Annotated in this window: 44 protein-coding genes and 2 pseudogenes (1 of these 46 running past the window's edge); 37 read left to right on the top strand and 9 right to left on the bottom strand. The window is 36.7% G+C overall.

Going from position 1 to position 57,671, the window contains the following annotated elements; genetic code table 11:
- Together RTP52_RS16005 and RTP52_RS16000 are read left to right on the top strand one after the other, a co-directional pair.
- Positions 1 to 177, top strand: partial view of an alpha/beta hydrolase gene (locus tag RTP52_RS16005; RefSeq protein ID WP_312372452.1) — the final stretch only. It extends 852 nt beyond the left edge of the window; the window shows 177 of its 1,029 coding nt (coding positions 853–1,029); the start codon falls outside the window, past its left edge; the stop codon is at positions 175 to 177.
- 135 nt (positions 178 to 312) lie between these two features.
- Positions 313 to 2,556, top strand: coding sequence for a glycoside hydrolase family 3 C-terminal domain-containing protein (locus RTP52_RS16000; protein ID WP_312101721.1), 2,244 nt, complete (start codon positions 313 to 315; stop codon positions 2,554 to 2,556).
- 97 nt (positions 2,557 to 2,653) lie between these two features.
- Here the strand turns inward: RTP52_RS16000 and RTP52_RS15995 are convergent, their stop codons facing one another.
- Complete coding sequence (locus RTP52_RS15995; RefSeq protein ID WP_312372450.1) at positions 2,654 to 4,324, bottom strand: extracellular solute-binding protein; 1,671 nt, start codon at positions 4,322 to 4,324, stop codon at positions 2,654 to 2,656.
- A gap of 259 nt (positions 4,325 to 4,583) precedes the next feature.
- Between RTP52_RS15995 and RTP52_RS15990 the strand changes: the two genes are divergently transcribed.
- The 10 genes and pseudogenes from RTP52_RS15990 (at position 4,584) to RTP52_RS15950 (ending at position 15,605) form a co-directional block, all read left to right on the top strand.
- The gene (locus tag RTP52_RS15990; protein WP_312101717.1) at positions 4,584 to 5,558 is read left to right on the top strand and encodes an ABC transporter permease; all 975 of its coding nucleotides are present in this window, start codon (positions 4,584 to 4,586) and stop codon (positions 5,556 to 5,558) included.
- Positions 5,559 to 5,575: 17 nt separating this feature from the next.
- Entirely contained in the window at positions 5,576 to 6,463 is an 888-nt protein-coding gene (locus RTP52_RS15985) for a carbohydrate ABC transporter permease (RefSeq protein ID WP_312372448.1), read from the top strand.
- A gap of 87 nt (positions 6,464 to 6,550) precedes the next feature.
- Positions 6,551 to 9,244 (top strand): glycosyl hydrolase, encoded by a 2,694-nt coding sequence (locus RTP52_RS15980; protein WP_312372447.1) that lies wholly within the window; start codon positions 6,551 to 6,553, stop codon positions 9,242 to 9,244.
- A 128-nt stretch (positions 9,245 to 9,372) separates the two neighbouring features.
- Positions 9,373 to 9,975, top strand: coding sequence for a TetR/AcrR family transcriptional regulator (locus RTP52_RS15975; RefSeq protein WP_312372446.1), 603 nt, complete (start codon positions 9,373 to 9,375; stop codon positions 9,973 to 9,975).
- Positions 9,976 to 10,079: 104 nt separating this feature from the next.
- Positions 10,080 to 10,163, top strand: a pseudogene (locus RTP52_RS20575) (DUF3502 domain-containing protein); the annotation flags it as partial.
- Between the two features lie 315 nt (positions 10,164 to 10,478).
- A complete protein-coding gene (locus RTP52_RS15970) occupies positions 10,479 to 11,591 on the top strand; it encodes a phosphotransferase enzyme family protein (RefSeq protein ID WP_312372445.1) in 1,113 nt (370 codons plus the stop codon).
- Between the two features lie 304 nt (positions 11,592 to 11,895).
- Positions 11,896 to 12,465: a carbohydrate-binding family 9-like protein gene (locus RTP52_RS15965; RefSeq protein ID WP_312101703.1), complete on the top strand. Its 570-nt coding sequence runs from the start codon at positions 11,896 to 11,898 to the stop codon at positions 12,463 to 12,465.
- 373 nt (positions 12,466 to 12,838) lie between these two features.
- Positions 12,839 to 13,687 (top strand): creatininase family protein, encoded by an 849-nt coding sequence (locus RTP52_RS15960; protein ID WP_312372444.1) that lies wholly within the window; start codon positions 12,839 to 12,841, stop codon positions 13,685 to 13,687.
- Positions 13,688 to 14,262: 575 nt separating this feature from the next.
- Positions 14,263 to 14,847, top strand: coding sequence for a TetR/AcrR family transcriptional regulator (locus tag RTP52_RS15955; RefSeq protein ID WP_312101698.1), 585 nt, complete (start codon positions 14,263 to 14,265; stop codon positions 14,845 to 14,847).
- Entirely contained in the window at positions 14,844 to 15,605 is a 762-nt protein-coding gene (locus RTP52_RS15950) for a CPBP family intramembrane glutamic endopeptidase (protein WP_312101696.1), read from the top strand. The genes RTP52_RS15955 and RTP52_RS15950 overlap by 4 nt, the downstream gene beginning before the upstream one ends.
- A gap of 113 nt (positions 15,606 to 15,718) precedes the next feature.
- Here RTP52_RS15950 and RTP52_RS15945 read toward each other — a convergent pair whose 3' ends face one another.
- Entirely contained in the window at positions 15,719 to 16,495 is a 777-nt protein-coding gene (locus tag RTP52_RS15945; protein WP_312101694.1) for an endonuclease/exonuclease/phosphatase family protein, read from the bottom strand.
- Positions 16,496 to 16,534: 39 nt separating this feature from the next.
- Positions 16,535 to 19,879, bottom strand: coding sequence for a GH36-type glycosyl hydrolase domain-containing protein (locus RTP52_RS15940; protein WP_312372442.1), 3,345 nt, complete (start codon positions 19,877 to 19,879; stop codon positions 16,535 to 16,537).
- Between the two features lie 329 nt (positions 19,880 to 20,208).
- Between RTP52_RS15940 and RTP52_RS15935 the strand changes: the two genes are divergently transcribed.
- From RTP52_RS15935 to bglX, 5 genes are all read left to right on the top strand, one after another.
- Positions 20,209 to 21,141 (top strand): ABC transporter permease, encoded by a 933-nt coding sequence (locus RTP52_RS15935; RefSeq protein ID WP_312105419.1) that lies wholly within the window; start codon positions 20,209 to 20,211, stop codon positions 21,139 to 21,141.
- Between the two features lie 17 nt (positions 21,142 to 21,158).
- Entirely contained in the window at positions 21,159 to 22,070 is a 912-nt protein-coding gene (locus RTP52_RS15930) for a carbohydrate ABC transporter permease (RefSeq protein ID WP_312372441.1), read from the top strand.
- A 69-nt stretch (positions 22,071 to 22,139) separates the two neighbouring features.
- Positions 22,140 to 23,687 (top strand): ABC transporter substrate-binding protein, encoded by a 1,548-nt coding sequence (locus tag RTP52_RS15925; RefSeq protein WP_312105425.1) that lies wholly within the window; start codon positions 22,140 to 22,142, stop codon positions 23,685 to 23,687.
- A 248-nt stretch (positions 23,688 to 23,935) separates the two neighbouring features.
- The gene (locus RTP52_RS15920) at positions 23,936 to 24,979 is read left to right on the top strand and encodes a LacI family DNA-binding transcriptional regulator (protein WP_312105428.1); all 1,044 of its coding nucleotides are present in this window, start codon (positions 23,936 to 23,938) and stop codon (positions 24,977 to 24,979) included.
- A gap of 152 nt (positions 24,980 to 25,131) precedes the next feature.
- On the top strand, positions 25,132 to 27,336 hold the full coding sequence (bglX, locus tag RTP52_RS15915) for a beta-glucosidase BglX (protein ID WP_312372439.1): 2,205 nt from the start codon (positions 25,132 to 25,134) through the stop codon (positions 27,334 to 27,336).
- 426 nt (positions 27,337 to 27,762) lie between these two features.
- Here the strand turns inward: bglX and RTP52_RS15910 are convergent, their stop codons facing one another.
- Complete coding sequence (locus tag RTP52_RS15910; RefSeq protein WP_312105433.1) at positions 27,763 to 28,185, bottom strand: PPC domain-containing DNA-binding protein; 423 nt, start codon at positions 28,183 to 28,185, stop codon at positions 27,763 to 27,765.
- 449 nt (positions 28,186 to 28,634) lie between these two features.
- On the opposite strand from RTP52_RS15910, the gene RTP52_RS15905 reads away from it, so the two are divergent.
- From RTP52_RS15905 to RTP52_RS15870, 8 genes are all read left to right on the top strand, one after another.
- Positions 28,635 to 29,024 (top strand): CidA/LrgA family protein, encoded by a 390-nt coding sequence (locus RTP52_RS15905; RefSeq protein ID WP_312372438.1) that lies wholly within the window; start codon positions 28,635 to 28,637, stop codon positions 29,022 to 29,024.
- Positions 29,025 to 29,717, top strand: coding sequence for an LrgB family protein (locus RTP52_RS15900; RefSeq protein ID WP_312372437.1), 693 nt, complete (start codon positions 29,025 to 29,027; stop codon positions 29,715 to 29,717).
- A gap of 154 nt (positions 29,718 to 29,871) precedes the next feature.
- Positions 29,872 to 34,128 carry a DEAD/DEAH box helicase gene (locus RTP52_RS15895; RefSeq protein ID WP_312372435.1) on the top strand — a complete coding sequence of 1,419 codons (4,257 nt, stop codon included), beginning with the start codon at positions 29,872 to 29,874 and terminating at the stop codon, positions 34,126 to 34,128.
- Between the two features lie 335 nt (positions 34,129 to 34,463).
- Positions 34,464 to 36,281, top strand: coding sequence for a potassium-transporting ATPase subunit KdpA (kdpA, locus tag RTP52_RS15890; RefSeq protein ID WP_312372434.1), 1,818 nt, complete (start codon positions 34,464 to 34,466; stop codon positions 36,279 to 36,281).
- A gap of 14 nt (positions 36,282 to 36,295) precedes the next feature.
- Positions 36,296 to 38,365, top strand: coding sequence for a potassium-transporting ATPase subunit KdpB (kdpB, locus tag RTP52_RS15885; protein ID WP_312372433.1), 2,070 nt, complete (start codon positions 36,296 to 36,298; stop codon positions 38,363 to 38,365).
- Positions 38,366 to 38,390: 25 nt separating this feature from the next.
- On the top strand, positions 38,391 to 38,996 hold the full coding sequence (kdpC, locus tag RTP52_RS15880; protein WP_312372432.1) for a K(+)-transporting ATPase subunit C: 606 nt from the start codon (positions 38,391 to 38,393) through the stop codon (positions 38,994 to 38,996).
- 103 nt (positions 38,997 to 39,099) lie between these two features.
- Positions 39,100 to 41,793 carry a sensor histidine kinase KdpD gene (locus RTP52_RS15875; RefSeq protein WP_312372430.1) on the top strand — a complete coding sequence of 898 codons (2,694 nt, stop codon included), beginning with the start codon at positions 39,100 to 39,102 and terminating at the stop codon, positions 41,791 to 41,793.
- Positions 41,786 to 42,484 (top strand): response regulator transcription factor, encoded by a 699-nt coding sequence (locus tag RTP52_RS15870; RefSeq protein WP_312104247.1) that lies wholly within the window; start codon positions 41,786 to 41,788, stop codon positions 42,482 to 42,484. The genes RTP52_RS15875 and RTP52_RS15870 overlap by 8 nt, the downstream gene beginning before the upstream one ends.
- A gap of 53 nt (positions 42,485 to 42,537) precedes the next feature.
- Here RTP52_RS15870 and RTP52_RS20445 read toward each other — a convergent pair whose 3' ends face one another.
- Positions 42,538 to 42,648, bottom strand: a complete 111-nt coding sequence (locus tag RTP52_RS20445; RefSeq protein ID WP_312372455.1) for an AraC family transcriptional regulator — start codon at positions 42,646 to 42,648, stop codon at positions 42,538 to 42,540.
- 230 nt (positions 42,649 to 42,878) lie between these two features.
- Here RTP52_RS20445 and RTP52_RS15860 point away from each other — a divergent pair, with 230 nt between their 5' ends.
- Together RTP52_RS15860 and RTP52_RS15855 are read left to right on the top strand one after the other, a co-directional pair.
- A complete protein-coding gene (locus RTP52_RS15860; RefSeq protein WP_312372429.1) occupies positions 42,879 to 43,031 on the top strand; it encodes a hypothetical protein in 153 nt (50 codons plus the stop codon).
- 20 nt (positions 43,032 to 43,051) lie between these two features.
- Complete coding sequence (locus RTP52_RS15855; protein ID WP_312372428.1) at positions 43,052 to 44,071, top strand: SDR family oxidoreductase; 1,020 nt, start codon at positions 43,052 to 43,054, stop codon at positions 44,069 to 44,071.
- A 150-nt stretch (positions 44,072 to 44,221) separates the two neighbouring features.
- Here RTP52_RS15855 and RTP52_RS15850 read toward each other — a convergent pair whose 3' ends face one another.
- A complete protein-coding gene (locus tag RTP52_RS15850; protein WP_312372427.1) occupies positions 44,222 to 46,147 on the bottom strand; it encodes a glycoside hydrolase family 2 protein in 1,926 nt (641 codons plus the stop codon).
- 413 nt (positions 46,148 to 46,560) lie between these two features.
- On the opposite strand from RTP52_RS15850, the gene RTP52_RS15845 reads away from it, so the two are divergent.
- From RTP52_RS15845 to RTP52_RS15820, 6 genes are all read left to right on the top strand, one after another.
- A complete protein-coding gene (locus tag RTP52_RS15845) occupies positions 46,561 to 47,445 on the top strand; it encodes a hypothetical protein (protein ID WP_312372426.1) in 885 nt (294 codons plus the stop codon).
- 30 nt (positions 47,446 to 47,475) lie between these two features.
- Complete coding sequence (locus RTP52_RS15840) at positions 47,476 to 48,252, top strand: ZIP family metal transporter (protein ID WP_312372425.1); 777 nt, start codon at positions 47,476 to 47,478, stop codon at positions 48,250 to 48,252.
- 30 nt (positions 48,253 to 48,282) lie between these two features.
- Positions 48,283 to 48,786, top strand: coding sequence for a GreA/GreB family elongation factor (locus tag RTP52_RS15835; protein WP_312372423.1), 504 nt, complete (start codon positions 48,283 to 48,285; stop codon positions 48,784 to 48,786).
- A gap of 273 nt (positions 48,787 to 49,059) precedes the next feature.
- Positions 49,060 to 49,518 (top strand): hypothetical protein, encoded by a 459-nt coding sequence (locus RTP52_RS15830; RefSeq protein WP_312372421.1) that lies wholly within the window; start codon positions 49,060 to 49,062, stop codon positions 49,516 to 49,518.
- The gene (secF, locus tag RTP52_RS15825) at positions 49,508 to 51,709 is read left to right on the top strand and encodes a protein translocase subunit SecF (RefSeq protein WP_312107296.1); all 2,202 of its coding nucleotides are present in this window, start codon (positions 49,508 to 49,510) and stop codon (positions 51,707 to 51,709) included. The genes RTP52_RS15830 and secF overlap by 11 nt, the downstream gene beginning before the upstream one ends.
- 283 nt (positions 51,710 to 51,992) lie before the next feature.
- The gene (locus tag RTP52_RS15820) at positions 51,993 to 52,841 is read left to right on the top strand and encodes a DUF368 domain-containing protein (RefSeq protein WP_312107294.1); all 849 of its coding nucleotides are present in this window, start codon (positions 51,993 to 51,995) and stop codon (positions 52,839 to 52,841) included.
- A gap of 286 nt (positions 52,842 to 53,127) precedes the next feature.
- On the opposite strand, the gene RTP52_RS15815 is transcribed toward RTP52_RS15820, so the two are convergent.
- Positions 53,128 to 53,715 carry a hypothetical protein gene (locus tag RTP52_RS15815; RefSeq protein ID WP_312372419.1) on the bottom strand — a complete coding sequence of 196 codons (588 nt, stop codon included), beginning with the start codon at positions 53,713 to 53,715 and terminating at the stop codon, positions 53,128 to 53,130.
- 365 nt (positions 53,716 to 54,080) lie between these two features.
- Between RTP52_RS15815 and RTP52_RS15810 the strand changes: the two genes are divergently transcribed.
- From RTP52_RS15810 to RTP52_RS15800, 3 genes are read left to right on the top strand one after another with little or no spacing between them, the layout of a single operon-like run.
- Positions 54,081 to 54,224 carry a hypothetical protein gene (locus tag RTP52_RS15810; protein ID WP_312372418.1) on the top strand — a complete coding sequence of 48 codons (144 nt, stop codon included), beginning with the start codon at positions 54,081 to 54,083 and terminating at the stop codon, positions 54,222 to 54,224.
- On the top strand, positions 54,221 to 55,117 hold the full coding sequence (locus RTP52_RS15805; RefSeq protein ID WP_312372417.1) for a glycoside hydrolase family 27 protein: 897 nt from the start codon (positions 54,221 to 54,223) through the stop codon (positions 55,115 to 55,117). The genes RTP52_RS15810 and RTP52_RS15805 overlap by 4 nt, the downstream gene beginning before the upstream one ends.
- 35 nt (positions 55,118 to 55,152) lie before the next feature.
- A complete protein-coding gene (locus tag RTP52_RS15800; RefSeq protein WP_312372416.1) occupies positions 55,153 to 55,392 on the top strand; it encodes a hypothetical protein in 240 nt (79 codons plus the stop codon).
- Positions 55,393 to 55,519: 127 nt separating this feature from the next.
- Here RTP52_RS15800 and RTP52_RS15795 read toward each other — a convergent pair whose 3' ends face one another.
- Together RTP52_RS15795 and RTP52_RS15790 are read right to left on the bottom strand one after the other, a co-directional pair.
- A complete protein-coding gene (locus RTP52_RS15795; protein ID WP_312372415.1) occupies positions 55,520 to 56,212 on the bottom strand; it encodes a DUF421 domain-containing protein in 693 nt (230 codons plus the stop codon).
- A gap of 511 nt (positions 56,213 to 56,723) precedes the next feature.
- A complete protein-coding gene (locus RTP52_RS15790; RefSeq protein ID WP_312107321.1) occupies positions 56,724 to 57,086 on the bottom strand; it encodes a pyridoxamine 5'-phosphate oxidase family protein in 363 nt (120 codons plus the stop codon).
- Between the two features lie 196 nt (positions 57,087 to 57,282).
- Here RTP52_RS15790 and RTP52_RS15785 point away from each other — a divergent pair.
- Positions 57,283 to 57,671 (top strand): annotated as a pseudogene (locus tag RTP52_RS15785) (hypothetical protein); the annotation flags it as partial.

Genomic DNA, 57,671 nt, shown 5'->3' with positions numbered 1-57,671 from the left:
GATGAACTGGAAAAGGCTTTGAAGATGAATGAGATACCTTACGAATATCATCTGTATGAAAAGGCAAAGCACGGAATATCTCTGGGTATAGGAACCGAAGCTGAAGGGTGGGTGGATAAGGCAGCAGCCTTCTGGGCTAAGCATTCAACTAATGTTCGTTCAACGAATGTTCATTAAACGAATGATTATTTAACAAATGTTCATTCAGCAATGTTCATTCAGCAATGTTCATTCAGCAATGTTCATTCAAAAAAATGATCGTTCATCGAAATAGATAATGCGCAGAATTCTTGCGCAGGAATGGAGGGACTTATGATCAAAGACCTGATCAAACAAATGACATTGGAGGAAAAGGCAGGATTATGCTCCGGTGCAGATTTCTGGCATACGAAAGCAGTGGAAAGACTAGGCATTCCGGCCGTGATGGTAACGGACGGCCCGCATGGTCTTCGCAAGCAGGAAGGGGAAGCAGATCATCTCGGTCTGAACCAGAGTGTTGCTGCTGTATGCTTTTCTCCAGCGTGTGCGAGCGCTTCCAGCTTTGATGAGAACTTATTATATCGGATGGGCAGTGCGCTGGGTGAAGAATGCAGATCAGAGAATATAGCGATTTTACTGGGACCTGCCGTTAATATTAAGAGAAGCCCACTTTGCGGTCGTAATTTTGAATATTTCTCAGAGGACCCTTATCTGACTGGTAAGCTTTCTTCAGCACAGATCAAGGGGATTCAGGAATGGGAGGTAGGTACCAGCCTAAAGCATTATGCTGTTAATAATCAGGAGACCTACCGCATGACCTGCTCCTCAGAGGTGGATGAACGTACGCTGCGTGAAATCTATCTGGCAGGCTTTGAGATGGCTGTGAAAGAGGCAGGACCTTGGACCGTAATGAGCAGCTATAACAAAATTAATGGGGAATATGCCAGTGAAAATAAAAAGTTGCTTACGGATATCCTGCGTGAGGAATGGGGCTTCGAGGGCTTCGTAATGTCGGACTGGGGAGCTGTTAACGACAGAGTAAAGAGTATTGAGGCAGGACTGGAGCTTGAGATGCCCTCTTCTAACGGTATTCGTGATGAACAGATTGTGAAAGCAGTCAGAGAAGGCTTGCTCCCAGAGGAACTATTGGATTTAGCTGTGGAACGCATTCTTAAGGTTATATTCCAATATTCCCAAGCCGATGCTACCAATACGCAATATGACATAGAGGAGCATCACAAGATAGCAACAGATATGGCAAAGGAATGTGCTGTTCTTTTGAAGAATGAAGGTGCGCTGCCCCTGAGCCGTCAGACAAAAGTTGCCTACATAGGTGCCTTTGCCAAAATACCGCGGTATCAAGGAGGAGGCTCCAGCCACATTCATGCCAGCAGGGTAACGAATGCATTAGATACCGGTAGGGATAAAAATCCCAATATAATTTATGCGGAGGGCTTCCCACATGACAAGGATCTAGAAGATCAATCCCATTTTGAAGAAGCAGTCAAAGCAGCATCCAAAGCGGATGCAGCTGTTATCTTTGCCGGATTACCCGAATCCTTTGATTCTGAGGGTATTGACAGAAAACATATGAGGCTACCGGAATGTCAGAACCGACTGATTGAGCAGATAGCGGGAGTGCAAAAGAATACCATCGTAGTTCTTCATAATGGCTCTGCTGTGGAAGTGCCCTGGGCAGATAAGGTGAATGCTATTCTTGAAATGTTTCTTGCAGGTCAGGGAGTCGGTGAGGCAACAGATGCCCTATTATATGCAGATGCAAATCCCTGTGGCAGACTGGCAGAAACCTTTCCGCTTCGACTTGAGGATACCCCGTCCTATTTGAATTTCCCTGGAGATGGCAAAAAGGTCGTTTATTCAGAAGGGATTTATATCGGTTACCGTTATTATGAGGCTAAAAAAATCCCGGTATTATTCCCCTTTGGTCATGGACTGTCCTATACCGAATTCTCCTATCATGATATGCAGGTAACTCGTGGTTATTTTACAGAGGGTGAGAGTATAACCGTAACGGCACAGATCACCAATTCAGGAAAGATGGCAGGAAAAGAAGTAGTGCAGCTTTATGTCGGTGACCGTACCGGTACCCCGGGCAGGCCTGTAAAAGAGTTAAAGGGATTTGCCAAGGTAGAGCTTAAACCGGGAGAGACGAAGTCGGTAACCTTTGAAATCGACGCCCGTTCTCTATCCTGGTATAACGAAGAAATCGGAGACTGGTATGCTGCCGGTGGAACCTATGAGCTTTTACTGGCTCATTCCTCTGCAGAAATTCGTCTATCGGAGAAGGTTAAGTTCACTCCTGTAAGGGAGATTCCTTTCCGGGTAGATGAGAATACAACGATAGGCTCATTGTTAAAGAACCCCAAAACCGCACCGATTATGTCGACGATGCTTTCGAAGTCTAATGGAGGCAATGCATCAGGCTTTGGCAGTTCCAATGAGATGCTGAAAGAAATGACTGGTGGGCTGCCGCTTAGGGCACTGTTTGGATTTTCGAAGATTACAGAGGATCAGATGAAGGAATTAATCTATGTACTAAAGGAGCAGCTGAAATAACTTAATAAAGATAGAAACGCGTCGCATTCCAGCTGAAAAGCTATAGTGCGACGCGTTCTTATTACGTGGTTTCATCACAATTGAATTATAAAGCTATTTATTTGCCTCTGTTGTTATAACGGTCAAGAGCTGCCTGTTGATACCCGAGGCACTCTCCCAAACCGCTGTCTTGAAGGCTGTTCTTAAAGCTGTCATAGGAATCCTGTGCCTCTAGTCCCATTATATATTTTGCGGCATATTCTCGAACCATGGTTTGAATAGCCGTATATAGGCTGTTGTATGAGCTGCCTTCTTCTTCCGTCAAGGTAATTCTTCTGGAGAGCATGTTGGTTTTCTGGTCATCCCAGATGTTTTTACTTTCAAGAAGACCTTCAGCACCTAGATAGAAATGCTCAAGATATTCCCAATTATAAAGCCCCAGACCATTGCCTCTTGCATAATATTTAAGAGCTTCGGTAGCACTTAAGCCATCAGGATTTTTCATGACTTTGTCTGTAAAGGATAAGGTTTTATCGGAAGCTACGGTATAGGATTCATTTTCCACACCGTAGAAGTTGGATAGCATACCTTCCTGTGTATATTGATAATCCAGCCACATGGCAGCAAGCTTCGGATTTTTGCAACGGGAGGTAATATAAGCAGGATTACCGCTAGCTCCATTTGATGACTTTATGACATAGGGTGTATCTCCTTTATTCAGAACCGGATTAGTTACAGCTGTAATATTACATTTTTCGTTGTTAGTCAGTCTGTTTAGAAGGGCTCCGTAGCTGGTATAGGTCCAGATTGTTGTAAAGGCAAGGGAAGTATCATTCATAATATTCTGCGCATCTGCAATGCCGGTAGGATTAATCATAAAGTCAGGATCAATCAAGCCTTCCGAATACCATTGACGCATAGTATCCAGCCAGTTCTTATAGCCTTCTTCAACGGGACCGAATTTTACGGTATTGTCTACCTGATAGAATTCAGGATAGATACCAAAGGCGGTAATGAAGGAGCCGGTAAAACCATAACCGTTTAGCGTAAGCAGTAAGGGCTTCGCCATTCCTGCGTTTTTCGCAACAGTAAGAGCATCATGCCATTCGGAGATGGTACTCGGAATATCTAGCCCCAGTGAATCTAGAATATCTTTACGGACAGCAAGTCCTGCATATTCCTTTTCTCCTTCAATTGCGGTATCGCTGGAATTGAGACCATAAATGCCAATGTATTTTCCAGCATCCGTCATTACTTCTTTTTTTAGTGCTGAATCCGCATCGATAAAGCCCCGATAGTTTGGCATATAAAGATTGACTAGATCTGTGCAGTCAAGTAGGAATCCATCTTCAACACCCTTTTCACTTCCACCTGGGTAATCGGCGAGCCCGGCTCCATATATGATATCCGGCAGTTCCGAGGACGAAAGCATAAGACCGAATTTTTCACTAGCCATGGATACAGATACCGGTACCCAGTTAATATGTACATTGGTTGCTGCTTCCATTGCTTTCACCCCTGGAAGATTGTTTGGCTCGGGTATCGAGTTATTATCGTAGATGGTCCATACGGTTAACTCCTCTTTTTGCGCGGTTAACGGAAGCATTAGCTCTTTCAGAGCCGTTTGTTCAGGAGCCACAGTTGCTGATACCCCGCGACTGTCGGCTGTGTCCGATGAATCGGTGTCGTCATTGCTTTTCTGGCAGCCTGTGAATATGGTAGCAAGCAATAAAACACATAGCGCTAAAGCTGTAATACGGTTTAGAATTTTACACAAAAATCCTTTCATAAAACATCCTCCATAAATTATTAGGTAAGTAAATACTTACATAATTAATATACTATCATGGAATAATAATGTCAATACATTATTTTAAATAATGATACATGAAAATCCTTATAAATATGGAAGTATAGAGGATTAATGTAAGTAAATGTTTACTTAATAACATGCGACTAATAATATTAAGTTTTAAGGTTGACAAACGAAAAAAAAGCATTTATTATAGGTGTTGTTAAGTAAGCACTTAGTTATATGGGAGGATATTATGGAACATAAACAGAAAAAGAAGAAAAAGGCACAGGGATATATTGAAGGAAAGGGGTTGAGGGCACTTCCTCATAATATAGGTTATGATTTTAAAAAGAATAAGCTTATTTATCTGATGAGCCTGCCGATCGTAATCTGGTTCATAATATTCTGCTATGTCCCAATGGGTGGAATTCTAATGGCCTTTGAAAAATACTCTCCGGTAAAGGGGTTAATAGGAAGTGACTGGGTAGGTTTTGATAATTTTAGAGCATTCTTTCATGGGCCTTATTTCCTGAGACTTATGAAGAATACAGTGGTACTGGGTGCACTTGATTTAATTGTCGGCTTTCCTGCACCGATTATTTTTGCCTTATTATTAAATGAAATTACTACTAAGAGATTTAAAAAGACTGTTCAGACAATTAGTTACATGCCATACTTTATATCCTCTGTTGTTTTATGCGGTTTAATCACGGATTTCTGTGCCAGCGGTGGTGTCCTGTCCAATCTGGTAGCTGGGGTGACAAATAGTGGGGGGCGTAATCTTCTGGGAATATCGAGTTATTTCAGACCGATTTTTGTCCTTTCAAACCTGTGGCAGGGCTTAGGCTACGGAAGTATCATCTATATTGCATCACTCAGCAGTGTTGATCAGGAACTTTATGAGGCTGCGGTCATGGATGGGGCGAACCGCATCAAACAGACCATACATATTACACTTCCTAGTATTGCACCAACCATAATCATTATGCTGATCCTGCGCATTAGTACTCTACTACAGGTAAGCAGTGATAAAATTCTTCTATTGTATAATCCGTCCATCTACAAAACGGCTGATGTAATCAATACCTATGTCTACCGGGAAGGATTACAGAATTATAATTATGGCTTGAGTGCCGCCGTAGGATTGTTTAATTCCCTGATAGCCACAGCCTTGCTGTTGATTACCAATAAAATCAGTGCGAAATGTTCAGATACTAGTCTGTTTTAGAAGAGAGGGATAGGACTATGGTAAAGAAAAAAAGTTTTGGTGAAATCATTTTTACAATATTTAATTACTTATTCATGATCGCCCTTTGCATTATCTGTATTATTCCTATGTGGCATGTGGCAATGGCTTCCGTCAGTGATCCGACCTTGGTAAATGCGACAAGCGGATTAATCTTAAGACCGCTGGAACAGCCGTCTGTAACAGCATATAAAATTATTCTTAACTTTAAGGGACTGCTCACCGGCTATGCAAACACCATCTTTTATGTAATTGCCCAGTGTGCTATAACCGGTATCCTATCTGTGATGGGAGGCTATATTGTATCCAAAAAGACCTTTCGTTACAGGAACTTTCTTATGCTGTTTATGATATTTACCATGCTTTTTAACGGTGGAATGATTCCTTCTTATATGGTAGTACGTAATCTGAATATGATTGATACTAGATGGGCCATGCTGATTCCCAGTGCATTAAGCGTATTCAACATTATTATCATGCGGACTGCCATTCAGGGTGTACCGGACAGTTTAGAGGAATCTGCAAGAATGGATGGTGCGAACGATTTCGTTGTTATGTTTCGGATTATTCTTCCGTTATGTAAGGCATCTTTTGCGGTTGTTATGCTTTTTACCGCAATCGGTAAATGGAACGAGTGGTTCAATGCTATGATCTATCTTCCGACTAGGACTTCATTACTACCGCTTCAGATGTTTATGCGGGAGCTGTTAATTAAGTCCTCGGGGGATGCTGTCAATCAAGCGGATATGATTTCCAATGCACAGCTTTATATGACCCTGGTAAAATACGCTGCCATTATCGTATCTACCTTGCCCATCCTGTGCGTATATCCATTTGTACAGAAATATTTTGTAAAAGGTGTCATGATTGGATCGGTAAAGGGCTAAACAGAGATGTTTGACTGGTTTCGTAAAGAATTATTAAATTCATTTTGAACATAAAAGCTGCCGGACGGCAGCATAATGGAGGTAAGAATGAAATCATTTATTAAAGAATTAATTGAACAGAAGGAAGATAATTATATTCTGCCATTTTTCTGGCAGCATGGAGAGAGTGAAGGGAAGCTTCGGGAGTATATGGAGGCAATCCATAGCTGCGGTATTCGTGCAGTCTGTGTGGAGGCCAGACCCCATCCGGATTATCTTGGATCGGGATGGTGGCATGATATGGATATCATTATTGATGAAGCTAAGAAAAGGGATATGAAGCTGTGGATTTTGGATGATGCACATTTTCCTACCGGCTATGCCGCCGGAAAAATTGCAGAGTCAGAGGATAAATACTGTAAGCAGTACATTAGCCGGAAGTTTATCGATGTCAGTGGCCCTACACCTGAGGTTGAGGTTAGTCTTGCCGCCATGATGATGCCGATTATGCTGCCTTCTGGATTAAATCTTGAAATGTTTGGTATGAGCTCGGAGAAGAAGCGCTATTTTACAGATGACAGAATCCTGTCCATTCGTGCATATCAGATGGATAGGGACTCTTCCTTGATTGGGGAAGGAATCGATCTTACCACGAATATTGTGAACGGAAAATTAATATGGGACGTTCCCCAGGGTACCTGGAGAATTAATGTTCTTTTTATTACCAGAAACGGTGAGGGGCGCTGCGACTATATCAGTATGGTCGATAAGGATTCCTGTAGAATTCAGATTGATGCGGTGTATGAACCTCATTATGAGCATTACAAAGAAGAATTTGGGAAAACGATTGCAGGCTTCTTTTCGGATGAACCCTGCCTCGGCAATAGCATCGGCTATAATTTTGATGAGTCCATCGGAAAGAAAAAGGCACCACTTCCTTGGAGTAGCCAGCTTGAGAAAATGCTAGAGGAGAAGCTAGGTAAGAAGTATCTGCCCTATTATCCTGCACTCTGGACCGACATGTCAGATGAGAAAGTAAATGCCAGGGTTCGCTATGCCTATATGGACTGTGTGACCAGACTGGTGGAAGAGAATTTTTCCAGACAGATCGGACAGTGGTGTGAGGAAAGAGGAGTGGAATACATCGGTCATATCGTGGAGGATAATAATCAGCATAGCAGACTTGGTAGCAGCCAGGGACATTTTTTTCGCTCTATGATGGGCCAGCATATGTCAGGAATTGATAATATCGGAGATCAGGTTCTTCCCGGAGGAGAAAATTATAAAAGAGAAGCATTACTAGGTGCAGATAAGGATGGAGAGTTTTATCATTTTGAACTCGGAAAGCTGGGTTCGTCCCTTGCTCATATCGATCCGAAGAAACAGGGTAGGGCTATGTGCGAAATCTTCGGAGCTTACGGCTGGAGGCTTGGGATAAAAACGATGAAATATCTGATGGATCATTTTCTGGTGAGAGGTATTAATGTATATGTACCTCACGCATTTTCACCAAAGGATTTTCCTGATTCGGACTGCCCGCCTCATTTTTATGCCGGGGGAGAGGATCCTCAGTTCAATTATTTTAAAAAGCTGATGCACTACACCAATCGTATGTGCCATCTATTGAACGGAGGTACCCATATAGCACCGGCAGCCGTATTGTATCATGGAGAAAGCGAATGGACGGGTGGCTGTATGTTTAATCAGAAGGTTGCCAGAGAGCTGCTGGAAAGCCAGATTGATTTTGATATTCTTCCCTCCGATGTTTTTGCAGATATGTCAGCTTACAATGCAGCATTTGATGGCTGCCTGCAGGTGAATGGTGAAAGTTATGACTGCTTTATTGTCCCATATGCACAATTTATCACAAAGGAAGTGGCTGTATTTGCAGGTACTGCATCAAAAAAAGGATTCCCGGTATTCTTTGTTCAAGGGCTTCCGGATGGAATCTGTAATATAGATAAGCAGGAAGAGGAGAAGCAGCTACTTGACGGATTGTCCGAATGCATTGTAGTTTCTCTGGAGGCTTTGTCAAAAACACTGAAGGATAACAGATTATTTGAAATTAGCAGTGACAATCAATTTGATGCGCTGCGTTATTACCATTATCGTAAGGATCAGACAGAGATATATATGTTCTCCAATGAAAGTATCGGTAAGGAATACAATGGCTGGATAACCGTGAAATCAAAAGGAGAGGTCAGCTTATATGATGCTATGGACAATAGGATAATTCCGGCAGAATACAGAAATACCGAAGACGGAACAAGCATACATATCAGATTAACACCATATCAAAGTGTGGTTGCTCTATTTGATGATCTGAAGGAGGTGGAAGAACAAGGCGATTTCAAGGCTAAGCCTGGATACAGACTGGATGCAGCATGGAGAATCTCCAGTGCCGAAGTCAGTAGGTATCCAGAGTTTCATCCTGTTGAAGTTACGACGGAGTTAAGAAGCATGGGCCGGGTATTACCTGCCTTTTCCGGTTATTTACGTTATGAAAGTGAGTTTATTTATGATAGAATGCCAACCGGAAAGGAGCTACTTCATATTACAGATGTCTATGAAGGCGCTGAAGTCTGGCTAAATGGCCACTGTCTTGGAATGAAAATCTGCCCGCCATATCAGTTTCCTTTGGGAGAAGCATTAAGAACCGGAGAGAACCATATCAGGATTGAGGTTGCCACAACTCTTGATAGGAAGGTGAAATCCCTTCCTCAGGATATGCGTTCCCTGATGTTCTATTCAAAGATAACAGAGCCGACGGGTATTGTAGGAAGTGTGGAAATTTGGAGTTGATTCTCCTTCATAACCTGCCTGTGGCGAATACCATGCCAATGGCATATATAATCAGATAGACCGAGAGAGTTGAAATAAAGAAAGCAATGTGATATATATTAGTAAATACTTAATAAGGAAGGATTATTATGGCTGAAAAAACGGAAAGCAAAAAGTTTGTCCGAATGGGTAATGAAAAAAGAAGCAAGCAGATATTAGAAACGGCTTGCCGCTTGTTCGCAAATAAAGGGTATGACGCAGTTACGACAAAGGAGATTGCTAAGGTTACGGACTGTAGTGAAGCATTGATTTTTAGATATTTTCCTACCAAGGAAATTATATATCAGGAATTATTTGACGAGTGGAAGGCTGGTATGAAGGATCCGGTAATACTTGAGATGATTGAGGATTCAGCTTTAAAAACCCTGGAGAAGTTTTATCTAGATATAACCGGAAATAAATTTGTGAAGGGCACAAAAATAAGCCCTAAACTGGAAGGAGCCATCTACTCCAGAGTCAGTAAGCATAAGGAAATAATCAAAGTTATTGAAAACAGCCCTGATATGGTTAAGGATACGATTGAACCTGTTATTCTGAAGGGACAAGAGACAGGTGAAATTAAAGCAGGAAGCAGCTCCTTGATGGCTCAGACCTTCTGGACGTTAATAGCTGGTGAATGGTATATTTCTAGGAATTTTGCCGGAGTTCACCCCAAGCTGTCCTTTGAGTATATTAAGGGAATACTATTCTAAATACCTATTGTAAAACAGAAGTAACCGAAAGAGAGTGAAACTGCGATCAAAGAAGTAACCGGAAAAGATTTGGCTGCGATTCGTTCAGCTTTTTAGATTTTGATACAGAATATGATAAGGCTATTAAAAAATTAAAAGACGCAGGAATTGATGAGTATATCGCAGAAGTACAACGTCAATTTCGATGAGTTCCTCGCAGGAAAAGAGAAATAATTAAAAACATAAGACTCATAATGATAGGTTACAATACTTTCATACCAAAAGTACTGTAACCTATTATATTTTTTGTAATATAGTATAAGAGTACTTGATTTTACAAGTATAATGCGATAGTATATGGCATAAATACAAGATAAAAAGAATGGAATAATTCTATGGATGAGAGGAATGCATTTCGTATTATTATTAAAATCATTCGATTTTAATAAACGCTATGAAAACATTTCAAGAAAAAGGGTTCTATCCCAGACAATTATGGGATTAAATTAGGAGGGAAGGCTACGATGACGAGAGAAGGTTACTGTGCTAGAATAGAAGAAGCTATTCAAGCAATTGATTTTAAAGGTTACTACCTTAATCACAAAATATACGGAAGCGGACATATTAATGATACATTTATAGTCGAATTTCAACAAGGCGATTCTAAGGTTAAGTATATCCTTCAACGTTTGAATCACGAAATTTTTAAGAACCCTGAACAATTGATGGAAAACATATGGGGAGTTACTTCATTTTTAAAAGAAGTAATCCGTAAAAACAATGGTGATGTTAACCGGGAAACTGTGAACATAGTTAGTACAAAGGATGGCAAAAAGTTTTACATAGACAGCTTCGGAGCTTATTGGAGAGCATATCAATATATAGATGATGCAATCTGCTTTGACAAGGTGGAAAAGCCGGATGATTTTTATCAAAGCGCAGTAGCTTTTGGACGTTTTCAAAATCTTTTGGCTAAGTATGATGCAGACAGTTTGTATGAAACAATTCCTGATTTTCATAATACACCAGCCCGTTTTAAATCATTTCAAGAAGCAATTGCAAAGGATACATACGATCGTGTAAAAAATGTACAGGATGAGATAAATTTCTTGATTGCAAGAGAACAAGATATGAAGGTATGTATGGATATGCTCAGTAAAGGTGAACTTCCGCTACGTGTAACACATAATGATACCAAATTAAATAACATATTGATAGATAAGACAACGGGAAAAGGAATCTGTGTCCTTGATTTAGATACCGTAATGCCCGGTCTCTCCATCAATGATTTTGGTGATTCGATAAGATTTGGAGCAAACACTGCAGCAGAGGATGAGACTGACTTATCCAAGGTATCAATTGATTTGGAGCTGTTTGAGTTATATACCAAAGGCTACCTTGAAGGCTGCAATGGCAGCTTGATACATAAAGAAATGGAGATGCTTCCAATGGGAGCGAAACTCATGACACTGGAATGTGGAATGAGATTCTTAACCGATTATTTACAAGGTGATACTTATTTTAGAATTCACAGAGAAAATCACAATTTGGATCGTTGCAGAACACAGTTAAAGTTAGTAGAGGATATGGAACGTAATTGGGATCAGATGAATCAGATTGTTAAGAAATACATGTAGAGAAAACTTAACTTATTGATAAAAGTGTCAAAAGGAGATATCATTAATGGGACATATGGATAGGAGGGAACTATGGCAATATTAGTAACGGGTGGAGCCGGAGTCTCTACGATATTGCAACCTTCTATGCTGATCCTGCTCTGCGAAAGAGGAGATTGGTTGGAATGCTAAAAGAGATTTGGAAGAAATGTGTGAAGATGCCTTTAGATGGCAGATTAATAATCCGAATGGGTACGAATAAAAATCATAATAGAAAAGAGGGATTACCATATACCAGGTAAAAATAATCAAAGAGTTAGAACAATTGAAGGAATGCCCAGTGTGTTATATCGACCATTTTCAATGGACGAAAGGGTATAGAGTGGAGGCATTTGCACAGATTGCATTACTAGATAATTATGGGCTCGTTGTTTCTATGACAGCAGTGGAACAAAACCCTCTACGAAGGTTTACCGAGGATGAAGATCCGGTATATCAGGATAGTGGTCTCGAGATATTTATTAATTTCGGACCGGATAATCAGAAATTCGAATATCTTAACTTTGAAATGAATGCAAATGGTGCAATGCTCAGCCATTGTGGTACCATCAAAAATAGAAGAAAGATATCTGATGTTACATCTTATCATGCGATATGTAAGGCTGAGTTGAATGATAATGATTGGAACATATTGCTTAAAATTCCGATGGAATTGATTTGTACTTTTAATGAGGGCAGACCTTTAAAGCAAGGTGATAAATTTGCCTTCAATTGCTATAAAATTAGTGAGGACCCAAGCATAGAACATTATGCAAGTTACTCCCCTATTCAAAACCCTGTGCCTAATTTTCATTTACCACAGTTTTTTGCGGAAGCTACCATTGTGGATTGTTAATTTAAAAGAGGATATACGTATTCCGATTTGTTCGGTCAATACATATATCCTCTTTTTTAAAACACCTGCTATTGGATTACTTCAATGATACTGTTTTTTGAGAGTCTGACTTAGGTTAGGTTGTATTAGTTAATAGTGGATAGTAGGGTGCTTCTTTAATTGACAAGGAATAATAATCAATCTAAAAATATTATAAATGTTGCAACAAAGCATCTTCACGATAGATGCTTTGTAAAATTGGTGGATGGAAAAAGATAAAAGCAAGGTTCCTTTATTTATATATATTATACCATAAATTAGGATAAAATTAAAGTCTTACAATTTTTGTATAATTCCTGTAAAATAACTCTATTAAAATATGGGGGGAAATAAAATGGGATATTCGATTTTTGAAAAGACTATGGCGGACATGACATGGCAGGAGGTTGAAAAGGCATCTAAAGAAAATCAAATTGTATTATTTCCTCTTGGAGTCATTGAAGAACATGGACCGCATCTGCCGCTAGGAACTGACTCTTACTGGAGTTATGCTTCTTGCAAATGTATATTAGAAGAATTAAATAATAAAGGAGAGCGGGCGTTGATTGTTCCACCATATTATTGGGGAATTAACCATTGTACAGGTGGATTCCCAGGAACTTTTTCGGTGAGACCAGAGACTATGATGGCCGTTCTAATGGATATTTTTAAAAATCTTCATGATTGGGGGTTTCATAATATTTTCTGTAATAACTGTCATGGTGATGTAATACATATAAGGGCAATTTTAGACGCAATCAAAACTGGCAGAAATGAATTGGGTTTAAATATCCGTATATTAGTAGATTTTTATGATTTAAGCAGAATAGGATTAAAGGGAGATGAGGACTTTATTTTGGTCTTAAATCCTGAGTATCCCGAAGAGTTTTATGCTGGAATGGATAAATCGGAGATCGGTTTATTTGACATTCATGCGGGTGGATACGAGACTGCATTCATAAAGCATTATTTTAGCGAATTGGTAAATGAGGAGGTTGCGAAAAATCTTAAATCCACATCGTTAACAAATAAGGAACTTGAACAATGGGGAAGAGGTGGTGAAGCCACGCGAACTCTGGTGCCATTAGGATATGCAGGTAATCCCGCTGGGTACAAAAATATTGTAAATTTAGATTGCATCGAGAAATTTAAGGTTGAATATACCGTAAAACGAATCATGGAATCATTAAATGGTAAAGCATAATCTCTTTTTACAGTACAAATTAAAGTATAAGGTCATATTAGTTTACGACGCAGAACTAACACTTAATTATGCAAATGAAGTAAATTTGATTAGAAATGTTAAAGAAAAACCACGATTGTAAAAATTATTCATAACAGTGTTTTCTTTGAGGGCAGCACAGGTAGCATTAGACAATTTAATGTTTTTGATGGTTTAACGACAAGATTTTAAAGAAAATTATGACTGATTCGTAGGAGAAAGAAGATTTTCTTGAATTTTGCTATAAATATGATAGTAATCCTTATGTTTGTGGTATGGGAAAAGATAATTTATTGGTGTGTTGGGATTTAGAAAATAAATGAATTAATGGAAATCATATCAGCACAGATTTATTATATGTGATGAATGAAAAAGTCATATTAAAGAAGACGAAATTAAATTTCACTGTAATATATAATTGGCATCCTATCATATAAGTGATAGGGTGCTTTTCAGGTATTCCCTCTTATAAGTTCCGATTGACAATATACATTTTTTACCTTATAATGAGTAACGATTGTTAGGTAACGTTAGCTACTTTAGAAGGAGAGGATTTTATGCCACCGAAAATTAAGGTTACAGAAGAAGAAATTATGAACGTAGCGATTCGCATGGTTAGGGAGAAAGGGATGGATTCCTTAAACGCTCGTGATTTAGCAAAGGAAATAGGATGTTCCGTGCATCCTATATTTCGAACATATAATTCAATGGAAGGGCTTAAGACTGCAGTTTATGAGATGGCTGAGAATATTTATAATGAGCGCATGATGAGTGCAGGAGAAAATTCAGAGGATGGCTTTCTTAATATGGGTCTTGCATATATTGATTTTGCTAAGAATGAGAAGAATCTATTCAAGTTACTATTTATGTCGGATGTGTTTCGAGAACAAAGCATAATGGATATTGCAGGAAATACAGAAGGAGATGATAAAGTCATAGAAATGTTATGTCAAATAACTGGGTTAAGCATAAATGCAGCAAAAGAGCTGTATACAGGAATATGGCTTACGACTCATGGGATTGCAGCTATGTTTGCAACTAATAACTGCAAATTTAATGATAAAGAAAATCGAAGATTACTAAACAATTCCTTTATGGGATTAATGTTAAAATTGAAAAATGAGGGGGAATATAACATATGAAAGAATCTTTTTATCAGAAACATCCATACTTTTCTGCAATTTTAATTGGATTACTTTGTACATTTATTACAGCGCTTGGAACAGCAGTTCCACAAATAATATGGTTAGATACCAATGTACAAATTGTAGTAACTACGGTTTTCCTCATAATTTCAATAGCAATTGGTATTATTATCATGAGAAAAACTCGATTTACGCTTTCTGATTATGGATTTCAATTAAGTAAAAAAGATACAAATCATAAAGTATGGTGGTATATACCGTTATTGGCTGTAGAAATACTCCCAATAGTTATCGCGGGTTTTAGTTCAGAGGTTTCAGTATTACAATATTTTATTTTATTATTTTTTACAGTTGCGGTTGGTTTTAATGAGGAAATTTATTTTAGAGGACTTGCACTGAAATTTATGGAAGAGAAGGGAAGAAAGAATGCCATTATTTGGACTTCTGTCGTATTTGGAGCTCTTCATCTTGCAAATATTTTTAATGGAAAAAGTCCATTATATCTTGTATTACAGTTATTTTTTGCATTCTTAGTAGGATTTGTACTTGCTGAAATTGTAAGTATTACAAGAAGTCTATGGATAGTTATTATCTGGCATGCGGCACATGATTATATCTCGAGTATTACAGGTGATGCACTTGATAAAACAGCATTGATTATTCTTGCTATACAAGTAGGTGTACTTTCGATTTATGCTATATGCTTGTGGAAAACTATTAATACTGGCGATACATCAAAGACTACTAAAAAATAACATTGCGAGAATTTTTGATTTTGCTGTGCAGAAGAAAACAAACCCGATTCTGACAATCAGAATCGGGTTTGTTTTCTTGCAACTTTTTTTAAGTTTGTACGTAATCTAACCGTTTATACCTCTTCCAGTACCACACTAACCGGATAATGGTCAGAAAGATAAACTTCATTCTCACAATCCTTCCATAATTCACGAGTGCAGCATTTTAATCCGGAGGATACCACGATATAATCTATCTTTTCCGCTGGCTGCATTCTTCCAAAATCATGGAAAGTTCCCTCCATACCTGATGTTAGGTCTCTTAAAAATCCACTATTTTCAATTAACCTAATTTCCTCAGAGTCAGGATATCCGTTGAAATCTCCTGTTAAAATCAATTCTACCTGGCCAAAGCCCGCCTGTTTCTTTTGCTCTGCAACCCCACTCATGTGTTTTAGTAATTGCTGCATTCCTAGAACTCTAGCTTCGCTGCCTTCATGATCCAAATGAGTATTTAGGACATAATATAACTTTTCTGTTTCTAAGTCCTGTAAAAAAACTTCAGTTACTGATCTTGGGCACATGCTTTGCTTTTCATACCTAGTTCCTGGTACATCAGGAGTCAATGATAACCAAAATGTATTCATTGATATTAACTGATATTTCTCCTTTTTAATAGCAACGGTATTTTGTTCACCTTTTAAATCCTTCTCTCTACCACAACCAAGAATATAATAATCCTCTAAATTCTCTTTTAACCAATTTACAACATGCGGTAATGCTTCTTGGAAACAAACAATATCTGCATTTTCTTTTTTTAATTTTGGTAATATTAATTCCTTTCTATATTGAAAGTTATTATTACCATCCTGATTATAATCACAACGGATATTAAATGTTACAACTTTCATATGTTCATCCTCCACTTTAGCAATTGTCATATAGAAATATTAGTTTTTAACATAAATATGAAAATTATTATCGTTCATAGCAGCAGATAAGAAAACATCTTTTGCAATCTGAATACCACCGTCTCTGTAGATATTGTTTAAGTTGTCTCCAGACAGTTCGTTTTGATTGGATTTTACACAAATATGTTTATCCATTGTGTCATCGATATGATAGGTAAAGAAAACTGTCTTTCCAAAGCAAGTAAATTGAAGCGTTACTCCATCTAATTCTTTTGTTATAACAGGATCGATGTGGATGCAATTATCACTGAAACGAATTCCTAGCAAATCTGAAATGACCCTTCGAATATAGATACCAGGACCGCTGGAATAGAGTCTCCAACCACCTTTTACATTAATATCTCCGGTTCTTAATTTATCAAAGTTTTTGGCATATTCATAACGATCATCAAAGCATCCTTCAGAGCTACTAAAGTAAACATTACTTTGCCTTGTCAGTGCGTTTGGTACATAATTTGTCAATAAGATCGGATTGATACGCATTAATGCGTCCCATGCTTTTTCACCTAGTCCCATAGTTGCCAAAGCTTCTATATAGCGAATGTGTGCATGCACGTACTGTAGGCTGATTTCTCTACCAACATTTGCAGCTTGTTCTGCTCGTAAGAATATTTTACTGGTTCCACCGTTATAACTAGCAGGATGGTCCATTAAGCGAACACCATCCGGACATGCCAAATGTTCATCTATAATTTCTAAGTTACGAGCTGCCAACTTAGGATCAGCCAATTGTGCTATAATACTTCTGGTTAGCGGTAGAAGTCGATAGCGGATGGAGGATTCCGTATCATCTGGATGCAACATATATTTCATATGTTCCTCGGATTCTCTATAAAGAAAACCTGCAATAACTCCATCTTTTATCAAATACTGATAGAAGGAAGTTCTGATATCTTCTACCATATGAGTTAATTCATCTGTAAAAGTAAGATCGATTCCCTTGACAGCATTGCTAAGAAGTTCTAGGGTCTGTCCAGCCAGTGCTTGTGTCCAGGCACTTACTAGATTATCTTTTAACTTACTATTGGCCGGTTGTAAGGTATCATCCCAGTCCCCACCAGCGTAGGAAATTAGCGCGGTACCGGATAGATATCGATTCTTAATTGTAGTGACAGCACGCTTAATATGAGTTAATATTGTTTCTGGCTGATTGGTAGGCAAAGCTTCTTTCGCCGTACGGTAATCTACAAGCTCATTAAGAATGGATGCGTCTCCGGTTGCCTGTATATAATCGCTGACAGCTTTCAATGGCCAAAAAACAACATCCCCATGACAATCTTCTTGATGCATAGGATAATTATCAAACATAAACCATTGAGGCCACTCAAATACTCCCTCTATCTGATGGGAGAATAGAGTTAATAGAATGTGTCGTGCAAGTTGAAAATGTCCTGTAGCTAAGAAAAATTCAATCGGACCTTGGCATACATCTCGTGTACCCCATGCTGCGCCACCAGATTGTTCAAGACCATGTGGAGAAGCGAAATGGATTAAGGCATCATGAGCATACCAATGTATAATTGCATTTAACTTTTCAGCGGAAAGAGGAATCATACCATTTGAAGCACTTAATCTAAAATCACAAATCAAATGATCATAGTAATTACGATAAGCCTCCATTTGCTCTTTATAATCATACTGCTCTAAAAACGGAACTACATTTCCTGTATCGAAGCCTTGCATAACAATATCAAAGCCAGACGATTGAGGTATTTCGATTGATAACAAAGATGGATTGACCGTCGTATTATTTTGAAAGAAGATGCGATCGTCTGATACAGTACTGTTCTCTGGTATTCTCATTCTAAACGAAAGCTCAGGATAAAAATCATTTGTAATAACAGGTGCGTCTGGGTAAAACTGTAGTACATTACCCTCTCTCGTCATTCTAATTTCATGTTCATACTCATTCGGTCCTACTGTGAGTTGATGAGTAACTATATAATCATAGTTTTTATCTCCGAGAGATTGAACTTTTAGTACAATTTCTGGTCGATCATACATTACAAAGGAGGTTATCATTAAAACATCCTCATCTAACTGATAATACCAGGTACTGCCCGCAACATTCATCTCATAGGCAGCTGGTAGGGTAAGCTGTCTATAGCAATCACCAATTTTTACAAAGATTCTTTGGCCGCTATCTTTTTGAGTATTTAGTAAACCTCTGTGATTGGATAGTAGTTTATTATAAGTTGTATTTCCTACTACAAACTGGCAGTTAAATGCGCCATACATATAGTTTGTAGAACTTACCACACCTTGAGGAACCTTAGTTACATCAAAATTTGTCATAAGAATATGTCCCTGCGGACGTTCTACCACCAATTCTTTTTCTTGTAGTACAACATGACTTTTATCTGGTGTGAAAAAGGAAAGTAAGGATTCATCCTTTTTTTCTTCAAGCAGTCTCTCTGGGAAATAATGTTCTACCTGTTCAGTATTCCAATGAGAAGAAGCGTAAGGATCTCCTAGGTTACAAAGTGCAGGAACATTAACAGGCAAGAAATTTCCGGTCTCATGGTAAGCATAGGCTTTTTCTAATTCCTGTATGTATTCAATTTCACAGATTACTTCTGGATGGTTAACTTTGCAAATACCATAAAAAGAGAATTGCTTTGTTCCGGAGAGTGAAAAGACTTCAGTTTGAAGGGCAGTATGAGCTAACTCAAACTGTTTATTTTTACTTGGAAGATTCCCGTACAATGCTTCAGGGATATTTGTTTTTTTATAAGAAAGACCAAAAAATTGTGTGCCATCGGTGGAATAAGCAATGGAACGTATACCAAGGCTACCTTGTTGGAGGTATGGGAAAAATTTGTCTTGAGCCATGTTTTGTCTGGAACAAATAACATACCCGTAATCCCCTTGAAAAACACTATGGCCTAAGTATTGCGCTAAATACAATTCATTGGAATTAACACTTCCCTTTAAACCGATGCCAATATCTTGGGAATAAATGATATCAGCTTTATGGCAATTTCCAGAAAGAGATATGTCCCAAAACCAAATACCGTATGGGGTTAGACGAAAAGTAACGGTATAGTTAATATCCTCTGCTACACCTTCAAAAATAAGTGTGGAAGCACCGGATTTTATAGTGCTTTTGGAATGCATCCCAATTAAAGGATAGAAAGCGATGGAATTTTCTTTGTATATTCGAAGATACAAATTATTGGTGGAACCATCCAATGTGGTAGCTCGAAAAGCATTAATCATAATGGATTCATGGATCCATTCGAAGTTGTCTCCTCCAGGTAAAAAAGTAAATGTGCTATTACCATTTTTTAAGATGATTGGAGCAGACAATGTTTTTAGTATCATATAGTTACCTCCTTCATAAAACAAGTGGAAACATTTCCAATTCACAAGAAGTATACAAGAATGAGTTTTAGATGTCAAGAAAAATAGTAAATATCAATAAATGTCGAAGGATATAAAAGGAAATATGATTATGGGGCAAATAATGGATAAAAGGATCGTTTGGATAAATTGCACAAATAAAAATATTATATATTGACATAATTGACATATTGACAAAAAATATGGAATGAATTATTATAAACATATCAAAACAGAAGGAAACGTTTCCAATCATTCGAACATTAATCTTATTTCCTAGTTTTGATAATAAAAAGATTGGAGGAACAAAATTGAAAGTAAAGCGGGGGTTCCAAGCATTTGGAAAAGAAATGCGTAAAAATTGGGTCATGTTTCTTATGCTTCTTCCGGCAATCGTTTATTTTATTATTTTTTCTTACATTACGATGCCCGGAGCATATGTTGCTTTCGTCAATTATAATCCCAACAAAGGAATTTTTGGTAGTGATTTTGTGGGATTTAAAAATTTTGAGTTTTTAATAAAGAATGGTGATCTTTGGAGAATTACAAAAAATACGTTATTGTACAATATAGTATTTTTGATATTAAGCCATTCGCTACAGATTATATTGGCAATTATGTTGTCTGAAATAATGAATAAATATTTTAAGAAATTTTCTCAATCTGTAATCTTACTTCCTCATTTTATTTCCTATGTGGTAGTCGGAGTTTTTGCATATAACTTATTTAATTTCGATAACGGTTTTATTAACACTGTATTAGTAAATCTAGGTATGGAGCGTTATTCCTTTTATTCTAATCCTGGGATATGGAAATACATAATCGTCTTTTTCTATATTTGGAAGACAACAGGATATGGAATGATTGTATATTTAGCAGCTATCACAGGAATTAGCACCGAGGTTTATGAAGCTGCTTATATTGATGGTGCTAGTCGTATACAAAGAATTTGTTATGTAACGATTCCTCTCTTAAAACAGACCTTTATCTTGTTATTATTATTTGGTCTTGGAGGCATTTTACGAGGATCCTTTGACTTATTTTATAACCTTATTGGTACCAATTCACTCCTTTATCATCAGACGGATATTATTGATACTTATGTATATCGTAGTTTAATTGGTTCTTTCAATTTTGCATCCAGTGCTGCAGTTGGACTATACCAATCCGTGTTTGGCTTAATCTTAGTTCTTACCATTAATTTGATAGTTAAAAAAATTGAGCCAGAGAGTGCATTATTTTAAACAGAAGGAGGTAGAAAATGAAGAAAAATCACCAGGGTGGAAGTTCCATAAAAATGAGCAAAGGGAATAGAGCGTTATCAATTATATGTTATGTGGTAATTGGAATTTTCGCATTATTATGTCTTTTCCCGTTTGTTTTAATGATTTCCTCTTCCTTTATGACAGAAAGAGAGATTGTAGCAGAAGGTTATAAGCTATTTCCTAAAGAATTGAGCCTTGCCGCTTATAAATACTTATTAGACAACCCTAAAAAGTTAATTGATGCCTATAAAGTAACAATATTTACTACAATAGTTGGAACAGTGCTTGGGTTATTCACAATGTCTATGGCAGGTTATGTTCTTAATAGAAAGGATTTTAAATATCGAAATTTCTTTTCCTTTTTTATCTATTTCACCACACTATTTAGTGAAGGTCTCGTACCTGCCTATATATTGAATGTAAGATATCTGCATTTAAAAGATAGTATTTGGGCGATGATAATCCCAGGACTAATTAGTGCTTGGTCCATATTTTTGATGAGAAATTTCATGAAGTCCATACCAGATGAATTATATGAATCTGCTAACATGGATGGTGCAGGAGCTTTTACTATCTATAGAAAAGTATTTATGCCACTTGCTATTCCTTCTTTAGCAACAGTTGGGCTTTTCCTTGCGCTAGGTTATTGGAATCAATGGTATAGTGCTAGTTTATATATTGATACCCCATCCAAATATCCTTTACAGTATTATTTACAAAAGATGATTAATCAAACAAGTATTGAAGCGTTAACCAGTCAAGGTCATTTTATTGATGTTAATACCATTCCAACGCAATCTGTTAAGATGGCAACTGCAGTATTAACAACGGGACCAATTATCTTATTATACCCTTTTGTTCAGAGATATTTTGTAAGCGGACTTACGATAGGCTCTGTAAAAGGATGATTGTTTCAAAATGATATTATAGGCTTTACTTTTTAGTAGAAGACCTATAAAATAAAAGGAGGAAAAACTATGAAAATGAAAAAAGTTATGCGCAGTATCTTAAGCCTCATTATGGTGAGCGTTCTCTTAGCGGGATGCAGCAAAGGGGCAAAAACGGATTCATCAGGGAATAAGTCGAATGGGGAAGACGACTTATCAGAACATGTAAATCTTGTTATGTATCTGTATGGTTCCGCTGGTGTAGCAAACGGGGATATTTTAGAAGAGATTAATCGTAAACTGACAAAAGATATCAATACTTCCATTGAAATTAAGTACATAGATTGGGGTGATATTGGAACCAAGTATCCGCTAATCTGGGCTTCCAATGAATCTTTTGATATGGCTTATGCTTCCATCAATACAGCGGTACCATTCTATACATTGGCAAAACAAGGATCTTTATATGATATCACTAATGTTTTAGATAAGTATGCTCCAACATTAAAATCCAAAGTGCCAGAAGCAAGCTGGGCAGCAACAACCTCTGATGGTAAAATCTACGGTGTTCCAACCCTTGGAGCAGGTTATAGCAATACTGGTTTTGTCTACAATAAAGCGAATTGTGAAAAATGGGGTATTAAAGAAGTTACCGATTTACAATCTATGATTGCTTATTTTGATGCTTCTGTTGCTCATGGCATCTATCCTATCAATGGTAATGCAGAAGTTTCTATGGACTTTTATAAAATGCTAATAGATACCACAGGAAACTGGGTACCTGCTCCTGGTATATCTACCAGTGAAATGCATTTTGTAACTCGTGATTATAAAGACTTTAAGGATGTTATACACCCAGCATTTACGGATGAATTTGCACAATTTGTGACAATGATTGATGAGTGGGAACAAAAAGGATATTGGCCAAAGGATATTCTATCTGCTTCCACCGGTGATAAAGATATGTATAAGAATGGTCAGTCTTCCTCCTACATCACACACATGGGAGATTGGACAGGAAACTATACCGGCGTTCATGGTAATTTACCAGACCAGGATATTGCCGCATGGTATTTCGCAGAAGATCATAACAAAGTAATGCAAAGTTCACCAGCACAGGATATAACCGTTATTAATGCAAATTCGAAACATCCTGAAAGATGTGTTATGGTAATTGAAAAGTTCTTAACTGATAAATCTTATTATAGTTTATTGCAGTATGGTATTGAGGGACGTCAATATGAAATTAAAGATGGTTTCCTTGAAAAACCAGCTAATTTCAATGAAGCTGTAGACGCAGGAGGATTTTCTGCTTGGGCATTTAGTAACTCAGAATTTAAACTTCCTCGTAGAACAGAGCATCCTAGCCGTTACGAAAAATCCAAAGAGTGGAGTGAGAAACATCTTAGTGACCCTTATACAGGATTTAGCTTTGATTCCTCCAACGTTAGCACTGAACTTTCAGCGATATCTAACGTTAACTCAACCATTGGTATACAGCTTATGTTAGGTAAGACAGACGATGTAGCAGCTGCTATTGAAGAATACAGAAACCAGCTAAAACAAGCAGGTATTGATAAGGTTTTGGACGAATTAAAAAATCAATTAGCATCCTTTACGCCTATTATAAATAACTAATAAAAAGGCTGCTGTAGGAATACGGCAGCCTTTTTTATAAATTATATTTTAAAACAAAAAGCATGTTTTGACGGAACAAAAAACTTACCTTTTTATTAGAAATATGGAAATCAATTTCTGATAAATTATATTTATTGAAACAAAAAGCATGTTTCAATAATCAGATTGACGGTGCAAAAACGTACCTTTTTATCTGGATTTTGGAAATCAACTTCTGATAAATTATACTATGATAGTGGAGGTTCATGATGGCAAATATCAATATTAAGGATATAGCAAGATTATCGGGTGTGGGTATTGCAACTGTTTCTCGAGTTATTAATCAGACAGGATCAGTTAGCGAAAAAACAAAAAAGAAAGTAATGGATGTAATTAATGAATACAATTACATTCCGAATAATAATGCCCGAAATCTAAAGTTAACGCAGTCTGAAAATATTGCGCTGATTGTCAAATACATGTCCAATCCATTTTTTATTAAAATGATTGATGTCATAGAAATTGAGATGGCATCAAGAGGTTATCCGCTTCTCATTCAAAACGTTGATGAAAACTCTGATGAGCTTGATATTGCAATAAGCGAAACAATGCATAGCAATTTATGTGGAATTATCATTATGGGGGGATCTTACTCTTCCTATACCGAGGCAAAATTTAAGCAACTTGGAATTCCTTGTGTTCTACTTACTGTAAACTCAGAGGGAAATGTGGATCCATCCCTCTATTCCAGTGTAATTATTGATGATGAAAAAGAAGCTTACAAAGCAACAAAATATTTAATTGAAATGGGACATACCGATATTGGATTTTTATACAAAGATGTGGGTAATCTGGTTACTCCAAACATCTTACGTTATCGAGGATATAAAAGAGCGCTGGAGGAGAGTGGAATCCCAGTAGATGAAAGTTTAGTTTCTAACGGAGTTCCAGTAAGTGGGGCCGGATTTCGCGCTGGATTTTTGGCAATGAAACAATTGATGCAAAAAAATCCTTCCATGACAGCTGTTTTTGCCTTTTCGGATGTATTAGCGATTGGTGCTGCCAAGGCTGCGTTAGCAAGTGGTAAAAGAATTCCAGAAGATATTTCAATTATTGGATTTGACGGAATAGAAATGACAGAGTTTTATAATCCATCTTTGGATTCTGTGTACCAACCTGCGGTAGAGATGGCTTTATCTGCGGTATCTATGCTTCACGGAATGATGAATGGAGACAATTCACAGCATATGGTATATGACTCTGTAATTATGAAGCGAGGTTCTGTTAGAAAGATTCAAAAGACCCAAGAATGATGTGTGAAAAGAAGTTCTAGGGCACCTCAATACGGTGCCGAAGAACTTCTAAGTTTCACACAGAAGTTTGTGCTTACGTAATCCTCGGCACAAACTTCTAACTACTGTAATAGATAATAGACATAATGATGTTTGACAGAAAGGAACGTACAATGGATCAACAAAAGTTAAAAGAATTATTACAGGATATGAGCCTTCCAGAAAAAATTAATCAACTGTTACAAGTTACCAGTGGTTTTTTTATAGATGATGTAGAACTTACAGGGCCGATCAGAGAAAATGGAATAACAGAGCAAAGTATTGCTCAGGCAGGATCTGTTATTGGATTATTAGGTGCAAAAAAATACAAAGAGATACAGGATGCTTACATAAAAAAACATCCTCATAATATTCCATTGTTGCTAATGTTAGATGTTATCAATGGATTTCGTACCATATTCCCTATTCCATTAGCACAAGGAGCTACTTTTGAACCGGAAGTATCAAAACGATGCGCTCAGATAGCAGCAAAAGAATCTGCTGTTTCTGGTGTTCATGTCACATTTGCTCCAATGGTCGATTTAGTTCGTGATGCTAGATGGGGAAGAGTAATGGAGTCTACCGGTGAAGATGCAAAGTTAAACAGTGACTTTGCCATCGCAATGGTGGAGGGATTCCAAGGCACAAACGTTGGTGAAGAATATAAAATAGCAGCTTGTGTAAAGCATTTTGCTGCATATGGAGCTCCTACCGCAGGTAGGGATTATAATACGGTGGAACTTTCTGAAAATACACTGAGAGGTTATTATCTTCCAGCTTATGAAGCAGCGGTGAAGGCTGGAGTAGAAATGGTGATGACATCATTTAATACGTTAAACGGAATTCCTTCTACTGGTAATCAATGGCTTATGAGAAATGTGCTTCGAGATGAAATGGGATTTGATGGTGTTCTAATCTCAGATTGGGCTGCTATTGAAGAGCTTCTATACCATGGTTATGCCAATGACCGAAAGGAAGCTGCAGGACTTGCTATGAATGCTGGTGTTGACATCGATATGATGACGGGTATCTATAGCAAAAATCTTGAATCTTTAATCGAAGATGGTACGGTGAAAGAGGAGTTATTAGATGAAGCAGTTCTAAGAATATTAGCCTTAAAAAATAAATTGGGATTATTTGAAAATCCATATAAAGATGCAGATGAGGAAAAAGAGAAAGAAATTATACTATGTGAAGAGCATAGAAAAGTTTCTTTGGAAGCCGCAGAAAAATCTTTTGTTCTATTAAAAAATGATGGAATTTTACCTTTGAAAAAGAAAGAGAAGATAGCATTTATTGGACCATTTGTTTCTGAAAAAGAAATCTATGGAGTTTGGTCTATGTTAGGAAGACCAGAAGACACAGTATCAATAGAAGAAGCTGCAGATAAGATTAGAATGGACTATGAGTTTACCTTTGCAAAGGGCTGTAACATACTCGGAGATGAGGATAGTGATTTAATTCCGAATCAACATGTGCAGGAGATGAGTAAAGAAGACGAAGAGAGAATGTTACAAGAGGCAGTCGAAGCTGCAAAGAATGCAGATAAGATTGTGTTAGCACTTGGAGAACATCGTCGTATGTCCGGAGAGGCTGCAAGTCGATCTGACTTAACGTTACCGAAAGTTCAATATAAACTATTAGATGCTATTTATGAAGTAAATCCGAATATTGCAGTACTTATTTTCACAGGAAGACCTTTGGATTTAAGAGAAGTATCAGAAAAGTCGAAAGCTATTTTAAATGTCTGGTTACCTGGTACCGAAGGCGGTACTGCGATTTTAAATACTCTTATCGGCAAGGTAAGTCCTAGCGGAAAACTACCTATGAGTTTTCCTTATTGTGTAGGTCAGGTACCAGTGCATTACAATGAGTATTTTACCGGCAGACCTTATGATCCAAAAACCGGTGGAAAAGAGTATCGATCCAATTACAGGGATATTCCAAATGCACCTCTTTATTCGTTTGGCTATGGACTAAGCTATGCAAAGTTCCAATATGATGAACTTAAGCTAAGTAAGGACAGTATGTCGAATGGAGAAACAATAGAAGCATATGTTACTCTTAAAAACGTTGGGGAATATGCCGGAACAGAAACAGTTCAGCTCTACATCAGAGATTGTGTCGGAAGTGTAGTACGTCCTAGAAAAGAACTGAAAGGTTATCAGAAAATCATGTTACAGCCGGGTGAAGCTAAGAAGGTTACCTTTGAGATTACAGAAGAGATGTTACGATTCTGTAAGGCTGATTCATCCTTCGGCAGTGAAAAAGGTGAATTTCATGTATTCCTTGGTACGGATAGTAGCACAGAAGAGTTTGTATCTTTCAATTTAAATTAAAGAGTAGAAATAGATACGAAATTCTTACTCATAATTAAATTAAGTTTTTGAATTCTAAAGAAAAAGAAACTTTCGCAGAATAAAGCTGAAATACCAATATTCATTATAGAATTGTGATATAAAAATGCGACTTGTTTTGAACTTAAAAATAGACCATATAAAATAGACACTAAGAAAAATGAGCATTATGAATCAATTCTCTAAAAACTCTATTTTATAAGGTCTATTTTTGTTATCATATTTTCAGTATAGTATGGGCACAAACAGATTTACTGAAGAACAAATGTCTTTTTTCCTTAAAGAAAAAACATAAATTCTTTTTCTATAGGAATAAAGCTAAAGAAGTCCTTTTTCTAAAGGAAATAAAACTAAAGAACCCCTTTTTCTATAGAAATAAAGCTTGGAAATAGATTAATTATAAATACATTATATAAACTTTAATAAATTAAGCCCGATTTCTTCGCTAAATTCACGTTCAACAACACCATCGATAACAGTTAAAACTAATTCCCCAGTTCCGCTGATAATGGCTTCATTTAGATGTCCGCCATATACATTTCCGTTTTCATCTGACACACTGATATGAAAGTGAGTATAAATCTCTCCTTTCATAGTGGTAATAGTACCACTAATCGAAACGATTTCAAAATCGCCTTCAAAGGTATAACTTTTATAAGCTTTATTAGTCGTATCAAAAATTCCTGCTGTGACTTTCCCGCATGCACCAAGCCCGCTTAAAGTAGCAAGTTTAATCTGCTCTGTTTTTGCTAATTCTTTTAATTTAGTAACAATATCTTCTCCACGATCCAATCGAATTACATAATGGTTTTGAAATCTACGATAGTCCATAAAATACCCTCCTCCTTTTATTAAAATTTCAGTTTCCTAAGAGTTACTCTGTCGCATTAATTATACATGATTAAGAAATCTATTGCATTAGTTTATTGGAATATCTTATTTCTTTAGAAGGAATCTGATTAACATCCACTAATAGGCATTAGGCACATACCTTGTCTTTTTGGCTTATGACTTGATAAGTTAGAAAAGAAGAACTATTTGAGAGGTTGGGAGTATTCTTGTAAGCATACAGATAAAAAGATAGATGAAAAACGATTGTAAAGAAAATAGATGAAGAAATGATTGTATAAAAAGATAGATGAAGAAATGATTGTATAAAATGATTGACAGATAAAAATTGTAGGAGTAATATTCAATAATAATTGGTAGTACCAATTTAAATTCTGTTACTTCTTTTGAAGTTACATAGAAACATTTATACAAAGGAATGGAGAAAAGTTATGAAGTATATAAGGCAGTTTGGTATTATTTTAGCGGTAACATTTGTTGGAGAGGTGCTAAAATATTATATCCCGTTACCAATACCTGCGAGTATTTATGGGTTAGTTATTATGTTAGGTCTAATGATGACAAAAGTAGTACCAGTAAAATCTGTGAAAGATGCTGGTAACTTCTTAATCGAAATTATGTCACTCATGTTTATTCCAGCGGGTGTCGGATTAATGATTTCATGGAATGTAATTAGTGAAATATGGTTGCCATTGGTGCTTATTATTATCATAACCACGGTAGTAGTAATGGTAGTGACAGGTAGAATTACACAAAGAGTCATATTGCATGATAATAAAAAAGATAAAAAACGTGTGGAATCGAAAGAAGAGGTAAGATAAATGAAAGAATTCATTGGAAATTCTATTTTTTTTGGAGTTGGAATTAGCCTGTTGGGTTATGAAATTGGACTAATAGTAAAAAAGAAGTGGAAATTAGCAATCTTTAATCCGTTACTCATCTCGATTATGTTTGTAATTGGGGTACTTTCGATATGTAATATACGTTATGAAACATATGAGGAGGGAGCAAAATATCTAAGCTATCTCTTAACACCTGCAACCGTTTGTCTTGCCATTCCTTTATACGAACAAATAGAGTTACTAAAGCAGCATAAAAAGGCTATTTTTATTGGAATTATATCAGGGGTAGTAACAAGTCTATTCAGTGTACTTGTATTATGCTATCTATTTCAATTTACACATGAGCAATATGTAACGCTACTTCCTAAGTCAATCACAACTGCGATTGGTATGGACATTTCAAAGGAGCTAGGAGGAATTGTAACTATAACAGTAGCAGTGATCATAATTACTGGAGTACTTGGAAATATGATTGCTGATACGGTATGTAAAGTATTTCGTATTACACATCCTGTCGCTAAGGGGATTGCTATCGGTACCTCAGCTCATGTAGTTGGAACGGCAAAGGCTTTAGAGATGGGAGAAATTGAAGGGGCGATGAGTAGTCTTTCTATTGCGGTAGCTGGTCTATTAACAGTGATAGGGGCCTCCTTCTTTGCGAATTTTATGTAAATATGAAACAGAATGCCATAGAAAGATAGTGGAAGGGCTAATAAATTCATCTTAAATATTTTACAATTAATGGAGCCTATGTTATTATTTGATTAAGGGAAGGCAGTACTCCTTTTGTTTGTAATTTCGGCCTTATTAGGAGGTAATATTTCGGATGAATATAGATTCTATGGAAATGTTTGATTCGGCTACAAAAAGTTGGTTTAAGCAAACACTTGGTGAACCAACGATTGTACAGAAAGAAGCGTGGAGAAGTATAGCAGACGGATTTGATACACTGGTATCTGCACCAACAGGTACTGGTAAGACTCTGTCTGCTTTTTTAGTATATATTGACCAGTTGATGCGGTTAGCAAGAGAAGATAAATTAAATGAAGAGCTTTATGTAATTTATGTATCACCATTAAAATCTCTTGCAGGTGATATTAGGGAGAATTTAAAAAAACCCCTAAATGGTATTTTAGGAGAGATAATCAAACAAGAAAAAGAGGAGGTATTAGGAGAGGGCAAGGAAACTGATTTTAAAGAAGATAAGTTAATAACCCAGCTAGAAAATCAGTTGGCGAATAAACCAACGAATCAAGAAATGAAAGGAAATTACCCATGTAAGTTAACGTCAGTAATTCCTAGTATTTCAATTGCTCTACGTACCGGAGATACTACATCAGCAGAACGTAGACAGATGATTAAGCATCCTCCACATATACTAATAACAACACCAGAATCTTTATATTTACTTCTTACCAGTAAATCAGGGCAGGGGATCTTAAAAACAGCGAAGGCTGTTATTATTGATGAGCTACATGCTCTTATCGATTCTAAACGTGGTGCACATCTTATGCTATCGATAGCCAGACTTGATCACTTATGTGGAAGAGCACTACAGCGTATTGGATTATCTGCAACGATTGAACCGCTTGAACTGGCTGCAAATTATTTATCACCAGGGCCAGCAAAGATTGTTGCTCCTGAGATGATAAAAAAAGTAAAGTTTATTATAACCAGCCCATTGTCTGAAGAAGTGGGGATAAGGAAGACTCCTGTTTGGGAAGAGATTGCAGCGATTATCTATGATTCCAGCCGTAAGGCTCGTAGTGTCATTGCCTTTGTGGAAGGTAGACGATATGCAGAAAAACTTGCGCACTATGTGAATCAACTTGGTGGTGATGGATTTGCGAGAACTCATCATGGTAGTTTATCAAAGGAGCAAAGATTTGAAGTAGAACAATCCCTAAGAGATGGAAAACTACGACTTCTATGTGCAACTTCTTCCATGGAGCTTGGAATTGATGTTGGCGAAATTGATGAAGTATTTCAAATAGGGTGTCCAATGACAATTTCAAGTACGATGCAGAGGTTAGGACGTGCAGGACATAATCCGAATCGGGTGAGTGTGATGCAAATGTTTCCGAGGGCACCAATTGAGGGGCTTTATTGTGGGCTCACTGCTGAGGTTGCAAGACAAGGTAAGGTAGAGTATGCGAAACCACCTAGGATGTGCTTGGATGTTCTTTCGCAACACCTCGTTTCCATGGCGACGGGAGACGGATATGAGGTACATGAGGTATTAGAAATTTTATCACGTGCCTATCCATTCCTAGAGGTAACCATCGAGGATATTCATGATGTTTTAAAAATGTTAGCAGGTGACTATGAGCATGAAAGGGAGATACCTGTCAGACCAAGAGTTCTTTACGATAGAATTCATGATAGAGTAGAAGGAGATCCTTATAGCAGGATGTTGGCTGTTTCAGCAGGAGGAACGATACCGGACAAAGGGTTATATCAGGTGAAAAGCGAAGAAGGCGTAAAATTAGGAGAACTTGATGAAGAATTTGTATATGAATCAAGGGTTGGTGAGAAGTTTTTGCTTGGAACCTTTGGCTGGAAGATTGTTCATATACAAAAAGATGCGGTAATCGTAGCGCCTGCTTCCACAGGAAGTGCAAAACTTCCCTTCTGGAAAGGTGAAAAAAAAGGAAGAGGTCTTAAAACAGGTTTGGCTTTTGGTGAACTACTTCGAAAACTTTCCCGTGCAAATGAAGCGGATCGTTTATTAGAGGAGTTAAAAGAATTTGGATTAGATCAAGCTGCAGCCACAGGTGCAAGTGAGTTTATAAAACGTCAGATTAAGGTAACAGGTTGCCTTCCGAATGATAAAATAATTCTCGTTGAACATTTTAAAGACGAAACTGGTAATTATCAGATGATGGTACATTCGGTATTTGGAAAAGAAGTAAATGAGCCACTTGCTATATTAATTCAAGAAGCTGCAAGTAGGTCATTACAAAGAGTAATTAACTATGTGGTGGATGATGATGGTTTTTTACTTTTTCCGTATGATGGACAACCTTTACCGGAGGGTTTGCTTTCTATCATATCACCTACTACATTGCGAGGAGTGCTTGAGGCTAGATTAATTGCAACACCACTTTTTCAGATAAACTTTCGCTATAATATGGGAAGAGCAATGATGTTAGGAGTTCGAAAAGCTGGAAGGCAACCATTATGGGTTCAGCGTATGCGGTGCGCTCAGATGCTGGATTCCATATTGTCCTATCAAAATCATCCAATCATTCGAGAGACGAAACGAGAATGTTTAGAGGATATCTGGGATTTGCCTGGGCTTATGTATGTGGTCCATGGAATTTTATCGAATACACTTTCAGTAAGGGAGATGTATCTAGAACTACCTTCCCCTATGTCTCTACCATTTAGGCGTCAGACAGAAGGATCTATGATGTATGATTATGCTCCATCCACGATGGGAATTCTAGACGCATCAAGAAAAGCTTTAGAGCAGGCGAATAATCTACAACCAGAACAAAAGATGATAGAAGAAGTTTCAAGAAGAGTAAGTTTACCTGAGAATGAACAAGAACTCCATAGTCTTTTAATGATGGAGGGAGATATTATTGCAGGGGAACTTGAGGTGCCAATTGACTGGTTATTAAGTTTAGTGAACGACGGGCGAGTTCGTTATATTGAGCCAGGGTTATGGATTGCAACTGAACAGCTAGAATTATATGAAGAGGCGCTCATTCAAAACGAAGAACAAGCTTGTCAGAAGATTCTGAGACGAGCAGTCAGGTATCGTGGTGGGCAGACTGCGGAGCAGCTTAGGGAACGTTATTATTTACCGGAAGACATTATCAATGCGAATATTTCGACACTATGTGATCAGGGAGCTATTATTAAGCAAGGAGAATATTATTATCATACGACTCTTTATGAGAAGGCATTAAAGCTTACGGTATTTGAACGAAGAGAACAGATTAATACTCTACCAAGAGAGCGATTTGCAGCGCTTCTGGCAGGAAAGACTAACACTATAGGAACACCAAGGGAGCAACTTAGCAAAGTAATGGAACAGTTAGTTGGTCTCGTATTCCAACCTTCTCTATTAGAAACTGTTTTGCTTCCTGCAAGAGTTGCTAAATACAGATCAGATATATTGGATACCCTGCTTTCTCAAGGTAACTATCAATATCGAGTAAGAAAAGAAGGGATAAGTTTTCATTATAGTGAGGATGTTGATTGGGAGGCAACCATTCCTACACCCGAACTTCCTTTAGAGGAAACGGAGCAAATACTCTATGAAGCCTTACAAAAAAGAGGTGCTAGTTTCTTAAATAGTCTTACTTCACAACTTTTTGGAAAATCTCCATATGAATCGATACTTTCTTTACTAGAGAAAGGACTTGTTTGTGCTGATAGTTTTGTACCCGTTCGAATGTGGCAAAATAGCGAGAAACTAAAGAAGGGTAATGTTAGACAATTAGTGAATGCAAGATTTATGGTTATGTCATCTGGAAGGTTTGAAGTAACCAGACCACTGAAAGATAGGACGATTGAAGAAAAGTTAGAGCGGTTGTTTGACCAAGTTGTTATTATATGCAGAGAGACTGTTAGAGGAGTCTCTTGGGCAGAAGCATTAAAGGAACTTAGCGTATGGGAATATACGAAAAGGGCGAGAAGAGGGTATTTTGTAGAAGGGCTCTCAGGAATACAATTTATTCGTGAAAAAGACTTTATATCCACTATGTATGCACTAGAGCACCCTAAAAAAGAAGTCGTTTGGTTATCCGCGATGGACCCATATCAAATCTGGGGAAAATACTTTCCATATGAGAAAGAGCGTTCCTTTGTTCAAGTTGCAGGTACCGTAGTTGCATTATCAGGTGGAGTACCAATTGCGGTGTTTGAGCGTCAAGGGAAAACGCTGAAGGTATTTGATTTTGAGGAACTAAAAGATGCTTTGGAACTATTCGTACTAGACTATGAACGAAAATGTATTTACCCGAATTGCAACAGATTAATTATTAAGGATTATCCAAAAGAAGCAGAAGAAGCACTATCTATGATTGGATTTAAGAAGGAAATTACAGATTATGTTTTATATCGAAAGTAAAGATAGCCACAATCGAAACAGTGAAATGTTTCCGATTGTGGTTTTTTCTTTGTTCATCTTTATACTATCTTAATCTCTAGGAATATTACCCTTACACTATCTTAAAACAAATAATGATATGATTGATGAGAAAAAGACCAGGGGATACGAAATAAAGTTGTCGACCGTTAAAAATTTACTAAGGATAATAAAAGCTGCCATGATTTTATGGGTGGACACTAATGGGATAAAAACATTGGATTACGCGAAGTAAGCCAAAAACTATCCTTTGGTAAATGATTAGAGATAGAAAGAGAGTAAAAGAAATCAAAAGTTATAATTAGAGGTGAGAGAGAATGATAAAAATGATACTTCCGTATATCGGATACTTACTTATTCTGGTAGCACTAAGTATTCCCTTGGGAGCTTATATCGGAAAGGTTATGAATGGAGAAAAAACTTTTTTTTCTAAATTTTTTACTCCTTGTGAAAACTTAATCTATCGTATTTTCGGAATTCACAAGGAAGAGCAGATGACATGGAAACGCTATGCAGCAAGTGTGGTATTGTTTTCAGGAGTAGGTTTTCTTTTTTTATTTTTATTATTGATGCTGCAAGGATATTTGCCAGGCAATCCACTTGGAGTAAAAGGTATGTCATGGGATTTGGCTTTTAATACTGCAGCTAGCTTTGTTACAAATACGAACTGGCAGGCATATAGCGGTGAGAGTCAGTTAAGCTACTTTTCCCAAGCTATGGGACTAACCGTACAAAACTTTGTATCTGCTGCCACTGGCATAGCCATTTTATTTGCATTAATTCGAGGTTTTATTAAGGTTAAAACAGATGGACTTGGAAACTTCTTTGTCGATATTACAAGGATTATCCTGCATATTTTAATACCACTTAATCTTTTGATATCGCTTTGTTTGGTATCCAGTGGTGTAATTCAGAATTTTAGTACACCAAAAACCGCTTCCTTATTAGAGCCAGTTGCGGTAGACACAAGTGGAAATATTCTTAAGGACGCAAAGATAGACATTCGAAATCAAGTAGTTACTGTGGATGGAATTGTTATAGGTGATGCGGTGATTGTTACAGAGCAGATGATACCTCAGGGTCCTGCTGCAAGTCAAATTGCAATCAAACAAACTGGAACCAATGGTGGTGGGTATTTTGGAACCAATTCATCACATCCGCTAGAGAACCCGAATGCATTTACGAATTTAGTTGAGATGATTTCTATTCTTTTAATTCCGGTTTCTCTTGTATTTACCTTTGGAAGAAATGTGAGAAATAAGAAACAAGGAATTGCCATATTTGCAGCCATGTTTTTATGTCTGGTAATTGCGCTTTCTGTTATCGCAGTAAATGAGCAAACCGGAACAACAGCACTTTCTAGGAATAGCAAGGTTGATACCAGCACAGAGGATCAAGCTGGCGGAAATATGGAGGGAAAAGAAGCAAGGTTTGGTATTTCAGCTTCTGCGACTTGGTCGGCATTTACTACAGCAGCTTCCAGTGGCTCCGTAAATTCGATGCTTGATAGTTATACTCCGATTGGCGGAATGATACCAATGCTTATGATCCAGTTGGGAGAAGTAATCTTTGGAGGTGTTGGCTCTGGATTATACGGAATGATTGGCTTTGCAATTTTAACTGTATTTATAGCTGGTTTGATGGTAGGAAGAACACCTGAATTTTTAGGGAAGAAGATTGAACCATATGAGATGAAGTGGTCAGTTCTTATCTGCCTAGCTACACCAATTGCGATACTAGTTGGCAGTGGTATTGCAGCATTCGTGCCAAGTGTATCAGAAAATCTAAATAACAGTGGTCCCCACGGATTTTCAGAAATGCTTTATGCATATTCCTCTGCTGGTGGTAATAATGGGTCTGCATTTGCGGGTTTTGCAGCTAATACCGTATTTTTAAATATAAGTCTTGGCTTTTGCATGATATTTGCCAGATTCTTACCGATTATCGGGGTACTAGCAACGGCAGGAAGTTTAGGAAATAAGAAAATGATAGCAAAAACTGCTGGAACTTTGTCAACGACGAATGCAATGTTTGTATTTTTATTAATATTCGTTGTTTTACTCATCGGAGCACTTAGCTTTTTCCCAGCGCTGTCCCTTGGTCCGATAGCAGAGTATTTTAGTAGTGTAAGGTAGAGGAGGTCATTCCTATGATTAAATCATCAAACAGTGTTCTTGCAAGTAAAGAAATGATAGTAAGAGCTATTAAAGATTCATTTATAAAGTTAAATCCACGAACACAAGCTCAAAACTTTGTTATGTTACTGGTTTATATATCAGCAATCTTAACCAGTATCCTTTGGGTGGCATCTTTTTTTGGATGGAAGGATGCACCAGTAGGGTATACCTTAGCAATAGCCATTATTTTATGGTTTACTGTTCTGTTTGCCAACTTTGCAGAGGCAATCGCAGAAGGACGTGGCAAGGCTCAGGCGGACTCACTTAGAGCTGCCAAAAAAGATGTAGAAGCTCATAAAATTCCATCTCCCGAAGAAAAAAATGAGATTACAAAAGTATCTTCCTCATCTTTAAAAAAGGGTGATATTATTATTGTGAAAGCAGGGGAGCAAATACCAGCAGATGGTGAAGTAATGGAAGGGGCTGCCTCTGTAGATGAAAGTGCAATTACAGGGGAATCAGCACCGGTGATTCGTGAAAGTGGAGGGGATAGAAGTGCTGTGACGGGTGGAACCACAGTATTGTCTGACTACATAGTAGTTGTGGTGACGAACGAAGCAGGAGAAAGTTTTCTTGATAAAATGATTGCGATGGTAGAAGGTGCAGCAAGAAAGAAAACCCCGAATGAGATTGCTCTCCAGATTTTCTTAATTGCATTATCCATTATATTTATTCTAGTTACCTTATCATTATATTCTTATTCTGTATTTTCAGCAAAATTAGAGGGGATTGTAAACCCAACCTCTATTACAACACTGATTGCGTTACTGGTGTGTTTGGCACCAACAACGATTGGAGCATTACTCTCAGCTATCGGTATTGCAGGTATGAGTAGGCTAAATCAAGCGAATGTTCTAGCAATGAGTGGTAGAGCGATAGAAGCGGCTGGTGATGTCGATATTCTAATGCTTGATAAAACTGGAACCATAACCTTAGGAAATCGTCAAGCTAATGAATTTATTCCAGTGGACGGTGTCTCTCCAAAGGAACTTGCAGATGCAGCACAGCTATCTTCCTTAGCGGATGAAACTCCAGAAGGTAGAAGTGTGGTAATTCTAGCTAAGGAACAATTTGGAATCAGGGGAAGAAATCTCTCTGATATTTCAATGACCTTTGTACCATTTACTGCGAAGACTAGAATGAGCGGTGTTGATTATTCTGGTACTGAAATAAGAAAAGGTGCTGCGGACTCCGTAAAAGATTACGTCTTAAGTCATGGTGGTAACTACTCAAAGGAATGTGAAGAGGTAGTAAAAAGTATTTCAAAACAAGGTGGTACACCATTAGTAGTTGCAAAGAACTTTAAAGTCCTAGGTGTTATTCATCTAAAAGACATTATAAAACAAGGGGTTCAGGAAAAATTTTCTGATTTAAGAAGGATGGGTATTAAAACCATCATGATTACAGGGGATAATCCACTAACAGCAGCGGCGATTGCAGCAGAAGCTGGTGTGGATGATTTTCTTGCAGAAGCGACTCCAGAAGCAAAACTGTCCATGATTCGTGATTTTCAAGCAAAAGGTCATCTGGTAGCTATGACAGGAGATGGTACGAATGATGCTCCCGCACTCGCTCAAGCAGATGTAGCAGTGGCTATGAATTCAGGAACTCAAGCTGCAAAAGAAGCTGGGAATATGGTCGATCTTGACTCCTCCCCAACAAAATTAATTGATATTGTACGTATTGGAAAACAGCTGCTAATGACTAGGGGAAGTCTTACGACATTTTCAATAGCGAATGACCTAGCCAAATACTTTGCGATTATTCCAGCATTATTTATGGGACTATATCCGTCAATTGGAGCACTGAATATTATGGGACTCCATTCTTCCGAAAGTGCTGTATTATCTGCAATTATTTACAATGCATTAATTATTATTGCATTAATACCACTTGCGCTAAAGGGTGTGAAATATAGAGAAGTACCAGCAGGGAAACTGCTGTCCAGAAATCTTTTGATCTATGGTGTGGGGGGAATTATCACACCATTTGTCTTTATCAAATTGATTGATATGGTATTAGTTGCAATACATCTAGTTTAGTGCAGTAACGCCAGGAGGTTATGTTATGAAAGGAACAAAAAGTTTGTTATTAAAATCCATTGGTTTGTTTGTAGCGTTTACCGTAGTTTGTGGAGGTATTTATACACTTTTGGTTACCGGTTTAGCACAAATTATGTTTTCGAAACAGGCGAATGGTAGTATGATAGAAGCAAATGGAAAAACGTATGGGAGCGAGTTATTAGGTCAGTATTATACAGAGGATAGTCATATGTGGGGGAGAATTATGAAACTTGATGTGACAACATTTAAAGAGAAAGATGGGACACCTCTCCTTTATGCAGTTCCATCGAATCTTAGCCCTGTGAGCGAGGAGTATAAACAGTTAGCCCTCGAACGAGTTGAAGAAATCCGTATCGCCCATCCTGAAATGAGTGATACTAAAATTCCAGTGGACTTAGTCACCTGCTCCGGTAGCGGATTGGATCCACATATCTCGGTTGCAGCAGCGAATTATCAAGTCAAGAGACTTGCAAAAAATAATAATATGACAGAACAAGAAGTAAAGGATATTATAAAGAAATGCACAGATGGTAAGTTCCTTGGAATCTTTGGCGAGGAAACTGTGAATGTATTGGAAGTTAATTTGATGATTGATGGGATAATAAAGTAATGTCAATGTTAAAAGTTTAAAAGTAAGGTTTGGTATCTAAAGTAGAATTATTTCGAGATTAACACCAAGAACATAATGGTTAAAGGTGAATCGGAGGGAGTATATGCAGGAGGAACGAGCAAATCCAGATGAATTATTAAGACGTCTTTATAGCCAGGGTAAAAATGATACCAGAGGCCAGTTAAAGATATTCTTTGGCTATGCAGCAGGAGTAGGTAAAACATATACAATGCTGGAAGCTGCACATGTTGCCAAGAGTAAAGGTCAAGATGTCGTGGTAGGATATGTGGAACCGCATAAACGCCCTCAAACGGCTAAGTTATTAGAAGGTCTGGAGTGTATACCAGTAAGAGATGTAAATCATAAAGGAATAACTTTAAAAGAGTTTGATTTGGATGCAGCAATCAGAAGAAAACCTCGTATTATACTGGTGGATGAACTTGCGCATACAAATGCTGATACTTGCCGGCATATAAAAAGGTATCAAGACATAGAAGAACTTTTGAAAGCAGGAATAGATGTTTATACTACAGTAAATGTACAACATATAGAGAGTTTAAATGATATTGTAGCCTCAATTACTGGAATCATGGTCAGAGAAAGAATTCCAGATCACGTATTTGACAATGCAGATCAGGTGGAATTGGTGGATATTGAACCAACGGAGTTAATTGAAAGGCTTCACAATGGGTTGATTTATGGAGAAGCGCAGGTAAAGAAAGCGTTGGGGAACTTTTTTAGTGAGGAAAATCTAGTTGCAATGCGAGAAATAGCTCTTCGTCGCTGTGCAGATCGTGTTAATAAAATATCTGATAAACAACGAATAGCACAGGGAACGGAGTATTTTACCGATGAACATATTTTAGTATGTATTTCCTCCTCCCCTACCAACGGTAAGATAATAAGAACAGCCGCTAGAATGGCAAATGCGTTTAAGGGAAGCTTTACAGCTCTTTTTGTTGAGACACCTGATTTCTCTGTACTAAGTGACGAAAATAAAAAAAGTCTAAAAAATAACATGCGTCTTGCTCAGCAGTTAGGAGCAACGATTGAAACCGTCTACGGAGACGATATCGCATTGCAGATCTCAGAATTTGCTAGAATTAGTGGAGTATCGAAAATCGTCCTTGGAAGAAATAACGCTAAGCGGAAATATTTTTTTGGAAAACCTTCTTTAACGGAAAGGTTAACTATTCTTGCGCCAAATATGGATATTTACATCATTCCCGATAAAGACGCTGTCTTATATAAGGTAAAAAAATTTAAGAAGCAGAAAGATGCTTTTATAATCTCGGATGTAATAAAAAGTATTGTAATATTAGCGTTTGCCACCATGCTTGGGTTTTTATTCTACGAACTTGGGTTCAGTGAAGCAAATATTATTACAGTTTATATCTTAAGTGTATTAATTACTGCAATAGTGACGACACAAAGAAGTTATAGTCTTGTTTCCTCTGTAGTCAGCGTATTGGTTTTTAATTTCTTTTTTACGATTCCTCGTTATACTCTAAGTGCTTATGATGGTGGATATCCAGCTACATTTTTGATTATGTTTTTATCAGCTTTCATTACAAGCTCCTTAGCTGTTAAAATAAAACAGCATGCAAAGCAAGCTGCCCAGACAGCATATCGTACCAAAATTTTGTTAGAAACGAATCAGTTGATTCAAAAACAAAAGAATAGGGAAGGTATTATTTCTGTTATAGCGAGCCAATTAACAAAACTACTACAAAGAGACATTATTTACTATGATGCTGATGCGAAAGGACTGAAAGAGCCCATACTATATCCTGCAAAAGAAGATGTAGAGGATGGCAATTACAATACGGAGAATGAAAAAGCGGTTGCTGTGTGGGTATATAAAAATAACAAACATGCAGGTGCGACGACCAATACCCTAGGAAATGCAAAGTGCTTTTATTTAGCAGTGAGAGTGAATGAAAACGTATACGGAGTTCTTGGTATTGCGATGCATGGGGAGTCCTTGGATGTCTTCGAACATAGTATCGTTTTATCTATTCTTGGGGAGTGCGCGCTTGCACTTGAGAATGAAAGAATTAGGAAGGAACGAGAAGATGCGGAGGTTCTTGCAAAGAATGAGCAATTAAGAGCCAATTTGTTACGCTCTATCTCCCATGATTTACGTACACCATTAACTAGTATCTCTGGTAATGCGGGGGTTTTACTTTCAAATGAAGATACGCTATCCGTAGATAAGAAACGAGATCTTTACAATGATATTTATGATGATTCTCTTTGGTTAATAAATCTTGTGGAAAATTTACTTTCTGTAACTCGCATCGAAGACGGGACAATGAGTTTAAGGCTTACAACAGAACTGGTGGAGGAGGTAATGACAGAAGCTCTTCAATATATAAACCGAAAAAGTGCAAAGCACACCATTAAAGTAATTCAAGAAGAAGAGATACTTCTTGCGAAAATGGATGCCAGACTTATCATACAAGTCATCATTAATATAATCGATAATGCAATAAAGTATACCCCAGCGGGTTCCCATATTATTCTGACAGTAAAAAAAGAAAAGCCGTATATTATATTTGAAATTGCTGACGATGGAAATGGACTTAGTAAAGAAGCCAAAGACAAAGTGTTCGATATGTTTTATACTGCGAATACAACAGTTGCAGATAGCAGAAGGAGTTTGGGGCTAGGACTTGCACTATGTAAATCAATCATTACAGCACATGGAGGAGAAATATCAGTATATGATAATATCCCAAAGGGAACGGTTTTTCGTTTCACCATACCAACGGAGGAGGTAAACTTACATGAATAAATCACTTATATTAGTTGTTGAGGATGATCAAGCGGTACGGAACTTAATTAAAACTACGCTTGAGATGCACGAGTATAAATATCAGACAGCGGTAAATGGAGAAACCGCCATTATAGAGGCGATTTCACATAATCCTGAAGTGATTTTACTTGATTTGGGACTACCGGATATGGATGGAACGGAGGTTATAAAAAAGATACGTTCTTGGTCTAATGTTCCGATCATCGTAATTAGTGCCCGGAGTGAAGATGGAGATAAAATTGAAGCACTGGATGCAGGAGCAGATGATTATCTAACCAAACCATTTTCGGTAGATGAGCTACTAGCAAGACTTCGTGTAACATTTCGAAGGTTAAATTACATTCAATCAATTTCAGAAGGTGAGACCTCTGTATTTGTGAATGGAGATTTAAAAATTGACTATGTAGCAGGATGTGCCTATTTGGATGAAAATGAACTTCATCTGACTCCGATTGAATATAAGATGCTTTGTCTGCTCGCAAAAAATGTTGGTAAGGTACTTACTCATACGTATATTACAAAAGAAATATGGGGCAGTTCCTGGGATAATGATGTGGCATCGCTGCGGGTATTTATGGCAACATTAAGAAAAAAGATAGAAAAAGATACTCAGATGCCTCAATACATTCAAACTCATGTAGGTATAGGTTATCGGATGCTAAAGGTGTAGAAAATCCATTTGTGATGTAAAATTAGTTTCTCGATGACGAATGAGAGCGATTACTATTTGATTACTTTATGAAACAATCGGTATTGCTTCGGAGTAATGCCTTTCACCTTTTTAAACGCTTTGATTAAGTGACTACAGTCGAAAAATCCGGTTTCTTGGCTGATAGTAAAATGCTTCTACAGGTGCATTTAATACATCACTCTTTTCAAAAAGGTCTTGCATAGGCTCCTCAATTCTGACGCTTAAGCGACTTATTTATACCGCTTTTCTAAAATTTATAAAAATGTATACCACTTTTCATAATCTCATACAAGAATATATTTATACGATTTTTACTCGGATTCATTCTATCATATTTTTATATGAAATGCTATATTAAAGGAGATGGTTTAGTTTGAATCTGAGAGATAGAATGATGAAATCTATTCAAAGAGATTCGTACCAGATTTTCGGTTTTAGTTTGTGTATTCAGAAACTGGCGGTTATGATATTTATGGAAAAGAAGTTTGTTGCTGATCATTATGGATTAATTAAGAACAGAAAATAGCGTAAAACAGGAGGTTAGGCATGAAAGTATTATTTATCGGTGGTACGGGAATAATTAGTCAGGCAATTTCAAAAGAGTTATTAAAGCAAAATTGTGAATTATACGTATTAAATCGAGGAAATCACAACATGGATTTACCGATAAACGTTAAAACAATTATTGCTGACATTAACGAGGAAGAGAAAGTAAGTGAATTAATTAAAGATTTAGATTTTGATGTCGTAGCAGATTTTATCGCCTTTGTTCCAGAGCAGTTGGAAAGAGACTATCGACTGTTTCGTGGAAAAACAAAGCAATACATATTTATAAGTTCAGCTTCTGCTTACCAAAAACCATTATCTGATTACCGTATCGATGAAGGAACACCACTTTCCAACCCATATTGGGAGTATTCGAGAAACAAAATACGTTGCGAAGAATATTTAATGAAATTATATCGAGAAGAAAATTTTCCAGTGACGATTATACGTCCAAGTCATACTTATGATGAAAAATCAGTTCCACTAGGAGTACATGGTAGAAAGGGAAGTTATCAGGTAATCGATCGAATGTTAAAAGGTAAACAGGTAATTATTCATGGTGACGGAACATCACTTTGGACTATGACACATAATAGTGACTTTGCAAAAGGCTTTATTGGCTTAATGGGAAATATACATGCAATAGGAGAAAGTGTACAGATTACTTCAGATGATACATTGACTTGGAATCAAATATACCAGTGTATCGCGAATAGTCTATCAGTAGAGTTTAAACCCTATTATGTTTCATCCAGTTTTTTAGATGCTGTCAGTGAATATGATTTTAATGGTAGCTTACTTGGAGATAAGGCAAATTCAGTAGTTTTTAATAATACAAAATTAAAACGATTGGTTCCTGATTTTGTAGCGACAAAACGCTTCGATCAAGGAGTAGCAGAAACCATAGAGTATGTATTATCCCATAAAGAGTGCCAGATACTTGACGAAGAATTTGATTTTTGGTGTGATAAGGTAATAGAAGCTTTGGAACAAGCTAAAACAGTGATCTTAAAGAACTAATAAGACTGCTATATTGAAAACATGAAAAAGTACACTTTGTGAACTTTTCCTTGTTGTGAACAAAAATACAAACGGAATATTACCATGGGAAACTAATTTTTGCCATAGAATATTCCGTTTGTTTTATACATGTGGTTTCTGAAGTCCCCTTCATTTTTGAAGTTTCCTCATTTTTGAAGCTTCCCTCATACAAAGATGGTTCATCTCTTGAATACGTTTCTTCTCTATCTTTAAAACTTTTCGATCATAAGTTATAAGTCCGTTAATTTCTTCCTCGATATCGGAGAGTTGCGTGTAGACCGTAGCACATAACCCTTTTTCTATGCCTGGGAAAATCTTCTTTTCATAAACGGATACTATGGCATCTGTTAAAGCCTGCTTTGTTTTATAGTGGCGATAACCATAGGTAGTTTCACTATAAGTATGGGATTTAATACGTAGCGTATATCCACCAAATTCGGATAATACGAGAGCTCTGTTTCTGGGGCGAAAGCGCATTGGGGTAAAGTAGATGTGTAGGCTTCTAACATCGCCGCAACCTTGATCAAACCACCCGCTGGCAGAATCGATTAGTCTAGTGTTATCAAGAGTTTTTAAATATTCTGTTATTTTTATACTGTCAAATTGACCCCATCCCTCATTAAATGGAACCCATAATACAATGCTAGGATGATTATAAAGATACTCCACTGTACATTTCATATCAGACAGATAATCTTCCTTTCCAGGCTCGTCAGTTCGAGAAAATAGCCGATAGGAATTATCCTTAATCAAGGTAGCAAAGCGAGGGAATATAGTTGGAAATATTGTGACAAACCAGGAGCGATAGGAACTACCACCATTTACAAAGTCTTGCCATACCAAAACCCCAAGCCGGTCACAGTGATAATACCACCGAGAGGGCTCTAGTTTAGCATGTTTTCTTAGCATGTTGAATCCAAGATCTTTTATCATCGTAATGTCGTAAATCATCGCTTCATCAGAGGGAGGAGTGTATAAACTTTCTGGCCAATATCCCTGGTCTAGTAATCCATTATGAAAATAAGGTTTGTTGTTAAGAAATAAGCGTAGTATATTATTTTGATCCATACCAATGGATATTTTTCGCATAGCAAAATAGGACTCTACAACATCATTTCCGTAGGTTATGGAGATGTCATAAAGATACGGATTCTCTGGAGACCAGTAATGTACTTCTGGTAAGGTTATGGTAAATGAAGTATGGAAGAAATCCTCTTTTGTTAAGAAATCCTCTTTTGTTAAGAAATCCTCTTTTGTTAAGAAATCTTCCTTTGTTAAGAAATCTTCTTTTGTTAAGAAATCCTCTTCTATTAAGACATCTTCTTCAATTTGAATTTCTTTCTTTATTAGATTGCCTTTATTAGGATTTGCCGAACCTTTACTTATAGCGATTGTATTTTTATCTTTCATATTGGAAAAATCGTCACTACCTACTATGGTTAATTCAAAGGAAACAGAGTTCGTATCGATATCAGGAGTAATTTTAAGATTCTTAATATAGGTAGAGGGAACACATTCCATAAATACTGTTTGCCATATTCCGCTTTGCGCGGTATAAAACATACCGCTACACTCTAACTTTTGTTTACCTCTAGCATGATAAGAGGTATCACTGACATCTGTAACCATGACAACAAGAGAATTTTCTCCCGTTATTAATTGGTCAGTAATGTCAATACTAAAAGGGAGATATCCACCTTGATGGGAAAGTAGATGACAATCATTTACATAGATATCTGCTGTCTGATCAACTGCACCAAATTGTAATAAGACGCGATCGTTTTTATTCACTCTTGGGTTATGAAGTACTCTGTGATACCAAAGAAACTCTGTAGGTTTCAGTTGCTTATTTACACCGGATAGTGAACTTTCTGGTGAGAACGGTACGAGTATTTTACCATCATAGGTAGATGGCATCTTATTATTTTTCGTAATAGCGTAGTCCCAATAACCATTTAGGTTATAATAACTACTGCGTTTTAAAAGTGGACGAGGATATTCAGGTAAGGGTGGCATTGAGGTTAAGAGATCTGAAAACTTAGTTTTTAAACTCATAGGAATCCCGCTTTCTATACAATTTTTTTACCTTGTGTTTCATGTGTAGAAGCTTTGTTAGATTATGTTATATTCTTTTGTTAGATTATTTTATATTCTTAGTAGTTTATTTATAGTCTTTCGTTAGCTTATGTTATGTTAGCTTATATTATAATCTTTCGTTAGTTATATTATAATCTTTCGTAAATTTATGTTATAATTTTCTATTTTATTAGTTTATGATTATAATTGTAGCACAGTATGGTAAAAGAGGCGAGTAATGAGTAAGGTTTATATACCTATTTTTAAAAGAAGATTATTAATATTATAAATATCGTATATAGGATAACTGCAATATAATGGAATATCTTATTTACATTAGCTAATACTTACGGTAAACTAATCTTGATAATATTTACAAAGGAGGTTTTTTTGTGACTTATCAAGAAGCATGCAATGAAATAATGCAATTAGAACAAGAAGTTCAGGTTTTAAAACAAAGAAAGTTCAGAGAAGAGCAAGTAATAGAGATAAAAAAGAAAGAGCTGGAGAAATACACGGATGACTTATATCGAGAACATTATGATGTAAAGCAATTAGAGAAAAATTCAATAGGAACTTTACTAAAAAAGATATCTGGGAATTATCAAAAAGAATATGAGAAAGAAACGAATGAATATATTGCTGCGAAAGCAAAATATGATGAGTTTAATATTATGATTGAAGATTTACATTCTGAAGTTAACCGTTATCAGAATGAAATATTTCGTAAAGAACAAGAAATAAAAAGAAAAAAGCAAGACCTTCGTAACAATTATCCGGAAGGAATGGAAATAGCCCAAAAAGAAGAAGAACTTAGAAAGAAGCTATATTCACAAAAAAAAGAGCTTGAAGAAGCAATCACAGCAACGCATAGAGTGTTTGAGTTGGCGTCAAATGCAATGGAACAGTACAAAAGTGCTAAGTCATGGGCTACCTATGATACTTTTTTTAAAGGGGGATTAGTTTCTGACCTTATAAAATATGATAAAATAGATAATGCAGCAGCAAGTATTTCACAACTGCAATCTGCAACAGATCGAATGAATAAAGAACTAAAAGATGTTAAGACTGCCTTCGATTCTAATATAAATCATATTGATGGCAGCACTCGATTTTTTGATATCGCATTTGATAATATATTCACTGATTGGAGCGTTCGAGACAAGCTTTCATCTAATGTTGATGAATTATCTAGATATTGCAGCAAGGTGGAGGCATTGTTAGCATCACTTAGAAACGAGAAAAGAAGTATCGAACAACAAATACTTCAATTATAAAATTAGGAAATACTTGAGAGGAGTGAGTGTATGTATATTACACTTGGTATTTTAATACCTTTTTTAGGAACAACGCTCGGAGCAGCGTGTGTATTCTTTTTAAAGAATGAATTAAAGCCACTTGTGCAAAAATCTTTGTTAGGTTTTGCGTCTGGTGTCATGGTGGCAGCATCTGTATGGTCACTTTTAATCCCAGCAATTGATATGTCAGAAGGTATGGGGCGTTTCGCATTTTTACCGGCAGCAGTAGGATTTGTGGTAGGAATCTTATTCTTACTATTGATGGATCACATTATTCCTCATTTGCACTTAAATAGTATGGTACCAGAGGGTAGAAAAAGCTCATTACAGAAGACTACAATGCTTGTCCTTGCAGTAACACTTCATAATATTCCGGAGGGAATGGCTGTTGGTGTTGTATTTGCTGGACTTTATACCAATCAAAGTGATATCACATTGGCAGGGGCTCTAGTCTTAGCAATCGGTATCGCAATTCAAAATTTCCCTGAAGGGGCTATTATACCACTTCCATTAAGGAGTGAAGGAAGCAGTAAGAGTAAAGCATTTGCTTATGGAATGGCATCAGGTATTGTAGAGCCAATCGCAGCAGCTATTACAATTTTATTATCAAGTTTTATTGTACCGATATTACCATATCTTCTTGCATTTGCAGCAGGTGCTATGATTTATGTTGTAGTAGAGGAATTATTACCAGAAGCATCTACTGGAGAGCATTCCAATATAGCAACCATTGGGTTTTCACTAGGATTTTTAATTATGATGATACTTGATGTTGCATTATCCTAAAAAGTTTGCAGGCTATGGAAAGGCATTAATATGTATAATAGACTAACAAAAAGTGATATTGATAAAATGCAGGAGGAAATTGAATACCGTAAACTTACAGTTCGCAAAGAAGCGATCGAAGCAGTGAAGGAAGCTAGGGCACATGGTGATTTAAGCGAGAATTTTGAGTATTATGCTGCGAAAAAAGATAAGAACAAGAATGAAAGTAGAATCCGTTATCTTGAAAGAATGATAAAGACAGCGGAGGTTATAGAAGACCATTCCTCAGAAGAGGAAGTAGGGATTAATAATACGGTTTCTATTTACTTTGAGGAAGAGGATGAAATCGAGAAATATAAGTTGAGTACAACTGTACGAGAGAATTCTTTGCATGGACTAATTAGCATTGAATCTCCTCTTGGGAAAGCTATTCTAGGTCATAAAGTAGAGGATAGAGTTTATGTTAAAGTAAGAGACGATTATGGTTACTATGTTATAATCAAGGCAATTGATAAGACAACAGACGATAGCAATGATAGAATAAGAAGTTATTAATTTCGTGAGAACATGTTATATTCCATCATTGAAATCATTCTTTCATGAGCTTCCCTAATGTTAAGATTATGCTAAGGATAGGTAAGAAGGATTGTCCAAAAGTAAAAAAAGTGCTATATTTGCAGTATATATTTGGAAGTTTGTAATGGGAGGCGTGGGAATGTTTCAATTACATAAGATAACGGCATCAGTCTTAATAGTATTCTTCCTGATCAGTGGGATATTTGCTCCTTATGGTAGTTCATATCCTTTTTTTTGGGCGCAAATTACTTCGTGATTAATACTGGCTTATCGGAAACGATAGATAATTCGAAAGATCTAGATAAGACAGAGTTAAATAATATAAAAATCAGTAATGCAAAGGAATTCGATAAATCAAAAGAATTCAATAAATTTAAGAATTTTGATGAATCGAAAGAGCTTAATAAAACAAACGATTTTAATAAATCAAAGAATATCAAATCTGAACTTCAAAACAATGAAATATGCTTTGAAAATGATTTGAGTCAAAAGAAACTTCTAGATTTTGGGACAAGCCTTTTTCTGTGTTTTGCAATATTTATTATAATTAATCTACATTGTAAGCTTAGGATCAATCAAAAATTATTTGGAATCCCAAATCTTTCATTAGATATGATATCGTATATTCATAAAGTGGACGGGGAGAAAGATAAATTAACGATATTACAGAATGAAAAAATTATATTAAGTGAGGTATGTTATGTCAAATAAGGATACATTTTCATCCAATAAGAAAAAGTCGACGAAAAGAATTCGTCATGGAAAAAGTACACTCTTTACGTGTGTAGCGGTTATTTTTCTCTTTGTTTTATTAGCAATTTTCGGCCTAGGAGATAGTTTTAAAAGTGTTCAAAAGATGCGTTTTGGTATTGATATTCGTGGTGGTGTGGAAGCAATCTTTGAGCCACAAGGGCTAGATAGACCAGCAACTGCTGCAGAACTAGAAAGTGCTAGAAATATTATTAATATTCGACTAGATAATAAGCACATTACGGACCGAGAGGTAACAGTTGATAAAGACGGTGGTTACATTATTGTTCGTTTCCCATGGAAATCAGATGAGAAAAACTATAATCCAGAACAGGCAATCCAAGAAATTGGTGAAATGGCACAACTTAGTTTTCGTGATCCACAGGGAAATATCTTAATTGATGGAAAGCATATTGTTAGTAGTTCAGCAGCGCGTAGGACTAATAACGTTACTACAGATAATGTCGTAGAATTGATTTTCGATCAGGAAGGGGCAAAGTTATTCGAAGAAGCGACAGGAAAGCTAATTGGCAAACAAATGAGTATTTACATGGATAAGGATTTAATCTCATCCCCTTATGTAAATAGTAAAATTTCCGGTGGCAAAGCAGTTATTCAGAATATAAAGACTTTTGAAGAGGCAAAAAATTTGTCTGATAAAATTAATGCAGGAGCATTACCATTTTCTTTGACAACTTCAAGCTTCCGTACTATTAGCCCTACCCTTGGTAACAATGCGCTTAATGTTATGTTAGTTGCAGGAGCAATTGCATTTGCATTTGTTTGTATTTTCATGATTGGTATGTATAAGTTGCCAGGTTTTGTAGCATGTTTAGTACTTATTTTACAAATGGTGCTACAGTTACTTGCAATCTCAGTACCACAATATACCCTCACATTACCAGGTATCGCAGGTATTATACTTTCAGTTGGTATGGCAGTAGATGCTAATATTATTATAGCGGAACGTGTCTCAGAAGAACTGAAAAAGGGTGTAACTTATCGTTCAGCAGTTAATAATGGATATAAGAATGCATTTTCATCTGTATTAGATGGAAACGTAACAACAGCTGCAGTTGCAATTATCTTGATGATTTTTGGATCAGGAGCAATGTTAAGCTTTGGTTATACGCTTTTAATTGGTATGCTCGTCAATGTTTTAGTTGGTGTATTTTTATCAAAGACTATATTGTTATCCTTCCTTGAAATGGATCGATTTAATGAACAAAAATATTTCCGTGAAACAAAAGAGAGAAAACCATTAAGAATTTATCAGAGCAAATGGATATTCTTAATTATCTCTAGTATTATTTTTATCGTTGGTATCGCTGGTATCATTGTAAAGGGAGTTCATCTGGATACTCAGTTTACCGGTGGTGCGGTTCTTGAGTATTCCATTACTGGAAATGTTGATACAGATACAGTTCGTTCTAAAGTATCAGAGGTTACGAATCGCCCGACTACTGTTCAAATAACAAAAGATACAATCACCGATTCCAGTAGTGTTATCATAACTTTAGCTGGTACAAGTGGTTTAAATGTTGCAGAACAAGAAAAAATCACGGGTGCAGTGAAAGGAATTTCTGATGATTTGAATGCAACGCTTGCTCAAACTTATGTTGTGGAGCCATATATCGGTGCAAAGGCATTAAAGAATGCTGTAATGGCAGTAGCGTTTTCCATTGTCTTCATCGTTATCTATGTGTGGATACGTTTTGCAGGTCTTGCATCAGGTATCACTGCTACACTAGCTCTTGTACATGATATTTTCACCGTATTTTTCGTCTTTGTTATATTTGGAATTCCAATAAATGATGCTTTTGTTGCAGTAGTATTAACTATTATCGGTTATTCGATTAATGATACCATTGTTATATATGACCGTGTCAGAGAGAATCGTAAAAAGAATCCAAAGCAAGATATGGTAGAGTTAGTGAATGAAAGTAATACACAGACATTACATCGTTCTGTTAATACTTCAATTACAACTGCGGTTTGTGTTTTAACTATGTTAATTGCTTCTGTTATCTTTCGTATCGACTCCATTAAGGTGTTTACCTTACCGATGTTCTTTGGCCTAATTAGTGGTTGCTATTCCTCTATATGTGTGGCTGGAGTACTTTGGACTATGTGGGAAAAGAGAAAAAGATAATAAATAAAATTTAAGCTAAGTGAGGGTACAATCAAAAGAATCCTAAAAAGTTATGGACTTTTATATGGATAAGTTTAATTGTACCCTCTTTTTTCTTGATAATTGGTACGGTAGACGTATAGATAAATCCATTTGGATAAAAAATCTTGTCTACTAATATAATGTTAAGAATAAACTCTATTCATACTGTAAAAATATAAAAAGAAAGTAAAGTTACATTACAACATACTCAATTAAGGAAAATTTTCATAATAGGAAAAGTAAATGATTTAGGAGGTAGGTTATGGAGAATCAGAAACAAGAATCCGGGCAGGAAAACGAGACAAGATTCGTGAAAAGTGTCGTAAGAGATGGAGGAAAAGGAGTTATAGTCGGGGGTTCTATGCTTGTACCAGGAGTAAGTGGGGGTACAATGGCTATGCTTCTTGGAATATATGATTCATTAATAACATCAGTTAGTAATTTTTTTCAACATCCGAAGAAAGCACTGAAAGTACTAATTCCGTTTGTACTTGGTGCACTTCTTGGGATGGTTGTCATTGCTAAACCAATCCTTGCGCTCATTGAGAAATACCCTATGCCAACCTTATATTTCTTTTTAGGCGCTGTGGCTGGTGGAATTCCATTTATAATAAAAAAGGCCGATGTCAGTAAATTATCCTTCAGTACAGTTTTCTACCTATTATTCGGGATTGCATTGGTTGTTGGAATCGCACGTTTACCAGAGAATTTGTTTACGGTGTCATTAAACGTAGGACTAAGGGAAATATTATTATTGATTGCAGCAGGTATCTTTGTAGCAGTTGCTCTAATTTTGCCGGGAATTAGTGTATCCTATATGCTTTTAGTTATGGGGATGTATCAAAATACGATGGACTCTATCTCAAGAGTCTATCTCCCTTATTTGATACCGTTAGGAATTGGTGGAATTCTTGGTATTTTATTAACCACAAGGCTACTAGAGAAAGCAATGAATAAGTATCCAAGGCCAACCTATTTAATAATTCTTGGGTTTATGATAGGGTCAGTGGCAGAGATATTCCCAGGGGTTCCAAATGGTTTAGAGTGGATTTGGTGTATTCCATGTGCTGTGGTAGGATTTATCGTTATGCATGCATTGGGTAAAGAGTAGGAAAAATGGGAATTGATAAGTGATTCATTATTAAGAAGTTGGTAAATAAAATAGTATGAACAAAAAAGTACGCTTAATTAAAATTTTTTCTTGTAATGAATGAGTAAAGGAGGGGTAATCCCCTCCTTTACTAAATAGATATGCTACATATTAATATTTTCGGTTATACCCTTATATCTACGCCCATCTTTGTCTTGCTAGCAAGACAAAGTGTAACATCAAGGTTATGAATGCAACGCATACTTAAGCTTACTAAGTGAAAGATTAAAAATCGTTTCATCTTGTCTTAATATTCTTTATGCAGACATCTATCTCGGATGTTTATGTTTACAGCATGGGCAAGGTGGTCGATGAGGTCGTTTGCATTCGATGTCTTTATCACCCTTTCTATTACAGTCACATTCTCTTCGGCCAAATCGATCGTCATCAAAACGACCGTTTCCAAAACGACCGTCCCCAAAACGACCGTTCCCAAAACGACCGTCCCCAAAGCGACCGTCCCCAAAACGACCGTCCCCAAAGCGACCGTCCCCAAAACGACCGTCCCCAAAACGACCGTCATCAAAACGATCGTCATCAAAACGATCATCCCCAAAACGACCGTCCCCAAAACGACCGTCCCCAAAACGACCATCCCCAAAACGACCATCCCCAAAACGACCGTCCCCAAAACGACCATCCCCAAAACGACCGTCATCAAAACGACCGTCATCAAAACGATCATCCCAAAAACGATCGTCATCAAAACGACCGTCCCCAAAGCGATCTTTACCACAGTTATTTCGATCATAGTCTTCCCAATCACAGTTATCTTCGCAACACTCATCCTTTTGGAAATGTTCTCTGCATTCACAGTCACAATCACAATTCCCAAAGTCTTGGTCTCCACGTCCAGTTTGATTCATTTAAACCTCATTTCTGCGCTGCTTTTTACGCATAATAAGTTTGTGGATGCAGCGCAGACACAAACTTTCTGAGTAAAAGATTAAAAAATCGTTCACTCTTAACTCCTTTCGTTATAAGCGGAGCAAGCGGAAATTTTCTTAGCTCTCTAGTAATATAGTATTCACGGCTCGACAGAATGTGAGTTTATGTGCTTTGGTATGATAAAATACTTCCACATTTTAGATAGTCATTTACTCTTGGCATAGTCGAATGCTAGGTGTATACTTCTTAATATGTAGAAGATTTTACCAATTAATAGTACGTTTTTATACAATAGAAAGAGGGGGTATCAAAGTGCTAAAAAAAGACTATGTAGCATTAACGCCACCAATGGGGTGGAACAGTTGGGATTGCTATGGCCCTGCCATCACGGAAGCAGACTTACTTGGTAATGCAGAGTATATGGATAAATTTCTCAACTACCTGTCTATGGTATGAAAGAAATTACTTGTGATCAAATTGCTCATTCTTCCTCCATCTGTAAATGGAACAGTGATATGTATGGTGTCGATGCAACCAAAAAAGGTGCACAGGAATATTATAATTCCATCTTTGCTCTGTATGCCTCATGGGGTGTTGATTATGTGAAGGTTGACGATATCTGTAACACGAATGCTTATCCGAATAATCCATATTCCGCGGAGAAAGAGATTGAAATGATTCGTAAGGCAATCGACGATTGTGGAAGACCGATGGTTCTTAGCCTATCTCCAGGAGCGGCGGTGATTCAGAAATCCTGGCATTTATCAAGGAATGCAAATATGTGGAGAATTACGGATGATTTTTGGGATCGCTGGGATTTATTAAAAGAGATGTTTACTTATTGTGAGATATGGCAAAAGCATGTTTCTCCAGGTTGTTTTCCAGATTGTGATATGCTACCTCTTGGTCACATATGCATTACTATAGATGGAATTGGTCATTGGACAAATTTTACGAAAGAAGAGCAACAGACGATGCTTACACTATGGAGTATATTTCGATCACCGCTAATTCTCGGAGCTGAACTTAGAAAAAATGATGATTGGACGTTATCCTTATTAACCAATAAAGAAGTCCTTCGCATGAATAAGCATTCTTTTGGAGCGAGACAGATTACTCGGAATCAAAATGAAGCAATATGGACTAGTGAGGATATCGATGGAAGTAAATATTTGGCGTTATTCAATTTAAGTGATTGCATTAGAAATGTCACAGTTTATCTAGAAGAATTAGAGCTTCATAATGTTTTGCTTAGGGACTTATGGAAGGGAGAAGATATTGGAATGGTAAGCGATAGGGTTAGTGTATCGTTACAACCTCATGAAAGTAAACTGTATCGAGTAAGATAAAGTAAGGAGAATACCATGGATGTAAAAAGGGTGGGATGAACGATATTCTTCCGATACAAGAAGAAAATTATATTCTGATAGCATACCATAAGGAGTTTCCAATTTTTTATCAAGAGATTATTGATTCGATTAAAGAGTCAAATCCACAGGTACTTATCTTGGTTTACATGATTGATGTGCACCAAGCATTTCGCGAGATTACTGGAAATGATATTCAGAGCTTTTACCAAGAAGACGGTCTTCACCCAAATAAAGAAGGGGCAAATATTAGATAAATAGATAAATAAAAGAGCAATAAATAAATCAAATGGAATATTCCTATGAAAAGAAATTTGTTTCTCAAAGGAATATTCCATTTTATTTGAAACTATCCTGTATCCTTAATTATAATTCCTGGCAACCTTATGATGCATGATCTTTTTTGTAACGCTTGTAAACAGTAATTTCGTGTTTATGATTACAAGTAACTAATAAAAGCTCATGATAATCATTATATCCCTGAGACTTAAGCTGATTGATAAGCCAGGCTTCATCAAGAGTAAGAATTTTTAGATTAGAGACAATCATAATTCCATCAAGAACTAAGTTAAATACCATGTACTCTTGTGGTACTTTTATATTAAGATCTTTTGGGCTAGCTGGTTTATGGGGAGCTTTAGGAAGGATACTCACGGTACCGTTTGGTTCAAGAAGGGCTGTCTGTATCGTATTAATGTCAAAATAACCACTGCTACGGCACTGTATCTGAAATTCTTCTATATCAATTTTCGCTTTTTTAAAATTTTCATAATATAGTTTGTCGTTATCTAGTAGTACAAGAGGATAACCATTCACAAAACGAGAAAAACCAAGCCACTTATCTGTTCCAATTGATAATGCTACGCCAACAATACTATATATAATCATCGCTACCAATGGATAGATCGGATTTTCAAGTTCTGTAGCCATTTCTGCAGCAATGGAGCCGATGGTAATCCCATTGATGTAATCAAATAAACTCATTTGAGACATCTGCCGATAACCAATAAGCTTACATAAGAAAAATAACGCAACGATAGAGGCAAAAGAAGCCAAAATTACTTTTATGATAGACATTATAACTTCTCCTTTTTATAATTTGCAAGTAGTCAAGCTGCAATGAATTTATTGCAATATGGTGGTAGTATGCAGTAATTGAAGTGAAAATATGCGGATTTTTCATTTTAATATCGAAAGAGCTAAAAGAAAAGTAACATATTGCATTAAGGATTTTTTATACTTACCTAATATATAAAAAAGACTCAATAATTAAAAATTTAAATTAATTTAGATTCTAATACCGATAAATCAATGAAATTTGGTACAGCTTGTACCTTTTATGTACCTGATGCATATATACTGAATGTATAATAAAAATATGAGCAACTGGTAAGAGCAGGGATGAATAAAATTTTATAGGAGCTTGATTCCTCACTATAAAAGCTATTCATCTCTGCTTTTTCATGTCATAAATTAAAAAATCACCAAGGGATGCACATGTGGGTTTAGTGCACAAAGTACCTTTGCTCTCAAGATAGAAATCTGGGGATAAAGCGGCGCCACTTTGTAAGAGTGACAAAGCTCTTTGTTAATATAACATATAACAACGCCCTGTTACTTGAGTTGACGTTACTTCAAGGAGAGAGTTTTTATAAGTAGGAGGACATATTGTAACAGTGCCATATACAATAATACTAAAAAAATAATTTTCTCTTTGTAGTTCGAATTCTAAACATACTTTCTGATTATGTTCCATATAAAGCATCTTTTGTCCATTACGCAAACTTAGTAACGAAAAGCAGATATGATTCCCTTTTGGTTCAAAGGAGAAATACATTGGAACGATATAGGGTTGATCGCAATCAGAAATCCCTAAGTGACACCATTTTGTATGTTTTAGAATTGACAGAATTTCTTTTTTGGTAAGTTCACAGTATTCTTGATTTACCATATAAACCTCCAATTCTTATTTACTATATAATTTATGCTTGATGTTGAAATTTGTATGTAATACTAGGTTAAAAGTTTAAAATAATTGCTTGTATTTAGACGTTCTTTGAAAATTATGAGGATTTAAGGAAGAAAGAATAACACTTTTACACCTTCGAGAATAAGATATATTGTATTTATCCATTTAAGGAGTAGTTATGAATAACAGAAAAAGAAACAGAAACTCTACGAATAGTAATAACCAGGTGAAAGCGATGAATTACAGTTCGGGACGTTCTATGTCTAATCGTCCTATGATGAATTCAGGATTTGGAACTGGAATTGGTATGCGCCACGATGGTAGCCGTAGAAGAGAGATGGGATGCGAAAGTACCAGGGAAATGGAGCGTGGTTGTAAAAAAGAAATGGACCATGGTTGCAGAAAAGAAATGGAATGTGGCAGAAAAGAAATGGACCATGGTTGCATGAAAGAAATGGATCATGGTTGCATGAAAGAAATGGATCATGGTTGCAGAAGAGAAATGGAATGTGGCAGAAAAGAAATGGAATGTGGCAGAAGAGAAATGGAATGTGGTTGCGGAAGAGA

Source organism: Lachnoclostridium sp. (assembly GCF_031997925.1).
GTDB lineage: Bacteria > Bacillota > Clostridia > Lachnospirales > Lachnospiraceae > Lachnoclostridium.
Note: the sequence above shows the minus strand (reverse complement) of the source record. Positions and strands in the feature narration are given on the sequence as shown.

Excerpts from the sequence above, each read along its gene's own strand:
- RTP52_RS15910 (WP_312105433.1), bottom strand. The coding sequence starts at position 28,185 with ATGGACTATCGTAGATTTCAAAACCATTATGTAATTCGATTGGATCGT.
- RTP52_RS15930 (WP_312372441.1), top strand. The coding sequence starts at position 21,159 with ATGAAGAAAAATCACCAGGGTGGAAGTTCCATAAAAATGAGCAAAGGG.
- RTP52_RS15895 (WP_312372435.1), top strand. The coding sequence starts at position 29,872 with ATGAATATAGATTCTATGGAAATGTTTGATTCGGCTACAAAAAGTTGG.
- RTP52_RS15820 (WP_312107294.1), top strand. The coding sequence starts at position 51,993 with ATGGAGAATCAGAAACAAGAATCCGGGCAGGAAAACGAGACAAGATTC.
- RTP52_RS15800 (WP_312372416.1), top strand. The coding sequence starts at position 55,153 with ATGAACGATATTCTTCCGATACAAGAAGAAAATTATATTCTGATAGCA.
- bglX (WP_312372439.1), top strand. The coding sequence starts at position 25,132 with ATGGATCAACAAAAGTTAAAAGAATTATTACAGGATATGAGCCTTCCA.
- kdpB (WP_312372433.1), top strand. The coding sequence starts at position 36,296 with ATGATTAAATCATCAAACAGTGTTCTTGCAAGTAAAGAAATGATAGTA.
- secF (WP_312107296.1), top strand. The coding sequence starts at position 49,508 with ATGTCAAATAAGGATACATTTTCATCCAATAAGAAAAAGTCGACGAAA.
- RTP52_RS15805 (WP_312372417.1), top strand. The coding sequence starts at position 54,221 with ATGAAAGAAATTACTTGTGATCAAATTGCTCATTCTTCCTCCATCTGT.
- RTP52_RS15970 (WP_312372445.1), top strand. The coding sequence starts at position 10,479 with ATGACGAGAGAAGGTTACTGTGCTAGAATAGAAGAAGCTATTCAAGCA.
- RTP52_RS15975 (WP_312372446.1), top strand. The coding sequence starts at position 9,373 with ATGGCTGAAAAAACGGAAAGCAAAAAGTTTGTCCGAATGGGTAATGAA.
- RTP52_RS15995 (WP_312372450.1), bottom strand. The coding sequence starts at position 4,324 with ATGAAAGGATTTTTGTGTAAAATTCTAAACCGTATTACAGCTTTAGCG.
- RTP52_RS15990 (WP_312101717.1), top strand. The coding sequence starts at position 4,584 with ATGGAACATAAACAGAAAAAGAAGAAAAAGGCACAGGGATATATTGAA.
- RTP52_RS15945 (WP_312101694.1), bottom strand. The coding sequence starts at position 16,495 with ATGAAAGTTGTAACATTTAATATCCGTTGTGATTATAATCAGGATGGT.
- RTP52_RS15985 (WP_312372448.1), top strand. The coding sequence starts at position 5,576 with ATGGTAAAGAAAAAAAGTTTTGGTGAAATCATTTTTACAATATTTAAT.
- RTP52_RS15875 (WP_312372430.1), top strand. The coding sequence starts at position 39,100 with ATGCAGGAGGAACGAGCAAATCCAGATGAATTATTAAGACGTCTTTAT.
- RTP52_RS15920 (WP_312105428.1), top strand. The coding sequence starts at position 23,936 with ATGGCAAATATCAATATTAAGGATATAGCAAGATTATCGGGTGTGGGT.
- RTP52_RS15900 (WP_312372437.1), top strand. The coding sequence starts at position 29,025 with ATGAAAGAATTCATTGGAAATTCTATTTTTTTTGGAGTTGGAATTAGC.
- RTP52_RS15835 (WP_312372423.1), top strand. The coding sequence starts at position 48,283 with ATGTATAATAGACTAACAAAAAGTGATATTGATAAAATGCAGGAGGAA.
- RTP52_RS15870 (WP_312104247.1), top strand. The coding sequence starts at position 41,786 with ATGAATAAATCACTTATATTAGTTGTTGAGGATGATCAAGCGGTACGG.
- RTP52_RS16000 (WP_312101721.1), top strand. The coding sequence starts at position 313 with ATGATCAAAGACCTGATCAAACAAATGACATTGGAGGAAAAGGCAGGA.
- kdpA (WP_312372434.1), top strand. The coding sequence starts at position 34,464 with ATGATAAAAATGATACTTCCGTATATCGGATACTTACTTATTCTGGTA.
- RTP52_RS15795 (WP_312372415.1), bottom strand. The coding sequence starts at position 56,212 with ATGTCTATCATAAAAGTAATTTTGGCTTCTTTTGCCTCTATCGTTGCG.
- RTP52_RS15905 (WP_312372438.1), top strand. The coding sequence starts at position 28,635 with ATGAAGTATATAAGGCAGTTTGGTATTATTTTAGCGGTAACATTTGTT.
- RTP52_RS15840 (WP_312372425.1), top strand. The coding sequence starts at position 47,476 with ATGTATATTACACTTGGTATTTTAATACCTTTTTTAGGAACAACGCTC.
- RTP52_RS15960 (WP_312372444.1), top strand. The coding sequence starts at position 12,839 with ATGGGATATTCGATTTTTGAAAAGACTATGGCGGACATGACATGGCAG.
- RTP52_RS15855 (WP_312372428.1), top strand. The coding sequence starts at position 43,052 with ATGAAAGTATTATTTATCGGTGGTACGGGAATAATTAGTCAGGCAATT.
- kdpC (WP_312372432.1), top strand. The coding sequence starts at position 38,391 with ATGAAAGGAACAAAAAGTTTGTTATTAAAATCCATTGGTTTGTTTGTA.
- RTP52_RS15940 (WP_312372442.1), bottom strand. The coding sequence starts at position 19,879 with ATGATACTAAAAACATTGTCTGCTCCAATCATCTTAAAAAATGGTAAT.
- RTP52_RS15950 (WP_312101696.1), top strand. The coding sequence starts at position 14,844 with ATGAAAGAATCTTTTTATCAGAAACATCCATACTTTTCTGCAATTTTA.
- RTP52_RS15850 (WP_312372427.1), bottom strand. The coding sequence starts at position 46,147 with ATGAGTTTAAAAACTAAGTTTTCAGATCTCTTAACCTCAATGCCACCC.
- RTP52_RS15980 (WP_312372447.1), top strand. The coding sequence starts at position 6,551 with ATGAAATCATTTATTAAAGAATTAATTGAACAGAAGGAAGATAATTAT.
- RTP52_RS15955 (WP_312101698.1), top strand. The coding sequence starts at position 14,263 with ATGCCACCGAAAATTAAGGTTACAGAAGAAGAAATTATGAACGTAGCG.
- RTP52_RS15790 (WP_312107321.1), bottom strand. The coding sequence starts at position 57,086 with ATGGTAAATCAAGAATACTGTGAACTTACCAAAAAAGAAATTCTGTCA.
- RTP52_RS15925 (WP_312105425.1), top strand. The coding sequence starts at position 22,140 with ATGAAAATGAAAAAAGTTATGCGCAGTATCTTAAGCCTCATTATGGTG.